52 protein-coding genes, 1 riboswitch and 1 other annotated feature (2 of these 54 running past the window's edge) are annotated in these 57,671 nt (G+C 27.6%); of the genes, 42 read left to right on the top strand and 10 right to left on the bottom strand.

What is annotated here, in order from left to right:
* The 4 genes from JW646_RS02785 to JW646_RS02770 all read left to right on the top strand — a co-directional run.
* Positions 1–594: the 3' portion of an FAD-dependent oxidoreductase gene (locus JW646_RS02785; protein WP_228416510.1), read on the top strand. It extends 942 nt beyond the left edge of the window; the window shows 594 of its 1,536 coding nt (coding positions 943–1,536); its start codon lies beyond the left edge, outside the window; the stop codon is at positions 592–594.
* A 221-nt stretch (positions 595–815) separates the two neighbouring features.
* Complete coding sequence (locus tag JW646_RS02780; protein WP_228416509.1) at positions 816–1,928, top strand: peptidylprolyl isomerase; 1,113 nt, start codon at positions 816–818, stop codon at positions 1,926–1,928.
* 128 nt (positions 1,929–2,056) lie between these two features.
* Positions 2,057–2,401, top strand: coding sequence for a cupin domain-containing protein (locus tag JW646_RS02775; RefSeq protein WP_074918287.1), 345 nt, complete (start codon positions 2,057–2,059; stop codon positions 2,399–2,401).
* A 164-nt stretch (positions 2,402–2,565) separates the two neighbouring features.
* Positions 2,566–3,633, top strand: coding sequence for a DUF6398 domain-containing protein (locus JW646_RS02770; RefSeq protein WP_074918285.1), 1,068 nt, complete (start codon positions 2,566–2,568; stop codon positions 3,631–3,633).
* A 108-nt stretch (positions 3,634–3,741) separates the two neighbouring features.
* Here JW646_RS02770 and JW646_RS02765 read toward each other — a convergent pair whose 3' ends face one another.
* Positions 3,742–4,791, bottom strand: a complete 1,050-nt coding sequence (locus tag JW646_RS02765; protein WP_228416507.1) for a PTS transporter subunit IIC — start codon at positions 4,789–4,791, stop codon at positions 3,742–3,744.
* A gap of 347 nt (positions 4,792–5,138) precedes the next feature.
* Between JW646_RS02765 and JW646_RS02760 the strand changes: the two genes are divergently transcribed.
* The 14 genes from JW646_RS02760 to JW646_RS02695 all read left to right on the top strand — a co-directional run bounded on the left by JW646_RS02760 (position 5,139) and on the right by JW646_RS02695 (position 26,874).
* Positions 5,139–6,467 carry an Ig-like domain-containing protein gene (locus JW646_RS02760; RefSeq protein ID WP_228416505.1) on the top strand — a complete coding sequence of 443 codons (1,329 nt, stop codon included), beginning with the start codon at positions 5,139–5,141 and terminating at the stop codon, positions 6,465–6,467.
* A gap of 66 nt (positions 6,468–6,533) precedes the next feature.
* Positions 6,534–6,743: a hypothetical protein gene (locus tag JW646_RS02755; protein ID WP_228416503.1), complete on the top strand. Its 210-nt coding sequence runs from the start codon at positions 6,534–6,536 to the stop codon at positions 6,741–6,743.
* A 111-nt stretch (positions 6,744–6,854) separates the two neighbouring features.
* The gene (gene cspBA / locus JW646_RS02750) at positions 6,855–10,169 is read left to right on the top strand and encodes a bifunctional germination protease/germinant receptor pseudoprotease CspBA (protein WP_228416501.1); all 3,315 of its coding nucleotides are present in this window, start codon (positions 6,855–6,857) and stop codon (positions 10,167–10,169) included.
* Entirely contained in the window at positions 10,166–11,890 is a 1,725-nt protein-coding gene (gene cspC / locus JW646_RS02745) for a bile acid germinant receptor pseudoprotease CspC (protein ID WP_331478078.1), read from the top strand. The genes cspBA and cspC (JW646_RS02745) overlap by 4 nt, the downstream gene beginning before the upstream one ends.
* Before the next feature lie 83 nt (positions 11,891–11,973).
* On the top strand, positions 11,974–12,189 hold the full coding sequence (locus tag JW646_RS02740) for a CDIF630_02480 family spore surface protein (RefSeq protein ID WP_148557835.1): 216 nt from the start codon (positions 11,974–11,976) through the stop codon (positions 12,187–12,189).
* 165 nt (positions 12,190–12,354) lie between these two features.
* Positions 12,355–12,601 (top strand) — a binding site (T-box leader).
* A gap of 197 nt (positions 12,602–12,798) precedes the next feature.
* Entirely contained in the window at positions 12,799–14,196 is a 1,398-nt protein-coding gene (asnS, locus tag JW646_RS02735; protein WP_228416499.1) for an asparagine--tRNA ligase, read from the top strand.
* 88 nt (positions 14,197–14,284) lie between these two features.
* Entirely contained in the window at positions 14,285–16,390 is a 2,106-nt protein-coding gene (locus tag JW646_RS02730; RefSeq protein WP_228417364.1) for a S8 family peptidase, read from the top strand.
* A 71-nt stretch (positions 16,391–16,461) separates the two neighbouring features.
* On the top strand, positions 16,462–18,567 hold the full coding sequence (locus tag JW646_RS02725; RefSeq protein ID WP_228416497.1) for a S8 family peptidase: 2,106 nt from the start codon (positions 16,462–16,464) through the stop codon (positions 18,565–18,567).
* Positions 18,568–18,653: 86 nt separating this feature from the next.
* Complete coding sequence (locus JW646_RS02720) at positions 18,654–20,759, top strand: S8 family peptidase (protein ID WP_228416495.1); 2,106 nt, start codon at positions 18,654–18,656, stop codon at positions 20,757–20,759.
* An 11-nt stretch (positions 20,760–20,770) separates the two neighbouring features.
* A complete protein-coding gene (gene cspC / locus JW646_RS02715; RefSeq protein WP_228416493.1) occupies positions 20,771–22,444 on the top strand; it encodes a bile acid germinant receptor pseudoprotease CspC in 1,674 nt (557 codons plus the stop codon).
* Between the two features lie 101 nt (positions 22,445–22,545).
* Complete coding sequence (locus tag JW646_RS02710) at positions 22,546–23,397, top strand: patatin-like phospholipase family protein (RefSeq protein ID WP_206924766.1); 852 nt, start codon at positions 22,546–22,548, stop codon at positions 23,395–23,397.
* 342 nt (positions 23,398–23,739) lie between these two features.
* Positions 23,740–25,107, top strand: coding sequence for a hypothetical protein (locus tag JW646_RS02705; RefSeq protein ID WP_228416491.1), 1,368 nt, complete (start codon positions 23,740–23,742; stop codon positions 25,105–25,107).
* Positions 25,108–25,121: 14 nt separating this feature from the next.
* Positions 25,122–25,802, top strand: a complete 681-nt coding sequence (locus tag JW646_RS02700; RefSeq protein ID WP_228416490.1) for a zinc ribbon domain-containing protein — start codon at positions 25,122–25,124, stop codon at positions 25,800–25,802.
* A 202-nt stretch (positions 25,803–26,004) separates the two neighbouring features.
* Positions 26,005–26,874, top strand: a complete 870-nt coding sequence (locus tag JW646_RS02695) for an alpha/beta hydrolase (RefSeq protein WP_228416488.1) — start codon at positions 26,005–26,007, stop codon at positions 26,872–26,874.
* Between the two features lie 35 nt (positions 26,875–26,909).
* Here the strand turns inward: JW646_RS02695 and JW646_RS02690 are convergent, their stop codons facing one another.
* The gene (locus JW646_RS02690; RefSeq protein WP_228416486.1) at positions 26,910–28,478 is read right to left on the bottom strand and encodes an oligosaccharide flippase family protein; all 1,569 of its coding nucleotides are present in this window, start codon (positions 28,476–28,478) and stop codon (positions 26,910–26,912) included.
* A 211-nt stretch (positions 28,479–28,689) separates the two neighbouring features.
* Here JW646_RS02690 and JW646_RS02685 point away from each other — a divergent pair, with 211 nt between their 5' ends.
* From JW646_RS02685 to moaC, 3 genes are read left to right on the top strand one after another with little or no spacing between them, the layout of a single operon-like run.
* A complete protein-coding gene (locus tag JW646_RS02685; protein WP_148557825.1) occupies positions 28,690–29,202 on the top strand; it encodes an RNA polymerase sigma factor in 513 nt (170 codons plus the stop codon).
* Positions 29,180–29,941 carry a DUF6241 domain-containing protein gene (locus tag JW646_RS02680; RefSeq protein WP_074918157.1) on the top strand — a complete coding sequence of 254 codons (762 nt, stop codon included), beginning with the start codon at positions 29,180–29,182 and terminating at the stop codon, positions 29,939–29,941. Before JW646_RS02685 ends, JW646_RS02680 begins: the two co-directional genes overlap by 23 nt.
* 15 nt (positions 29,942–29,956) lie before the next feature.
* Positions 29,957–30,448, top strand: coding sequence for a cyclic pyranopterin monophosphate synthase MoaC (gene moaC, locus JW646_RS02675; protein ID WP_148557824.1), 492 nt, complete (start codon positions 29,957–29,959; stop codon positions 30,446–30,448).
* Between the two features lie 68 nt (positions 30,449–30,516).
* Here the strand turns inward: moaC and JW646_RS02670 are convergent, their stop codons facing one another.
* Positions 30,517–31,005, bottom strand: a complete 489-nt coding sequence (locus JW646_RS02670; protein ID WP_148557823.1) for a prolyl-tRNA synthetase associated domain-containing protein — start codon at positions 31,003–31,005, stop codon at positions 30,517–30,519.
* Positions 31,006–31,153: 148 nt separating this feature from the next.
* Here JW646_RS02670 and JW646_RS02665 point away from each other — a divergent pair, with 148 nt between their 5' ends.
* On the top strand, positions 31,154–32,356 hold the full coding sequence (locus JW646_RS02665) for a DHHA1 domain-containing protein (RefSeq protein WP_148557822.1): 1,203 nt from the start codon (positions 31,154–31,156) through the stop codon (positions 32,354–32,356).
* Positions 32,357–32,454: 98 nt separating this feature from the next.
* The gene (locus tag JW646_RS02660; protein ID WP_228416485.1) at positions 32,455–33,573 is read left to right on the top strand and encodes an XRE family transcriptional regulator; all 1,119 of its coding nucleotides are present in this window, start codon (positions 32,455–32,457) and stop codon (positions 33,571–33,573) included.
* A gap of 48 nt (positions 33,574–33,621) precedes the next feature.
* Here JW646_RS02660 and JW646_RS02655 read toward each other — a convergent pair whose 3' ends face one another.
* Positions 33,622–34,104, bottom strand: a complete 483-nt coding sequence (locus tag JW646_RS02655; protein WP_148557820.1) for a hypothetical protein — start codon at positions 34,102–34,104, stop codon at positions 33,622–33,624.
* 43 nt (positions 34,105–34,147) lie between these two features.
* Positions 34,148–34,972 (bottom strand): carbon-nitrogen hydrolase family protein, encoded by an 825-nt coding sequence (locus tag JW646_RS02650; protein ID WP_148557819.1) that lies wholly within the window; start codon positions 34,970–34,972, stop codon positions 34,148–34,150.
* Positions 34,973–35,234: 262 nt separating this feature from the next.
* Here JW646_RS02650 and msrA point away from each other — a divergent pair, with 262 nt between their 5' ends.
* Positions 35,235–36,116 carry a peptide-methionine (S)-S-oxide reductase MsrA gene (msrA, locus tag JW646_RS02645; protein ID WP_148557818.1) on the top strand — a complete coding sequence of 294 codons (882 nt, stop codon included), beginning with the start codon at positions 35,235–35,237 and terminating at the stop codon, positions 36,114–36,116.
* 101 nt (positions 36,117–36,217) lie between these two features.
* On the top strand, positions 36,218–36,748 hold the full coding sequence (locus JW646_RS02640) for a hypothetical protein (RefSeq protein WP_148557817.1): 531 nt from the start codon (positions 36,218–36,220) through the stop codon (positions 36,746–36,748).
* 279 nt (positions 36,749–37,027) lie between these two features.
* On the opposite strand, the gene JW646_RS20120 is transcribed toward JW646_RS02640, so the two are convergent.
* Positions 37,028–37,156 (bottom strand): hypothetical protein, encoded by a 129-nt coding sequence (locus tag JW646_RS20120; protein ID WP_255701530.1) that lies wholly within the window; start codon positions 37,154–37,156, stop codon positions 37,028–37,030.
* Between the two features lie 210 nt (positions 37,157–37,366).
* Here JW646_RS20120 and JW646_RS02635 point away from each other — a divergent pair, with 210 nt between their 5' ends.
* The 3 genes from JW646_RS02635 (at position 37,367) to JW646_RS02625 (ending at position 39,716) form a co-directional block, all read left to right on the top strand.
* Positions 37,367–38,416, top strand: a complete 1,050-nt coding sequence (locus JW646_RS02635) for an SH3 domain-containing protein (protein WP_228416483.1) — start codon at positions 37,367–37,369, stop codon at positions 38,414–38,416.
* A 378-nt stretch (positions 38,417–38,794) separates the two neighbouring features.
* Positions 38,795–39,352, top strand: coding sequence for a 3D domain-containing protein (locus tag JW646_RS02630; RefSeq protein WP_148557815.1), 558 nt, complete (start codon positions 38,795–38,797; stop codon positions 39,350–39,352).
* 145 nt (positions 39,353–39,497) lie between these two features.
* Positions 39,498–39,716 carry a hypothetical protein gene (locus JW646_RS02625; RefSeq protein ID WP_074918135.1) on the top strand — a complete coding sequence of 73 codons (219 nt, stop codon included), beginning with the start codon at positions 39,498–39,500 and terminating at the stop codon, positions 39,714–39,716.
* Positions 39,717–39,731: 15 nt separating this feature from the next.
* On the opposite strand, the gene JW646_RS02620 is transcribed toward JW646_RS02625, so the two are convergent.
* Positions 39,732–40,292, bottom strand: a complete 561-nt coding sequence (locus JW646_RS02620) for a hypothetical protein (RefSeq protein WP_074918133.1) — start codon at positions 40,290–40,292, stop codon at positions 39,732–39,734.
* A 225-nt stretch (positions 40,293–40,517) separates the two neighbouring features.
* Positions 40,518–40,775 carry a TM1266 family iron-only hydrogenase system putative regulator gene (locus JW646_RS02615; protein WP_018589437.1) on the bottom strand — a complete coding sequence of 86 codons (258 nt, stop codon included), beginning with the start codon at positions 40,773–40,775 and terminating at the stop codon, positions 40,518–40,520.
* A 284-nt stretch (positions 40,776–41,059) separates the two neighbouring features.
* On the opposite strand from JW646_RS02615, the gene JW646_RS02610 reads away from it, so the two are divergent.
* From JW646_RS02610 to JW646_RS02575, 8 genes are all read left to right on the top strand, one after another.
* Positions 41,060–41,230 (top strand): hypothetical protein, encoded by a 171-nt coding sequence (locus tag JW646_RS02610; RefSeq protein WP_175487672.1) that lies wholly within the window; start codon positions 41,060–41,062, stop codon positions 41,228–41,230.
* Between the two features lie 192 nt (positions 41,231–41,422).
* Entirely contained in the window at positions 41,423–42,685 is a 1,263-nt protein-coding gene (locus JW646_RS02605) for a VanW family protein (protein WP_074918131.1), read from the top strand.
* Positions 42,686–42,891: 206 nt separating this feature from the next.
* Complete coding sequence (locus JW646_RS02600; protein ID WP_228416481.1) at positions 42,892–43,845, top strand: protein kinase domain-containing protein; 954 nt, start codon at positions 42,892–42,894, stop codon at positions 43,843–43,845.
* 32 nt (positions 43,846–43,877) lie between these two features.
* Positions 43,878–45,053, top strand: a complete 1,176-nt coding sequence (locus JW646_RS02595; protein WP_228416480.1) for an AI-2E family transporter — start codon at positions 43,878–43,880, stop codon at positions 45,051–45,053.
* A gap of 29 nt (positions 45,054–45,082) precedes the next feature.
* Positions 45,083–46,168 (top strand): hypothetical protein, encoded by a 1,086-nt coding sequence (locus tag JW646_RS02590; protein WP_148557811.1) that lies wholly within the window; start codon positions 45,083–45,085, stop codon positions 46,166–46,168.
* A gap of 221 nt (positions 46,169–46,389) precedes the next feature.
* Positions 46,390–46,478, top strand: a riboswitch (glycine riboswitch).
* A 318-nt stretch (positions 46,479–46,796) separates the two neighbouring features.
* Positions 46,797–48,167 carry an alanine/glycine:cation symporter family protein gene (locus JW646_RS02585; RefSeq protein WP_148557810.1) on the top strand — a complete coding sequence of 457 codons (1,371 nt, stop codon included), beginning with the start codon at positions 46,797–46,799 and terminating at the stop codon, positions 48,165–48,167.
* A gap of 136 nt (positions 48,168–48,303) precedes the next feature.
* Positions 48,304–49,212 (top strand): PepSY domain-containing protein, encoded by a 909-nt coding sequence (locus tag JW646_RS02580; RefSeq protein ID WP_148557809.1) that lies wholly within the window; start codon positions 48,304–48,306, stop codon positions 49,210–49,212.
* Positions 49,213–49,378: 166 nt separating this feature from the next.
* Positions 49,379–51,139 (top strand): hypothetical protein, encoded by a 1,761-nt coding sequence (locus JW646_RS02575; RefSeq protein ID WP_228416478.1) that lies wholly within the window; start codon positions 49,379–49,381, stop codon positions 51,137–51,139.
* A gap of 174 nt (positions 51,140–51,313) precedes the next feature.
* On the opposite strand, the gene JW646_RS02570 is transcribed toward JW646_RS02575, so the two are convergent.
* Together JW646_RS02570 and JW646_RS02565 are read right to left on the bottom strand one after the other, a co-directional pair.
* On the bottom strand, positions 51,314–51,814 hold the full coding sequence (locus tag JW646_RS02570) for a CarD family transcriptional regulator (RefSeq protein ID WP_187359288.1): 501 nt from the start codon (positions 51,812–51,814) through the stop codon (positions 51,314–51,316).
* Positions 51,815–51,986: 172 nt separating this feature from the next.
* A complete protein-coding gene (locus JW646_RS02565; RefSeq protein ID WP_148557807.1) occupies positions 51,987–52,175 on the bottom strand; it encodes a hypothetical protein in 189 nt (62 codons plus the stop codon).
* A 325-nt stretch (positions 52,176–52,500) separates the two neighbouring features.
* Here JW646_RS02565 and JW646_RS02560 point away from each other — a divergent pair, with 325 nt between their 5' ends.
* The 6 genes from JW646_RS02560 to frr all read left to right on the top strand — a co-directional run.
* Positions 52,501–53,556 (top strand): potassium channel family protein, encoded by a 1,056-nt coding sequence (locus JW646_RS02560; protein WP_228416476.1) that lies wholly within the window; start codon positions 52,501–52,503, stop codon positions 53,554–53,556.
* Positions 53,557–53,636: 80 nt separating this feature from the next.
* Positions 53,637–54,818, top strand: a complete 1,182-nt coding sequence (locus JW646_RS02555; protein WP_331478055.1) for a D-alanyl-D-alanine carboxypeptidase family protein — start codon at positions 53,637–53,639, stop codon at positions 54,816–54,818.
* Positions 54,819–55,017: 199 nt separating this feature from the next.
* Positions 55,018–55,740, top strand: a complete 723-nt coding sequence (gene rpsB, locus JW646_RS02550; RefSeq protein WP_074918110.1) for a 30S ribosomal protein S2 — start codon at positions 55,018–55,020, stop codon at positions 55,738–55,740.
* Between the two features lie 59 nt (positions 55,741–55,799).
* Entirely contained in the window at positions 55,800–56,711 is a 912-nt protein-coding gene (tsf, locus tag JW646_RS02545; RefSeq protein WP_228416472.1) for a translation elongation factor Ts, read from the top strand.
* 94 nt (positions 56,712–56,805) lie between these two features.
* Positions 56,806–57,507, top strand: a complete 702-nt coding sequence (gene pyrH / locus JW646_RS02540; protein ID WP_148557803.1) for a UMP kinase — start codon at positions 56,806–56,808, stop codon at positions 57,505–57,507.
* 32 nt (positions 57,508–57,539) lie between these two features.
* A protein-coding gene (gene frr / locus JW646_RS02535; RefSeq protein WP_074918104.1) for a ribosome recycling factor crosses the window boundary here: on the top strand, positions 57,540–57,671 show its start. The gene runs 423 nt beyond the window's last position; the window shows 132 of its 555 coding nt (coding positions 1–132); the start codon lies at positions 57,540–57,542; the stop codon falls past the right edge of the window.

Here is a 57,671-nt window from a genome sequence, read left to right as displayed (position 1 = left end):
GCATTCCATTTGAAAGATAAAGATATTATAGCTAACTGGTCTACCCAAGATTATGTTTCTTTAGATAATATACCCTACATTGGAAGAATTGATAAGGAAAAAAATAATGTATATATTATAACTGGAACTAGTAAATGGGGACTTAGTAATAGTAGCGTAGGTGCTATTTTAATTAAAGATTTAATAATTAAAAACCATTCTAAATATGAGGGGTTATATAATCCAAGTAGATTAAAAAGCTATTTAAATATGAAGTTTTTAGAAACTAATATAGAAGTTGCACTTGACTATATAAAAGGAAAGTTTATATCAGGAAGTAGTGAACTACCTGGCAAAGATGAAGGAAAAGTAGTAAGTATAAATGGAAAGAGATATGGAGCATATAGAGATGAAAATGACAATTTATATATACTAGATATTACTTGTACTCATTTAGGCTGCGAACTTCGTTTTAATAGTGGCGAAAAGACTTGGGATTGCCCATGTCATGGAAGTAGATTTTCTTATAAAGGTGAAGTTATAAATGGACCAGCACTGAGACCACTAAAGGCTTATGATAAAGGTAAAAACAAAATTGATCCTAAAATATTATAGTTTATAAGGGACAATAGGGTCAAAAATAAATCATTATGACCATGTACTACATTTACGGTAGATGGCTTAATTGAAACGGTAATTATTACTCCTTTTTATTGTAGAAACTATAAATATATTTCAAAATTCATATAAATTTCATGTTACTTTCCATTTGTATTCACACAAAAAATATTATATGTTGTAATATATAAATAAGAAATAAATTTAGGAGGATCCAAATGTCTCAAGATAAACCAAATAAAGAAAGTGAAATCATTGATTTTTTAGAAACTGCAGATGAGACTGTAGATCATTCACATAAAGAAAATAGTGAAGAAAAGCAAAGTAAACTAAAAAAATACATAGGAGGTAAAAGAGGTAAGGCAATACTAATTATTTTATTTGTAGCAATTATAGGTATGGGAGCAGGTTTTTATGTAGGAATTGATATGGGAAGAACTTTACCTGCTACTCATAAATCCTATAATAAATCACAAGTATTAGCAACTGTTGGAGATGTTAAGATAACAGGAGCAGATTTTGCAAAAAGAATGGAACCCTATTTCTATTACCAAGGATTAAAGAAATTATCAAATGAAGAAATTGAATCTCAAGAAGCAAGTACAATAAATTATATGACAAACTTAGAAGCATTATACAAAGCTGGAACAGAAGCAAAGGTTACAGTAACAGATGATGAGGTTAATAGTAACTATTCTAAAAATATGTCATCAATTGAATCATCATTTAACTTGACAGAGGATGCGTATTTAAGTAAGTTTAATCTTACTAAAGACTATATGAAAGAAAGTTTAAAAAAAGAAATGATAGCAACGACCTATCTACAAAAAAACTCTAAAGTAAGTGAAAAAGAAGCTAAAAATTATTATAGCAATAATAAAAAGGATTTCTTCCAAATAAGAGCATCTCATATCTTAATTAGTAATTACGATGAAAATGGAAAAGAATTAAGCGATGATAAAAAGAAAGCAAATAAAGAATTAGCAGAAAAACTACTTAAAAGAGCCCTAAAGGGAGAAAATTTTGATGATTTAGCACTTGAATATTCTAATGACTCTTATAATTCTAGTAAGGGTGGTGATTTAGGATATTTTAGCAAAGGAAAAATGGATGATAACTTTGAAGAAGCAGCATTTTCTTTAAAAACTAATGAAATTTACCCTAAGGTAGTGGAAACTAATTATGGATATCATATTATTAAAAAGACTGGTGAAAAATATAGTGATTTTGATGATGTAAAAGAATCTCTATTAGAAACTTTAAGTAATGATAAGCAAAGTACACTATTAGAAGATGCTTTAGAAAAATATGATGTTAAAGTAAATATGTAATATTAATATTTAAAATTATGAAAAATAGCTAAGATAATTAAGGCTCCTTTTATGAAGGAGCTTTTATTGATAAAAACTAATAATTTTGGTATTATTTATGTGTGTATTATAAAGAGGGGGGTTTTTATATGATAATAAGAAAATCGCAAATTAGAACAGATGAATCTAATTTAAAAGATGGAAAGGGATTAGTTAAAAGAGAATTTATAGTTGAAGGTGACAACTTAAGGGGAAAGGCAAAATTATTTTCAAAAATAACCATACCAGTAGGAAATTCTATAGGAATGCATGACCATATAGATGACTTTGAGATTTATTACATAACAAAGGGTAAAGGAAAAGTTTTAGATAATGATGAGTTTGTAGAAGTAAATGAAGGTGATGTAATATACACTGCTGATGGAAACAAACACTGCATAGAAAATATAGGTAATGAAGATTTAGAATTTATAGCTGTTGTAATAAATGAGTAATAAAAAACTCTAGGATAATCCTAGAGTTTTTTATTACAAATTAAAATTTAACCTGTAACATTTTATTATCATATATTAAACATTTTTAAAGTTTAAATATACATTTTTGAAAAAAATGTTATAATAGTAAATAGTGTTATTTTAATGTAATATGGAGGATTTAAATGAGCAATACGAAATCACAAATAAAAGATATAATAATGGATTTCTCAAATGAAAACTTAAATAAAGATTTTACACAAAAGAGTACGGAAATCCTAGACATACTAGAAGATGCAAATGGAGAAATATTAGAGACTTCAAGAACTGATATATGGGCTGCTTCTATATTAAACATAGTGTTAGATATGAACGGAGTATTTAACAAAAAACATTCAATGTACATGACGAAGAAAGATTTTTCTCAAAAAATAGGAGTATCAGCAGGAACGATAAAAAATAAAGCTGAGACTGTTAAAGAAATCTTAAACTTACAAGAAAATGATGTAAGAGTAATAATATCTTCTGCAAATGATGCGACTGATAATGTAGAAGAAAAAGAAATAGTAGCTAAAAAAGAAGTTGCTGTAACAGCTGAATCACAAGTTGAAGAAGTTAAAGACGAAAAACTAAAAGTGTATCAACATTTTATGCAATTAGCTCATGAATCTAGTGAGTTAAAAGAAAAAGTTGAAAACTTTGAAAATGCCATAAAAGTTGCAGTTGAAATGATTGAAAATAATGGTGAAGTTATATATTGGGAAGATGAAATAACAAAACCATATATGATAGCTTTACAAGATTTAGGAAATTTATTTAATAATAACAAAGACTATGATTCGGCTAAGAGAGTATATGAATTATTATTAAATTTAAATCCACAAGATCATCAAGGTATAAGATACAAATTAATAAATATGCTTATAGATAAAAATGATAGAAAAGAAATAAATGATTTATTTGCAAGATATAAAGATGATAAAACTGCAATATGGTTATACAGTAAAACTTTGTATTATTATAAAAACAATAATATATTTATGGCAAAAGATGCATTAAAAGATGCAGTAAATACAAATAAGTATATAGCATTAAAATTAATAAAATGGACTGCTTTTATGCAAATGTCAGGAGTATATATAAACCCTGTATTATTTAACGAAGCAAACTTCTATTGTGAAGAGTCAATAAATTTATGGAAAAAAACTAAAGGATCTATAGATTGGTTATTAAAAAATGTATTAAAAAAATAAGGCTGTGTTTATACAGCCTTATTTTTTTATACTAATATGTGACTTGCCCATAAGAGAAGTGAATTTTAAGCAATAAACGAAGTTGTTGACGCATAAGCGAAGGAAATTTTATATATCAAGTTTTAAATCTCCAGGTTTTATTAAATTTTTACTTCTCATAAACTTGGCTATAGTAAGAGTTAAGATAGCTGGCAAAATAAAATGAAGAAGCAAAATTCCTATCCACATCATAGAACCACCTTTTCCTGCAGCTTCCATAGCTGTAACAGTACCAAATTGACCAACTAAGCCACAAGTACCCATACCAGAACCTATAGGAATATTCTCCATTTTAAATACTGTAGTAGACAAAGGTCCAATAATAGCAGATGCTAATGTTGGAGGTATCCAAATTTTCCAATTCTTTATTATATTTGACATTTGTAACATAGAAGTTCCTATTCCTTGTGCAAACAAGCCACCCATGCCATTTTCTTTATAGCTCATTACTGCAAAACCAACCATTTGGCAACAACAACCAACTGTCGCAGCACCACCAGCTAGTCCGCTAAGTTCTAACATTATACAAATGGCTGCGCTGCTTATTGGCAAGGTTAGAGCAATTCCAACTAATACAGCCACTAAAGCTCCCATAAATATAGGTTGCATTTCTGTTGCTTTCATAATTAGGTTTCCAAATGTGGTCATAAATGCAGATACGGCAGGACCAGTAAACTGTGCAACTAAAACACCAATTATAATAGTCACTGCTGGAGTTACAAGTATATCAATTTTTGTTTCCTTAGAAACAATTTTACCAAACTCAACTGCAAATATAGTGGCTACAAAAGCTCCTACAGGTCCGCCTAACTCATTTCCACAAGCACCGACTAAGGCACAAGAAAACATAACCAAAGGAGGTGCTTGAAGTCCGTAGGCAATAGCAACAGCAATTGCAGGACCTGTAACTTGTTTAGCTAGTGGATTTATTATATCTGTAAATAAACTTATTCCAAACCTATCTCCTAAAGTATTAAAAATAGTACCAATTAATAATGAAGCAAAAAGTCCAAGAGCCATATAGCTTAAGGCATCAATTAAATATCTTTGTACAGATATTTCTATATTTTTATCTTTAGCGAATTGTTTTAGGTTTCGCCTATTTTCAAATTTCTCCATTATAAAACTCCTTTCAACAATAATTACTTTTATAAATATTATAATTAGTTTTATTTTTATATACAAATATTATTAATAATTTAACATAAAAATATTAAGTTTTAAAAATTGCAATAATGATAATAATTGAACTATAGAAGAAAAAGAAGATAATTGTTATAATTTATAATAAATTATAAATGAAAAATAGTGAGATTTAATAAGATAATTTGAATCATTTTGAAATAATATTTATTATAAATATTACAGGAATTTATAATAGATATAAATAATTATAATAGTAAATAAAAATATTATATTAGGATATATTAGTATGATTAAATAACATTGATTTAAGGAGGATGGAGATGAAAAAAGTTGATAAAGATAAAAAAATTATATTCATAGTAGTACTTCTTCCTTTGTTATTTTTTGTTCAGTATTATCTTTTTAAGTCTGGAGAGATACCTCCTATGATTAAAGGTGTAAACATCAAGATAATAGAGGGAGAGTATATACAAGATATAGATAAATATGTAGTTAAACTTGGAGATAACGTAGTATTATCAGCAGGAGATTATATTAAAATTCCAGGCTATGCAAAAGATCCAAATATAAAGTTTACTATTTTAGACAATACAAAAACAATAAAACTTAAAAACAATAGTAATAAAGAAAAAAATACAGTAATATTAAAAGCGTTAAAAACTGGTTATACCTCCGTGGCAATTATGCAAAATTCTCGAGTATTGCAAAAGGCAACTATTAGGGTTGTGGACCCGTCTATAGAAGATTTAAATGTATCTGTGGATGGTACATTAAAGTACGTTGGTGATGAAGCAGAGATTAGTAGTTCTGTAGAGGTAGACTACAAAGAATTTAATAATTCATATAATGTAACTTATGAAAGTTCAAATGAAAATGTATTAAAAGTAATTAATAACAAAATTAAAGCTGTTGGAGTTGGAAAAGCAACAGTATACGCAAAATCAAAGGATAAGGTTGAGGCAAGAAGATATAATATTGTAGCTAGACTTAAAGGTATTGAAATAAATAATAGTTTTGATATAGCAGTAGGAGAAGCAATAAAGTTAAAACCTAAAATAATAACTGCGCCTAAAAATTTAACTCCACCAAAAACTTCATATAAATTTTCTCAATCTAAACTTCCTGTTGAAAGGGCAGTAACTTTTGAAGATGATGGAACTATAGTTGGTATAAGACAAGGCAGTGAAAAAATAACCATAAGCTGTGGAGAAGGAGAAAATAAAAGAATCGAAGTAGTAACAATAAATGTAAAAGAAGGAACTTTAGAAAATAGTATGGTAAGAAATTTGTATTCTAAATATATTATTGAAGATAATAAGCTTAAAATCGCTTTAAGTTGGGATATTTTAAATGGTGCTACAAATTATGATATTTATATCAAAGATGATATTAAAGGTGACTCGAAATTTGAATTATATAAATCTATAACTCAAGAATCTTTTCTAAAAAACTCAAATATTATGATAAACATAGAATTAGATGAAGACATTGAGGAGATAGCATATGAAATATACGTAGTTGGAAGAAATGAAGAAGGAACATCTAAGCCAAGTAATATAGAGAGTATAAAAGATACTATTATAAAAGATGAAGAAGATGCGGATGAAACTGAGGATGAAAAAGAAGAATTACCTAAGGATCAAACTTAATTTATTCATAATATATAGATATTCTAATATATATTAGTAAAAAGAATAATTTAGGAGAGAATTATATTGGAAAGAAGAGCTAAGAGAATTAATGAGATATCTAAAAATCTTGCAGAAGAAGCATATAAGGCTTATGCTGGAAAGAGAGATTATAAAAGAGCCTTAGAGTTATATTGCTTATTAGCTGAGTCAAAATGTGTTCCAAAAGAGATCTCAAATTTTTCTAAAAATATGATGGGTAGGTTAAGTAAAAAAATTGAAGATACTCATCAGTAAGAGACTTTAAGTCCCATTTTATATGGGGCTTTTTTCATGAATTAAAACCTTCAACCATCATAAATATCTATAGTAACTAATATAATTAATATAGAATTTTATTTGCTTATAATGGAGGTGATTAATATAGATTATGAAGTAGTTGTTAAATATAATGGTGATATCTTAAAACTAGAAGAGGAACTAGGAGTGGATGTTGAAATATTAAGCCCTACTTATGCCATAATAATAGCCGATAATCCAAGTAAATTTGATGAATTATTAAATTATAGTGAAATAGAATACGTGGAGAAACCATTTATATTAGAAACACAAGATGTACAAAGTTTTTCTAGTACAGGTATAATAGGTTTTAAAATAAGAACAAGATTAACTGGAAAAGGTACAATTTTAGGAATTATTGATTCTGGCATAGATTATACTCTTCCTATTTTTCGGGATGCTAGTGGAAAATCAAAGATATTATACTTGTGGGATCAATCTATTAAAGGAACACCACCAGAGGGATTTAAATCGGGGTCTATATATACAAATGAAGATATAAATGAAGCAATAGATGGGACGAAAGATATCCCCATATCAATAACAGCAACCCATGGTACTCATGTATCAGGAATAGCTGCAAGTATTGCAAATGATGCGGATATAATTTTTGTTAGAGTTGGGAATCGACAGACAGATTACTATTCTAAAAGTACGGAGTTTATGAGAGCGATTAAATTTATTTTAGATAAAGCACTTGAATTAACAAGACCGGTAGCCATAAATATTAGTTATGGTAGTAATGAAGGTTCTCATAGAGGGATATCATTATTTGAACAATATATTGATGATCAATGCTTATTTTGGAAAAATAATATAGTAGTTGCAGCAGGTAATAATGCAAATAAAGGAGGGCATAAAAGAATTCAGCTTACAGAAAATTTAGAACAAGATGTAGAAGTTGTTATTGGAGAAAATGAAATGATTATTAACATAAATATTTGGCCGGATTTTATGGATGATTTTTCTATAACAGTGATAAGCCCATCAAATCAATCGTCTCAGGCTTTATCAATAGATAATCCCAACTTAAATAATACAATGGGAAATACAAAAGTTACAGGTATTTTTTATCCTATAGAACCATACTCTCTTGCTAGAAGAGTCACTATAAGATTATTGTCTACATCAATTGAACAAGGTATAAATTCTGGAATATGGATACTTAGATTTAAACCTATAAAAATAGCTAATGGGCAAATCGACTTGTATTTACCAACATCAGAAGGTATAAGCCCAGATACAAGATTTCTCTCTCCAAGTAATATATTAACAGTAACAGTTCCAGGAACGGCGACTAGGGTTATAACTGTAGGGAGTTTTGACTCTAGAACTGATACAGTATCAGTTTTTTCTGGAAGAGGAGATGTAAGTTTAGGAATTTATAAACCAGATATATTGGCGCCTGGAGAAAATATTTTATCCTTTTTTCCTGGTGGAACTACAGGGGTACTTACGGGAACAAGTATGGCAACTCCACATGTAACAGGAGTGTGTGCATTGTTAATGGAGTGGGGAATAGTACAAAGAAATGATTTATTTTTATATTCACAGCGATCAAAAGCACTATTATTAGAGAATGCAAGAAGGATAGAAGGACAGTATTATCCATCAAATGAACTTGGATATGGTTTTTTAGACATGAGAAATGTAACACTAAAATCTTATAAAGATAATGAAATAGATAATTTATTTAGAAACAGTAAAAATGTAGATAACATTAATACTAGAGTAAATGACACAACTTATAGCACTTTTCTTGTTATAAAAAAAGGATTCGTTGATAAATTAAAAAGTATGGGACTGGAAGATGAATTTACAAAGCTATCGGAAAATACAGGTATTTTGAATACTTTTAAAGTTAATGAAGATGCTTTATTAGAATTATTTGAATCTGAAGGTACAGTTAGAACAACAAATGTATTAAGTATGGAGCCAATGGGCAAGCCATCACCAGGAGAAACAGGAGGAATAAATGCAAATGAGGAAATAGGTGTTAATTTTATAAAAAACAATCCTAATATGGATATTACAGGAAGAGGTGTGCTTATTTGTGTAGCAGATTCAGGTATAGATTATTTACATGAGGATTTTATATACGATGATGGGACTAGTAAAATTGCCTATATATGGGACCAAACAAAAGAGGGTAGTCCTCCAAAGGGATTCTATATAGGAACGGAATATACAAAAGAAGATATTAATAAAGCTATAGCGTCTAAGGATGGTAGCTTAACAAAGGATGAAACAGGTAGCGGAACGCTAATTAGTGGCATATGCGCAGGTCTTGGGAAAGTGAAAAAAGAATACGAGGGTGTGGCACCCCAGGCAGAGTTAGTAATAGTAAAATTGAAAACAAAAGAAGGTTTTACAAATAATGCATACTTTTATATAGCAAGACAATATGCGATTGCTAAAGCCAGAGAACTTAAAAAACCTATAATAATGAACGATTCTGTAGGTAATATTTTACAAGCTGGATATATAAGTGGAATAGTAGAAAATGAATTAAATTTGATAAAAGGGTATTGTGAGGTAGCAGCTATGGGAAATGAAGCTAATACTAGAACTCATGTTACTGGAAAAATTAATAATTCGGGAGAAAGTAAGGATATTGAGTTTGAAGTAACAAAGACTGAACCTATTTTGCAAGTTTATATATGGGTGAATAGGCCAGATGAAATTAATGCAAAAATTATATCTCCAAGTGGAGAAGAAAGCAAAGATATTTCAGTTGGGTATTATATAACAGTTGATGGAGAGTTTAATTTTGAGAACACTAAATATTTTATAAGTTATGTTTACCCAACTATTTTTTCAGGTCAACAATTAGTTCAAATTATTTTTCATAATGTGACAAGAGGTACATGGAAGATAAGATTGACAGGATCTTTTATAATAAGTGGTAAATACAATATCTATATGGATAATAAGGTTTTTTTAAATGAGGGAACAAATTTCTCAAGTTCAGATCCATTTTATACAGTTAACTTTCCAGCAATACAAGATTATCTTGTATCAGTAGGAGCGTATGATTTGCAAAATAATAATATATGGCCACCATCATCTAGAGGTCCCAATATACAAGATGAATTAAATCCGGATATTATAGCTCCTGGAGTAAATATTATTGGACCATATCCAAATAATACTTATGGTAAATTAACAGGAACAGCAGCTTCATCAGCTTATGTAAGTGGAGCCTGTGCCTTATTTTATCAGTATACAATAGTAGACAATAAATATCCAAAACAAGGGTTCATACCTAATGTTAAAGCATTTTTACAACTAGGTGCAAGAAGAAATGAAGGCACAATATATCCAAATAATATAGGAGGACACGGCATATTAAATGTTAGAGGGACATTTGAACAATTTAGATAGGAGGTGAATATCAAATTAGAATAAAGGAAGATTCATATATTATACTATATCGATTACCAATAGAAGAAGTTAAAAAGAGTCTAAAAGATAATGGTATAGATAACTTTATACCTTTAAATAACCAAGCGGGAATTATTTATACACCTACAGATTATGATTCAAAAAAACTTAATAATATAGATGTAATAGATTGGTGGGAGGAATCCGTACCCATGAGTACACTGATTAATATTACAAATGATTTGAAAGAAGGAGTAGATATTTTAACAGCTTCTGGTATAAGCACTTTTAACAATCCATATGTTAATTTAACTGGAGAAGGTATTTTAGTGGCTATAATAGATTCTGGAGTAGATTACCTACATCCAGATTTTATAAAAGAAGATGGTACTAGTAAAATAGTATCTATATGGAATCAAGAAAGCGATAAGTCAGATCCACCAATTGGTATGACTTTTGGTTCACAATACTCAAGTGATGAAATAAACCAAGCAATAAAAGATAAAAATGGAGATTTATGTACAGATGAAATTGGAACAGGAACTATAGCAGCTGGAATTATTGTATCTGGAGGAAAAGTAAAAGAATTTTATAAAGGAATTGCTCCAAATGCTCAGTTAATAGTAGTTAAATTAAGGAAATACAAAGACACGTATAGTAAAGGTAGAATAAATTATGAGAGTTCAGATTTTTTGGCAGCTATATCTTATGTGATATCAGTATCAAAAAAATTAAATAAGCCTTTAATAATTAATTTTTCTGTAGGAGCCACATCCACATCCATATATAATTTATCAATTCTTAATACTTTTACAGACTTATCTCAATCAGGAACAGTAATTGTAAGTGGTGCAGGAAATGAGGGAAATACAGATATACATTACTCTGGTCAATTTAGTAAAGGTACATCATTTAACGAAGACGATTATCAAGATGTTATATTACAAGAAGGAGAAGGTACAAATATTGACATAACTATAAATTTTCTTGGGCCAGATAAAGTTAAGGTAGCAATTATATCTCCATCAGGGGAAATAAGTCAATTATCTGAATATGTTCCTGATAATTATAAAATTAATGGCAGCTTCAATTTAGAAAATACAAATTATTCTATAGAATATATTCTACCTTGGTTGTTATCAGGAGCTACTGTTATAAAAATTAAATTAAAAGATATTAAACCGGGTATTTGGACCATTAGAATTATTCCAGAGCATATTATAAATGGGAATTACAATTTATATATACCAAACAGAAATATTATATCTCCAACAACGAGATTCTTAGATGGAGATTCATCTTATACTATTACAAGGTTTGGACTTCTAAAATATGTAATAACTGTAGGCGTTTACAATGAAAAAACAAATTCCATGTGGCTGGGATCATCAAAAGGACCTCATGGTGAAAATAAAATTAAACCTGATATTGTAGCTTCTGGAGTAGATGTTATTTCTACTTTTTTAAATAATAATTATAATACAGGAACTGGAAGTGGAATAAGTTCTTCTATAGTTTGTGGAATTTTGGCATTAATTATGGAATATATTTTAAAACAAAGTCATTTGCCAAGATACTCTCTTTATAACGAACCACTAAAAACATACTTAATGATTGGGGCAACAAAAAATAGTTTATATAATTACCCGAATATATCACAAGGATATGGACTATTAAACTATCAAAATACTTTAATAAAAATTGCTAAAAATATAGATTAAATTTATTAAAAAATAAAATTTAGTATGAATTATTATAGAAATTTAGTGAAAAATAATAAAAAGGTCTATAAAGGAGGCATAAATTGAAGACAAAAAAAGACAACGTAAATCATGGAGTTAGTAGACAACTTAGTGGAAAAGACAATGATAGATTATATTCAACTACTCCAGTGAATAATGCTTATACAGCAGCGATACTAGATAAAAATGATGAGTATCCAGATAGTAAGGTTTCCATACCTTCTTTAGAGAGTGTAATAGAAGCAAAGGATTGGGTAGATAATGGTAGTAGAACTTAAAATAATAAATTAAAATAGGGAGTATAACTCCCTATTTTAATTTGTTGAAATAAAGCATAAGTTTAGCCACAGCTATTTATAAATTCTAATAACATTTAGAAAATACGTATTGACATTAACTATTAATTAATATATCATTTAAATTACCAAAATTAATAAACTAAAATAAATGCTATGAAGGGAAGAGTAATTATATTTTGAAGTTTAAGCGAGCTGGTTATGGTGAGAGTCCAGTACAGATTATATAATGAAAAACATCCTCGAGCTACTAAGAGAAATCTTTTATGAGAGTAGATTTAGTCGGAACCAAACCGTTATCATATTGGTGATGTATAGTAGTACATCAGTAGAGTTGAACTTGATTAAAGTTAAATTAGGTGGTACCGCGGAAGTATAGTCTTTCGTCCTAAGTATTTAGGATGAAGGGCTTTTTTTATTTTAATTATTACCTATTGTATTTAATTTAAACTGTATAAATAGGTGAAATTAAGGCAATAAAAATAAAAAATTAGTTTTTTAAATAATAATTTCTTGTTTTAATTAATGTATAATTTAATAAAGCATATTTTTAAATAAAATAGATAAAATACTTAAGTAGGAGGTAAAATTATGCAAAAAAACTTTATAGAAATAAAAGATCTTTACAGAGATAAAGAACAATATATAGAAAAAGATGTAAAAATAGCTGGATGGATAAGAACATCTAGAATATCAAAAAACTTTGGATTTATAGAACTAAATGATGGTTCATTCTTCAAAAACATGCAAGTTGTGCTAGATGATAAATTAGAAAACTTTAAAGAAATAGGGAAGTTACCAATAAGCTCTTCTGTATTAGTTGAAGGTAAATTAGTGGCTACAGAAGGTGCTAAGCAACCTGTTGAAATACATGCAACAAAAATAGTATTAGAAGGAGAATCTGATAATTCATATCCTTTACAAAAGAAAAGACATACAGTTGAATATTTAAGAACAATTGCTCACTTAAGACCAAGAAGTAATATGTTCTCAGCAGTATTTAGAGTAAGAAGTGTGGCAGCTTATGCTGTACATAAATTCTTCCAAGAAAGAAACTTCGTATACTCTCATTCTCCAATAATAACAGGTAGTGACTGTGAAGGTGCAGGAGAAATGTTTAGAATAACAACTCTAGATCTAGATAATGTTCCAAAAACTGAAGAAGGAAAAATAGATTACTCTGAAGATTTCTTTGGAAAAGAAGCTAACTTAACAGTTTCAGGACAATTAAACGCAGAAATAATGGCACTTGCATTTAGAAATGTTTATACATTTGGACCAACTTTTAGAGCAGAAAACTCTTATACAGGAAGACATGCTTCAGAATTCTGGATGATAGAACCAGAAATAGCTTTTGCTGACTTAGAAGACAACATGGAACTTGCTGAAGATATGGTAAAATACATAATCAATTATGTATTAGAGCATTGTCCAGAAGAAATGGAATTTTTCAATGCATTTGTAGATAAAGGATTATTAGAAAGATTAAAAAGTATAGTAAGCTCTGATTTCATAAGAATAACTTATACTAAAGCCGTAGAATTATTACTTGAATGTGGAGAAAAATTTGAATATCCAGTAGAGTGGGGAATAGATTTACAAACTGAGCATGAAAGATACATTACAGAACAAATATATAAAGCACCAGTATTTGTAACTGACTACCCAAAAGATATAAAAGCATTCTATATGAGATTAAATGAAGATGGAAAAACAGTTAGAGCTATGGACTTATTAGTTCCAGGTGTTGGAGAAATTATCGGAGGATCTCAAAGAGAAGAAAGACATGATGTATTATTAGAAAGAATCGACGAATTCAAGTTAAATAGAGAGGACTACTGGTGGTACTTAGAACTTAGAAAGTTCGGTACTGCAACTCACTCAGGATTTGGTTTAGGATTTGAAAGAATGATAATGTACTTAACAGGCGTATCAAACATAAGAGACGTTATACCATTCCCTAGAACTCCTAAAAACTGTGAATTCTAATTAAAACAATAAAATAAAAGAACTTATTATAATTTAATTATAATAAGTTCTTTTTTTGTATATATATAAATATAGCCTTTTGCAGGAGGTGATTAATATAAAAAAGATAAGTATTAATTTTGATGATGATTCAAATAAAACTATTTCCTTTCAAGTGTCAAAAGAAGAAAGGAAAGTTTATATTTATATTTATGTAAATTTTAATGAGGACTTTAAAGTATGTGTTATAAATCCAAATAACAAAAGATCTAAATACATTTCAAATGATATGCCAATTGTAAAAAATAAAATAGATAATGTTAGAATAAAGGGAGAGACTTATATATTTAATGAAAATAGTTACCACAAAAAAATAAGAATTACATTATTAGCAAATGATGGGGAAGAAAACATATGTGAAGGTAAATGGAAACTTTTATTTAAACCTAAGGAAAAAGTAAGAGGGATAATTAATGTGTATATAGATTACTTCAGTTATTATTATGATTTAAATAAACTTAAGAAATTAAATAGACAGGTGCCACAGTATTTTAATACTAAGTCGGATTTAGCTATTTTATATAAACCAGGTTTTGAAGAAGATTTAAAAGAAATAGCTCCTAATTACGAGTTTTTTAAAATAAGTAACAATTTAGGCATATTATTTGCATATGTGAATTTTCAAGATATTGATTCTGTAGAAACCTTTAGAAACATATTGTCTATTGATACTGTGGATACAATTAAAAACTTATTAATATATAACTCTCTTTCAATTATTTCTCAAGGAATCTCCAATGGAGTAACTGCAAATGAAGAAGTAGGCGTAAATTATTTTAAGACTAATCCCAATATATCTTTAAGTGGAGAAGGAGTATTGATTGGATTAATTGATACAGGAATAGACTACTTACATCCAGATTTTATATATGATGATAATACAACAAAAATTGCAGCATTGTGGGATCAAAGTAAAGATGGCAAACCTCCAGATGGATTTTTTATTGGTAGTGAATATACTAGAGAAGATATAAACAATGCAATACTAAATAATGATAGTTCATTATCAGTTGACGATGAAGGTAGTGGAACCATGTTGGCAGGAATTTGTGCTGGAATGGGAAAAGTAAATAAAAACTATGTAGGTGTGGCTGAAGGTGCAGAGTTAATAATAGTAAAAATGAGAAAAGTTGATGGAAATTATAACAATGCAATGTCGTCTGCAGGGTTTGATTATATTAAACAAAAAGCTAGAGAACTTCAAAAGCCACTTGTAGTTAATCTTGGATTTGGAAGTAACAGTCTTTTAGGAATATCAGAAAGAGATTTAACCGAGTTGACTTTTTACGAAAAAGGAGTTTCTTTAGTAAATGCAGCAGGAAATGAAGGAAATACAGAGACACATAATAGTGGGAGGTTATTATACAATAATGATGTAAAAACTATAGAGTTGGAAGTTAATAATTTTGAAGAGAGTATTAGTATTGAAATATGGCTTAACAAACCAGATATAGCAAGAGCCGCTGTATTAGCACCTAGTGGTGAATTAACTAGGGATGTTGATGTGTCTATTTCGGATACTATAGTTGGAATATTGGATTTGGAATCTACAATTTACTCAATTACATATATATTTCCTACATTATTTTCAGGACAACAACAAATTATAATTAATTTAACTAATGTACCAAAGGGTATTTGGAAAATAATATTAACTGGAGAGTATATAATAGATGGAGAATATAATGCTTACTTACCAAACCGTGTACTTTTAAAACCAGGTACAAAATTTACTAACTCAGACCCAAATAAAACAATAAATTTTCCTGCAACGTATAATGATAATATTACTGTGGGTGCCTATAATACTATTGATAATAGTATCTGGCCATCATCTTCTAGAGGTAATACAATAAATAATCTACAAAATCCAGATATTGTAGCGCCTGGTGTAAATATTATTGCCCCATATCCAGGAGGTGGATATGCCACTGTAACAGGAACTGCACCAGCTGCAGCCTATACATCAGGATGTATAGCGTTTTTATTGCAAAATAATTTTGTAAAGGAAAACTATCCTAGATTATCATTTGTTCAACAAATAAGAACATATTTAAGCGCTGGGGCTACAAGGATTGATACTATATCATATCCTAACAATTATTTAGGCTATGGTTTGCTAAATATAAAAGGAGCATTTTATCAGTTAAGGTAGGTAAAAAATTATAAGAGCATATTATTATTTAGTAATAATCAGTTATATATTAATAGAGACTTCTAGAGGGGGTGGTTAATATAAAAAAGATAAGCATTAATTTTAATGATGATTTAAATAAAACTATTTCCTTTCAAGTGCCAAAAGAAGAAAAGAAAGTTCATATCTATATTTATGTAAATCTTAATGATGACCTTAAATTATGTGTTATAAGTCCAAATAACAAAAGATCTAAATATGTGTCAAATGATGTGCAAATTGTAAAAAATAAAATAGATAATGTGAAAATAAAGGGAGAAACCTATTTATTTAATAAAAATAGTTACAACAAAAAAATAAGAATTACATTATTAGCAAATAATGAAAAAGAAAATATATGTGAAGGTGAATGGAAACTTTTATTCGAATTTAAGAAAAAAGTAAGAGGAATAACCCATGTTTATATTAACTGCTCTAGTTCATTTTCTGATTTTAAAAAACTTGTGAAATTAAATAGACAATTGCCATCCTACTTTAATACTAAGGATGATTTGGTTATTTTATATAAACCAGGTTTTGAAGAAGATTTAAAAGAAATAGCTCCTAATTATGAGTTTTTAAAAATAAGTGGTAGGGTAGGTGTATTATCTGCATATGTTAATTATCAAAATATTAATTCTGTAGAAACGTTAAAAAAAGTATTAGCTATTAGTAGTATAGACAGAACATTAAATCTTGTAAGATACAACTCCCTTTCAATTATTTCACAAGGAATCTCCAATGGAGTAACTGCAAATGAAGAAATAGGAGCAAATTTTTTTAAGACTAATCCCAATATATCTTTAAATGGAAAAGGAGTATTAATTGGTTTAATTGATACAGGAATAGACTACTTACATCCAGATTTTATATATGATGATAATACAACAAAAATTGTATCACTATGGGATCAAAGTAAGGACGGAAAACCACCAAAAGGATTTTTTATTGGTAGTGAATATACTAGAGAAGATATAAATAATGCAATATTAAACAATGATAGTTCATTATCAGTTGATGATGAGGGTAGTGGAACAATGCTAGCTGGTATATGTGCTGGAATGGGAAAAGTAAATAAAAACTATGTAGGTGTGGCTGAAGATGCAGAGTTGATAATAGTAAAAATGGGAAAAGTTGATGGGAATTATAATAATGCTATGGTTACAGCAGGTTTTGACTATATTAAGGAGCAGGCTAGAAAATTTCAAATGCCAGTTGTAGTGAATTTTGGATTTGGGAGCAATAGTCGTTTGGGAGTTTCACAAAGAGATTTAACCGAGTTAACTTTTTATGAAAAAAGGGTTTGTTTAGTAAATGCAGCAGGAAATGAAGGAAATACTGATACTCACAATAGTGGAAGGGTATTATACAAAAACTATGTAAAAACTATAGAATTGGAAGTTAATGAACTTGAAGAAAGTATTAATATTGAAATCTGGTTTAATAAACCAGATATAGCAAGAGTGGCTGTATTATCACCTAGTGGTGAATTAACTAGAGATGTAGATGTACGTGTATATAATACAGTAGTTGGAATATTGGATTTGGAATCTACAATATATTCAATTACATATATATTTCCTACATTATTTTCAGGACAGCAGCAAGTTAGAATTAATTTGACTAATGTACCAAAGGGAATTTGGAAAATAATACTGACTGGGGAATATATAATAGATGGAGAATACAACGCCTACTTATCAAATCGAGCACTTTTAAAACCAGGTACAAAATTTACTGACTCAGACCCAAATAAAACAATAAATTATCCTGCAACGTATAACGATAATGTTACTGTAGGGGCCTATAATACTATTGATAATAGTATATGGCCATCATCCTCTAGAGGTAATACCATAAGTGATTTACTTAAGCCAGATATTGTAGCTCCTGGAGTAAATATTATAGCACCATATCCAGGAGGCGGGTATGCAACTGTAACAGGAACTGCACCAGCAGCAGCTTATACATCAGGTTGTATATCATATTTATTACAAAACAATCTTGTAAACGAAAATTATCCAAGATTAGCATTTGTTCAAAAAATAAGGACATATTTAAGAGCTGGAGCTACAAGACTTGATAATATATCATATCCAAATAGTAATTTAGGCTATGGTTTTTTAAATATAAAAGGAGCATTCTATCAGTTAAGATAAGTTAGAAGTTAAAAAAGCAAGTATATATTTGTAATTTAATTACAATAAGCTATTTTTATATTTATAAATATAGCCTTTTAAAGGAGGTGATTAATATTGAAAAGATAAGCATTAATTTTGATAATGATTTAAATAAAATTATATCATTTCAAGTTCCAAAAGAAGAAAAGAAAGTCGATATTCATATTTATGCAGATTTTAATGAAGAGTTTCAACTATGTATTATTAATCCCAACAACAAAAGATCCAAATTTGTTTCAAATGATATGCCTATTATAAAAAATAAAATAGATAATGTGAAGATAAAAGCAGAAACTTATATATTCAAAGAAAATAGTTACTGTAAAAAAATAAGAGTTATATTGTCAACAACTGATGAAAAAGAAAATATTAGTGAAGGTGAATGGAAACTTTTATTTGAATGTAAGGAAAAAGTAAGAGGAGGAGTTAATGTTTATATTAATTACTACAATTCTTTTTATGATTTAAAAAAACTTATGAAATTAAATAGACAATTACCATCCTATTTTAATACTAAGGCTGATTTTGTTGTTTTATATAAACCAGGTTTTGAAGAAGATTTAAAAGCAATAGCTCCTAATTATGAGTTTTTAAAAATAAGTGATAGACTAGGTGTATTATTTGCATATGTTAATTATCAAGACATTAATTCTGAACAAACATTTAAAAACGTGTTAGCTATTAGTAGTATAGATAGAATGCTAAATCTTGTAAGATATAACTCCCTTTCAATTATCTCACAGGGAATCTCAAATGGAGTAACTGCAAATGAAGAAATAGGAGTAAACTTTTTTAAAAATAATCCCAATATATCTTTAAGTGGAAAAGGAGTATTGATTGGTTTAATTGATACAGGAATAGATTACTTGCATCCAGATTTTATATATGACGACAACACAACAAAAATTGTATCACTGTGGGATCAAAGTAAAGATGGCAAACCTCCAGAAGGATTTTTTATCGGAAGTGAATATACTAGAGAAGATATAAATAATGCAATACTAAATAATGATAGTTCATTATCAGTTGATGATGAGGGTAGTGGAACAATGCTAGCTGGTATATGTGCTGGAATGGGAAAAGTAAATAAAAACTATGTAGGTGTTGCTGAAGATGCAGAGTTAGTAATAGTAAAAATGGGAAAAGTTGATGGAAATTATAATGATGCTATGGTTACAGGAGGGTTTGAGTATATTAAGCAGAAAGCTAGAGAACTTCAAATGCCAGTTGTAGTAACCTTTGGATTTGGAAGTAATAGTCTGGTAGGAATATCACAAAGAGATCTAACTGAGTTGACTTTTTATGAAAAAGGAGTTTCTTTAGTAAATGCAGCAGGAAATGAAGGAAATACTGATACACATAATAGTGGAAGGTTATTATACACAAATGATGTAAAAACTATAGAGTTGGAAGTTAATAATTTTGAAGAAAGTATTAATATTGAAATATGGCTTAACAAACCAGATATAGCAAGAGCGGCGGTGCTATCTCCTAGTGGTGAATTAACTAGAGATGTAGATGTATCTATAGGAAATACTGTAGTTGGAATACTGGATTTGGAATCTACAATCTACTCCATTACATATATATTTCCTACATTATTTTCTGGACAGCAACAAATTATAATTAATTTAACTAATGTGCCAAAGGGTATTTGGAAAATAGTATTAACAGGACAATATATAATAGATGGAGAATACAACGCCTACTTACCAAACCGTGCACTTTTGAAACCAGGTACAAAATTTACTAACTCTGACCCAAATAAAACAATAAATTATCCTGCAACCTATAACGATAATGTTACTGTAGGGGCATATAATACTCTTAATAATAGTATTTGGCCATCATCTTCTAGAGGCAATACTATAAACAATTTACTTAAGCCAGATATTGTAGCACCTGGAGTAAATATTATAGCACCATATCCAGGAGGAGGGTATGCTACTATAACAGGAACTGCACCAGCAGCAGCTTATACATCAGGTTGTATAGCATATTTGTTACAAAATAATTTTGTAAAAGAAAATTATCCTAGATTAGCATATGTTCAACAAATAAGAACATATTTAAGCGCTGGGGCTACAAGGATTGATACTATATCATATCCTAACAATTATTTAGGCTATGGTTTTCTAAATATAAAAGGAGCATTTTACCAGTTAAGGTAGGTGAGAAATATATGAATAAGTCTTATACTATTATATACTCTGGGGATATAGCTGATGGCCTAACTAGAAATAATATAACTAATTTTATGATATTAAATAATAGGCTGGCAGTAGTATATGAAGATGAACCATTTGATGAAAATGTAATGGCTACTATTCCGCAAGTTTCTTATTATGCAAGAGAAGAAGAGATGAGTTCTCTTATTAATATAACTAATAGATTAGATATTGGAGAAACAGTATCAGAAGCTTCACAAATAAATTACATTAATAAAAATCCCTATATAACATCTAGTGGTAAAGGTATACTAATAGCTATAATAGATTCTGGAATAGATTATCTTCATCCTGATTTTATAAATAGTGATAATACTAGCAAGATAGTATCTATATGGGACCAAAGTAGCAATAAAAAATCTCCTCCAAAGGGAGGAATATTTGGAAGTGAATTTACAAGAGAAGATATAAATAGAGCAATTGAAGAAAATAATGATAACTTGACACAAGACGAGGTAGGTACAGGCACTATTGCAGCAGGAATATGCAGTGGAAGGGGAAATTTAAATCCTGATTATTCAGGTGTGGCAGTTAATAGTGAATTAGTAGTTGTTAAACTTAGAGAATATGAAGATAGATTTAAAGTAGGTATAAAAAATTATGTTGATACAGATTTTTTAGCGGCAATAAAGTATGTTTTAAATGTAGCAGAAAAAGAAAATAAGAGTATAATAATAAATTTAACAGTAGGAGCTAAAACTTCATCAGGAAATTTAACTACTTATTTAGATACTTTTACTGATTTAAGTACTTCAAATACTATACTTGTATCAGGTGCAGGAAATGAAGGAAATACGGATATTCATTATAAAGGAAATTTTATTAATGAATCTTATAGTGATGTAAAAATACAAGTTGGAGAACAAAAAGCTTTGGATATAAGCGTATTAGGGGTAGGTCCAGATAAGATTGGCGCAATGATTATATCTCCATCAGGAGAATTAAGCTTTAGGGTAACTTACGCACCAGATAATTATATTTATCATGGTAAATTAAATTTAGAAAATACAACTTATACTATGAGAATAACATATCCGTATTTTTTTACTGGAAATCAAATGTTGAGAATACTTTTAGACAATATTAAACCAGGTATTTGGACTTTAAGACTATATCCGGAATTTACTATAAGCAAAGAGTTTCATATTTATCTTCCTAATAAAAACTTAATTTCAAGTAATACTAGGTTTATAGATCCAAACTCATTTTCCACAATAACTAAATATGGATTTGGAGAAAATGTAATTACAGTTGGAGCTTATGACAGTAAAACTTCTAGCCTATGGGTAGGTTCTTCTAAAGGTAGTAGAGAAGATGGAAGACAAATAAATCCAGATATAGTAGCTCCTGGAGTAGATCTAATATCCACATTTATAAACAAATCTTATACTACATCTACAGGAACGGGTGTTAGCAGTTCTTTGGTTTGTGGATCACTAGCTATAATTATGGAATACGTAGGAACACAAGGAGCATTTGAAAAAAGTCGTATGACAACAAAAGTTTTAAAAACTTTTTTAATGTTAGGTGCAGAAAAACAAAATATATACATTTATCCCAATGAATCTTATGGTTATGGAAATTTAGATCTGAAAAGTACTATAGAAGCCATTGCAAATCTTTTATAATTAAATTACTTTATTCAGTTTAAATATGTAAATTATTTGACTAGATTAATATAAAGAATTATATTAACTATAGAAGAAAATTTAAGGAGTGAATGGAGTAGATGATTAATAGTGGGCTTGTAATTGAAGGTGGAGGAATGAGAGGTGTATACACTGCCGGTGTGTTAGATTTTTTTATGGAAAAAGACTTATATTTTGAAGATTGCTATGCCGTATCAGCAGGTGCTTGTCATGCAGCTAGTTATTACTCAAAACAAATAGGAAGATCATTGAAAGTAATCTTAGATTATATAAATGATAAAAGGTATTGTAGTATTAATAGCTTGATCAAAACAGGGGATATGTTTGGAGCAAAAATGCTTTATGACATAGTTCCAAATGAATTAGTATTATATGACTATGATACTTTTAATAAATTCAAAGGAAACTTTTATTCAGTTATTACAAATTGTAAAACTGGAAAAGCTGAATATGTAAAAATAAAGGATATGAAAAAAGACATAATTGCTGTTAGGGCATCTAGCTCCTTACCATTACTTTCTAGAATTGTAGAAATAAATGGGGGAAAATACTTAGATGGAGGTATTAGTGATTCTATCCCAATAAAAAAATCTATAGAAGATAATCATATAAAAAATGTAGTAATATTAACGAGAGATAAGACTTATAGAAAGACTAAAGCTGGTTTTTTACATTTATTTAAAATGAAATATAAAAAATATCCAAACTTAGTAAAATCAATTGAAAACAGGTATAAAATGTATAATGAAACCATAGATTTTATTGAAGAAAAAAGAAAAAGTGGCAAAGTTTTTGTAATACAACCAAAAGGTCCAGTTAGTATTAGTAGAGTGGAAAAAGATAAGACAAAGTTAAAAGCTCTTTACAATGAAGGTTACAATGATGCAAAAGAATGTTATGAAGATTTAATAAAATTTATAAAGGAAAAATAAAAAGCACTTATTAAGTGCTTTTTATTTTTTTGTTAAACATACATCCTTATCACATATTTTATAAATTACTATTTTATTAAGACTATTTATATAATATGTCTTTTTACCTACTTGAGCTAATTCCTACATATTAACACCAAATTTTATCTTGCAATTATATACAAAGATTGTATATAAAATTCATTATTAAAACAACATAAGTTTAAAGTATATAAATTTGTAAGTATCAAAGTGAGAAATTAACGAAAAATTAATAATGAATTAAGGTATAATTAAGAAAACTTTGCTATAATTCATAAATGTAATAAGGTAATCTATTATGAAGTAAGTCAGGAGGGAGAAATGAAGATGAATATGGAAAAAAACTTAAATAAAAGTAAGTATGATAATTATTCAAGAGAAAATGGTAGCTTAAATATAAAAGAAAATATTAATTATTTTACTATAGAAAAAGACAATAGAGGGAACTGTCCTAAATGTGAAAATTCAGTTAGTAAAGACCATATTTATTGTAGCAACTGTGGTCAAATTTTGGAAAATATTAAAAACAAAAGGGAAAAGTTTATAAACCAAGAAGGTGAAAAAACAAAATTTAAAGATATCGCATCAAATTTTGATTTAAAAAATGGATTAAAGGCAGCAGGTTTAGCCATTTCAATATTATTTGCTCTTTCTTTAATAATTAAATTTATATTATTTGGAAGCAATAATCAAATTAATGAATTAATAAATCCATTACATATTATGCTTTTTAGTAATTTAGCTAGTGTAAATATTTTTATGTCCCTTTTTATGAATAGTGCTCAATCAAGTGTTAACTTTGGTTTTTTAATTTTATTAATATTACCAATTGTATCCTTAATACTACCATATAGAATGTTTGTCAAAACAAGAAATACATCTTTTATAGCTCATGTGAAAAATTCCTTAGGAGTGTCAATAATTTACGCTATTATGCTATGTATAATATCTAGAGTATCTCAAGTGGAAGTTAACTTGTCTAGTGGATTTAATCAAAATGGGTATGGAATTTTATTTGAATTTAGTACACTTAATGCTTTATTCAAAGGATTCATAATAAGTTTTATTACTATGTTATTTATGGGAATAAAAAAAGAATATGAAAAAGAAAATATGATTGCTAATTTATCAAAATTAGCTTTTAAAACTATTTTTATAGGATATATATTAGTCTTTATAATATCTGTAGTACTTAATTTTGCAAATATAAATTACGTTTTTGACTTAGGATTAAACTCTTATGCAAATGATGTATCTTTAGGTGTACTTTTAAGTCAACTTGCCATGTATTTATGGTCATTTGCAAATTTTGTGCCTGTAAGCCTTGGTAGTGGATATTTATCAATATTATCTTTATTCAATTCAAATATTTCTTTGGATTTAATTTTACTTTTAGGAGCTATTATGGCTTTATCAGCTTTAATATTCATAATAGTTGGCTGTAAAATTGAAAGTAAACATAAGAGCAAAAATATAAAACCAGTGATAATATTTAGTGGATGTTATGCAGTAATTATGGCTATAATTGGCTTTTTAACAACTATTTATATAGGAAATAATGCTGCATCTATGCTAAGTTATTTAAGCCCTATGCAAATGGGATTCAACTGTATAATAGGGTTGATTGCTTCATTTATGTATAGCTTTATAATGACTTTAATCGGTTATAAATTAAATATTTTTAATTAATTTGGAGGATGAAAATGAAGGATATGAAATTTTCTAATATACAAAAAGAATCAGAAAAAATAAAAATAAAAAAAAATATCAATGATTATGAAGATTTAAAAGCACAGGCATTATTAAAATTAGGAATAATGACTTATGATAAAATTAGAAAAGGCGAAATAATTGACGAAGAGTTTAACTTATTATGTGATGAAATAAAGGCTTTGGATATAGAAATTTATACAAAACACATGCAACTTAGAAGTTTTGAAAATAAAAGTAACAAGATTGTTTGTAAATGTGGTTATGTTGCTTTTAAAAACGAAAAGTTTTGTCCTCAATGTGGCAAAAGTTTAATTGAAAAAGAAAAATCTTATATAATTTGTAACCATTGTAAACAAGAAACAGAAAAAGATTCAAACTTCTGTGCATGCTGTGGTAGTAAGATAAAAGAAGAAGCTATACATTACTATGATGAAGTTTATTTTGTAAAAGAAGAAGCAAAGTTTGAAGATACTATAATTGAAGAAGTACCAGAAGTAAGCATGACAGATCAAGATTCTGGGAAGGAGTTTTTAAAGGAGAAAGAAGAATTAGCTTTAGAAGAAGATTTTCAAGATAAAATAATAATAGATAACAGTGTAATAGAAACAGATTCTATAGAAATTGAAGGAAGAGAATTTTTAAAAGGTCATAAAGACAATACATCAGAATAAAATAAAAATAAGAGATATGAAAAGCCAATAATCAAGCTTTTTATATCTCTTATTATTGTATTATAGCAATTGTTATTTACAATATTGTAAATAATGATTATTATATTATAATAATTGTAAGAAATTTGATTTATTTATTAAGATGAAATGATTAAATTTATATGGTAGAATATAATGTAGTGAAAAATTTTGGAGGGATAATATGAAAAAAAGGAAAGCAAAGTCAAACAGTGAAAGTAAATATGATACTTTTAGTATTACTATGGAGTTAGAAAGACCTTTGCTTTACAATGATGAAAATAATGCAGACAAGAATAATAAGCGAAACAAAGAGAATAAATCACAAATAAGAAAAAAAAGAATTATAACTCTTTTAACTTTATTAACTATATTTGTAATAGGTTTTTTCATATGGCTAAGCAATGGATACTCTTTACAAAAAGAAGACATGAAGTATTTACAAGGTAACTCTAAAGTTGAGGTAACTGTAAAAGGAGATTACACATACTTTACTCCGAAGAATGTAAGTGCAACAAAAGGATTTATCTTTTACCCTGGAGTAAGAGTAGATTCATCATCTTATGCAAAATTATGTAATGATGTTGCAAGTTATGGGTATATGGTAGTAGCTGTAGATATGCCTTTTAATTATGCTAATTTTGGAAAAAACAAGGCGAATAAAGTAATTGAAGATAATCCTAAAATTACAAAATGGGTTATAGGTGGAGATTCTCTAGGGGGAACTGTTGCTTGTGAATATGCTGTAAACAATAAAAATGTTGAAGGAATAGTATTAATATCATCATATCCAAGAGACAATATAAGTGAACTAGGTTTCAAAGTGTTATCTCTTTGGGGAAGCAAAGATAATGTTGTAGATTATAAAGAATTAATTAATTCTAAAGGACAACTACCAAAAGATACAAAATATGTAGAAATAGAAGGAGCTAATCATTCTCAATTTGCTAATTATGGCATGTATGGTGGAGATGAAGAGGCTTTAATAAGTAGGGATGAACAAATGGATATAACAGTGAGAAATATAGTTAATTTTTTATATAATATACAATAATAAAAGAGTTTGCATTTTGCAAACTCTTTTATATTTTATATTTGTTTGTAAAGTCCCATGCTCTCCCATTTTCCTTTTTTTACATCTTTTTTAAATCCATCTGCAAACCACTGAAGGTCTTTTCCTCTAATTGCCTTAAATAAAATAAGCATAATAAAGTAAATAAATAAATCTAATACTATACTTACAAAAACAGAGTTTTCAATATGTAAACAATAAAGAATAATCTTTGTTGCATAACTGGATAAGGTTACGGATAAAGCTGGTTTTAAAATCCAGTCAAGTATATCAAATTTTAGTTTTGTTACTTTCAATATTTTTATTACACCTAAGGATGTATTAAATGTTGTACTTATAAACAAAACTAATACAAAACCTTTTATTCCATATTTAGGGATTAAAAAGGTTATAGCACTAATTCTCACAAACATGTCAATTATATTGTACTTTAAAGTTGTAACTTGCAAGTCTAAAGCATTTAAACTACCATCTACTATTCTGTCCAAGTACATAAATGGAATCAAAGGAGCTAAAATCTTAAGTAAATATCCCACTTCTTCACTTTTATAAAGTCCCACTCCTAATTCATTGGAAAACACAATAAATATTCCTGTGGCAAATATTGCAATAAGCATGGTAAATTTAATTACTTTAGAAATTATATAATTTACCATGTTTTTTTTATTTAAAGCATTTGCCTCTGCAATTTCTGGAATAATTAATGTTGAAAAAGAAGCTAAAAATATGGAAGGGAATACAAGTAGAGGCATTGCCATTCCTTTTACCATACCAAAGATTGATAGTGACATAGATCCTGAAGAGCCGTAAAGCCTTAAAGACTTTGGAATTAAAATATCTTCTACAGTTTTTAGTGAAGTTTGGATATATGAACTAAAAGCCAAAGGTATTGCAACTCTTGTGATTTTAAAAAAAGAATATTTATTTTTATTACTTTTACATAATGTAAAATGTTTCTTTTCGAATATGTATAATATGTAAGAATAAAATGCAGCGCATATACATCCAATAGAATTTCCTACAGAAATAAGAGCACAAGTATAATCTAATCTACCTGTTGAAAAAGATGTTATGAATAAAGATACAATACTTATCATCACTAACGTTTCAATAATATCTGCACTTATACATTTTATTACTTTTCTACAGCCATAGAAGTATCCATTTAAACAACAAGATATTCCAACAAAAGGTAGAGAACAAGAAAGAATTTTTAATGGAATAATGGCTCTTTCATCTTGAATCCATGTTATTGATATAAACTCTGATAAGTTAAATAATAGAATCCCTGTTAATATACTGAAAAACAAAGTGTATAAAAGACCTTTTATAATAATGTTTTTTACTAAATGTTCATTGCCTTTTCCTAGCTCTTCTGCAACAAGTCTTGTCATAGTAACTCTTATACCAGATATAGCTAGTGTTTGGCATACAACATTAATACTCATAATGAGTTGAAATAAACCCATACCTTCTGCACCAATTTTATTAGATAGATAGACCCGAAAAGCCATACCTATAAAACCGAGAGTCATAGTTGAGGCGGTGAGTAATATGACGTTTATCAGTAAGTTTCTTCTTTTCATAATTATCTCCTTGTAATATATAGAAAATATTATTTTTAATTTATATACTATTTATATGCGCTAAAGAGAATAAAAAGTATAAATAAAGTATTTATTTAAATTTACAATTCTTGAAGATAATTGTAAAAAAGTGTAAAATAACTTAAAGGGAATATTTAAAAATGCTGACATTTTTTATTGGAAGTGATTCATTTGAGAGGAGATTTTTATTATGGGGACTTTATTTGAAAAAGTTATTGGCAATGAAAAAAAAGCCTTTAAAAAGCTTATGATAAAAAATAGTGAATATATATATAAATTAGCTTTTCTTCACACTAAGTATGAAGAGGATGCACAAAAAATAATGAAAAGAACAGTTCTTTATATTAACGATAATTTTCGTATGTTATCTAAATATGAAAGTTTTGAAAAATATATGACAAAGGTTACTATAAAGCACATAAATGAATATTTAGAAGAAATAGGAATGGTAGAACAAGATGATAATGAAGACTTCATAGATGAAAATGGATACATTGATATATTTAAAGGAATAGATTTATTAGATATTCATTTAAAAAATGTAGTTGTTTTAATATATTTTTATAATATGTCTTATAAGGATGTTGGAGAAATTCTTAATATGGATGAAAGTACTGTAAAATTGTATCTTAGAAATTCCTTGAAATTCATGAAAGATAATATAAAGGGGGATTTTAAAGATGACAAATGTGAAGCCAGATAAGAACCTTGTGAGCAATATAGATTTTGATAGCCTGGAAATAGAAAAAAATATTGATAAAGATATAGATAAGTATATAAAGGAGTTTAATGTAAATAATGCAGATCTTGATTTAATACATATTCCCAATGATCTTAAATCTAGCATAAAAATACCTTTTAAAGAATTAAAAAAGGAAAAAAGAAAAAATCTAAGATATAAAATACTGGATCTTACTTTTGTACTCATAATTTTATTACCAGTAATAGGAGCAATTTATCCAAATATATTTATAAAAGCTCCAAAAGTATATGGTGTTTTTGAAAATATAAATGAATTTATTCAAATTGATAACTTAAAATCATTTATTGGTATTGGAAAAGAAGTTGTTGAAGGAAGTGAATCTTCTTCTGTAGAAACTATTTATATAAAAGAGAAAGAAATAAAAAAACCAAAAGGTAATAATGAAGCAATTAAACTTATTCATTCTCTAGCAAATACTTTAGTTGAAGCTGAATATAAATGGCAGTGTAGTGAAGTTACGCCAAAAACCATAGATCTGGCTTTGGAAGGTGTTGAAGAAATTAAAAATGATTATGATAGAATGCACTTAAGAAACTCTTTAACAAAATGGAAATCTGGAGATTTTTCTAACGCAGTAGAGGTGCATAACTATGTATGGGAAATGCTTGATGGAAATGTTGGTAAGGCAGAAGTATTAGATAAGGATAAGATACAAAGCATTCTAAATGAGTATTACTAAATGAAGGAGATAAAAATGGAAAAAAAATTAAATCATTTTGATTCGAATGGAAATGCTATAATGGTAGATGTTACGGAAAAAAATATTACACAAAGACAAGCAATAGCAAGTGGAAAAATATTTGTAAATGATGAAACATTTAAAAAAATAGTTGAAGGAAATATGGCAAAAGGAGATGTTCTTGGAGTAGCTAGAGTAGCAGGAATAATGGCTACTAAAAAAACATCAGAGTTAATTCCTATGTGTCATCCTTTAATGTTAACAAAGTCTAAAATAGATTTTGAATTTAATGAGGAAGAAAAAAGTATTACAACGATTTCTTTAGTTAAATTAGCAGGTAAGACTGGAGTAGAAATGGAAGCGTTAACTGGGGTTAATGTGGCGCTTTTAACTATTTATGATATGTGCAAAGCAATTGATAAAAATATGGTAATCTCGGATATTCATTTAGTTGAAAAAACTGGTGGAAAATCTGGAAAGTTTGTATTTGAAGGAATTAGTAAGTAAAAATAAGCTCTATTATCTGTTTAGATAGTAGAGCTTATTTCTTATAAATTAATAAAATAATTTTATCACTATATATTAACATAGAGAATTTTATTTCCACAATTATTTATAAATTTTAACATATCATTATAACTTATAAAAACTGTAGAAGTATTTACATTGGGATGAACTCCAATAATGTTTTGATTTTTCAAGTCATGGTCTATAACAACATTTACGCAGTGGTTCTTATCATTAATAATACCTAGAGGTGTAACAGCGCCTTTTAATAAATTTAAATGTTGATGTAATCGTTCCTCTGAAGCAAAACTTAAAGAGCTAGATTGAATTTGTGATCTTAATGATTTTAAATCCGCTTTTTTATCTCCCTTTAGTACTACAAGATAATGAGTTTTTCCATTAGAATTTTTTAAAAAAAGATTTTTAACTATATGTCCTTTTTTTTCTAAATTAAGGTTTTCCATTTCTTCAATAGTATAAACAGGAGGATGATCTATTACTTCATATTCAATATTTAGTTCATCTAGTTTTTTTAAAATTTTTTCCTTTTTATCCATAGAATTCTCCTTATTTAAACAGTTTATTTAAATTATAGTCATAGTTAAAAGTTTTGTACAATAAAAACTATTAAATTAATAATATTATAGTTATAATTAACTAATAATGCTAAAAATAAACAATAAACAAATTGAAATGGAGAGAAAGATGGAAAAGTTATTTTATGATGATTCATATATTAAAAATTTTACTGCTGAAATAGAAGAAGTTAAAGAAGTGGATAATAAGTATCATGTCTTGTTAAATAAAACAGCTTTTTTCCCAGGTGGTGGAGGTCAATACTGCGATTTAGGAAGGATAGATAATATATCTGTACTAGATGTCTATGAAGAAAATAATAAAATTTATCATATATTAGATAAAAAACCAAATAGAATTCATAAGGTAAAGTGTGAGATTGATTGGGAGAGAAGAGAATATGGCATGCAACATCATTTTGGTCAACATGTTATATCTGCTTGTTTTAATAATGAATACAATGCAAAAACTGTAGGTTTTCATTTAGGAAAAGAATTTTCTACTGTTGATATAGAAGGTTTTTTTAAAGAGGATGACATAATAAAAATAGAAAGTATGTGTAATGAAATTATTAGAGAAAGTATAAGTGTAGAAGTTTTAAATATAAATAAAAAAGAAGCTAAAAAACTTAAAATAAAAGATGATTTGTCTAAACTTAGTAATGATATAAGAGTTGTAAAATTTGGAGATTTTGATATAAATTTATGTTGTGGTGTTCATGTAAAAAATACTTTAGATTTAAGAATTATAAAAATAAAGAAATTTGAAAAATATAAAAAAGCAACGAGAATTGAATTCTTATGTGGGACAAAAGCTATAAATGAAATGTTAAAAAGAGATAATTACTTAAACAAAATTTGTAAGATGCTTAGCAGTAATGAGGAAGATGCTTATAAAGGTATAGAAAATTTAAATAATAAATTAAATGAAATGAATAAAGAAAATAAAAAGTTAGAAGAAATAATAAGTAATTATGAAGTTAAAGAAATGATTGAAGAAGCTGAAAATATTAATAACATGAATATTATAATCAAAACTTATGAAAATAAAAATATGAACTATATAAACAAAATAGCAAATAAAATAATAGAAACAGATGATAATATTGGATTATTTGCATTAATAAATAAGGATAAAATAAATTTATTATTTGCATGTTCAAAAAATTTGGAAAAAATGGATATGAATTTATTATTGAAAGATAGTATCAAATTAGTTGATGGTAAAGGTGGAGGAAGTAAAGTTATTGCCCAAGGTGGAGGAAAAAATAATAATAATTTAACCTCATTATTTGATTATGTAAAAATCAAAATAAGATCAATGTATCATTAAATTATTATTATAAAATAACTTATTATTTGAAAAGATGTGACATATTAAGTATAATAAGAAGTTGAATGAAAAAAACAACTATGAAAGGACCATAAAATATGAAGAAAGAACTATTTAATGGTAAAAGACTTAAAATAGCTAGAGTATATAGAGGAAAAACTATAGATCAAGTATCTAAGGAAACAAATATAAATAAAAAAGATATATTAGCTTTTGAGGAAAATAAATATAAACCAACAGTGGAAAATGCATTAAAATTATCAAATGTACTACATTTTCCTAGAGATTATTTCTATAGAAATGAAAATATAAAAGTAAATGTAGAATCAGTTCATTTTAATCCACAATCAACTATACAAAGAAATGAAGAGATCTCATACAGAGAAAAACTAGTAATGATACACAAACTTTACTTGTTTTTTGAAAACTATATTCAGTTTCCAGAATTACAGCTTCCAGACAACTTAAATAAAAATTTACCTATGGAAGAATTGGCAGACAGATGTAGGGAATTCTATGAATTAGGTGAAGAGCCTTTAATAAATATGGTATCATTTATGGAAGCTATAGGAGTAGTAATTACTGATATGAATATAGATAGAAGAGGGGCTTCTCCATATTCTCAAAAACAAAGTATAGATGGAAAAGAAAAATATATAGTATCTTTAGGACACGATAAAAATTCTTTAGCTCTTAGAAATTACGACCTAGCTTATGAATTTTCATTTATAATAAGCAATGAGTTAAATATACCAGCTAAAAGATTTAATAAAGATGACTTTGCATCAGCTCTTTTATTACCAAGAAACAAATTAATAGAAGAATTAGACAACCCTAATGAATTAGAATCTTATTTAGAAGTTAAATCTAAGTTTATGGTACCACTTACTATAATTTTATATAGATCATATGCATTAGGATTAATAAATTATAAAAAATATAATTATTTAATGAACGAAATAAGCAAAAATGGATGGCATAAAGAAGAGCCTTTGGACAATGTTAAAGCAACTCATCCAACCTGCCTTAGAAAAGCGTATAAATTACTACTAGATAACAATATAGTAAGTAAAAATACATTAATGGAAAAGCTATATAACGAAAATATGATTTTATATGGTGATGATTTGGAGAAATTAATGGGACTTAAAGAAGGTTCTCTAGCTGCTAAAAAAGATGTAAAAGTTCTAAGTTTTAATAACAAAAATAATAAATAATTAATAACAAGAGAGTATCAATAATCAATAATTGATACTCTTTTTTATTTAGTCATATTTTTTATAGAATTGTACTTTATAAGCTATTTCATTTTCTAAGTCTATTAAAAAATCTATATTAATATCATCGATATGAACTACATGTTTATTGCATTGTTTCTCCGGTTTATTATCGTCGAAATGTTTAACTATGTAAACATGATTAATACAACTGGATTCATTTAATTCCTTTAGCCATTCAATGTAATTATATATAGTTTTATAGATAGAATTTAAATACAATTGTCTTTTGTGAGGCGTACTTAAATATTTTGTATTTATTTCATCGCGACCATATCCAAGGGGAGTGGCACAATCACAATATTCATTTGTTAATCTAAAAAAAATATAATCATCATGTGATTTTTTTACAGGAAACAAAGCACATGATTCAAACGTACAATCTATGGGAATGTGGTGTTTTAATGATATTGATATAAATTTTTTATTATAATCTTTCTTACTAACAGCCCCATATAAAAAGTCACACATTTATTTCACCACCATTAATAAATTAGCTTAATACTTATATTTATTATTTTTCATTTAATTCGTATAAATCTTTTCTTCTATGATAAAGTAGAGGGAGTTCTTCTCTCACTTTATCCACATAACTTAAATCAATTGTATAAGTAATTAAGTTTTCTTCTTCTTTTAGCTCTGTAAGAACTTCACCAAATGGAGAAACTATTAAAGAATGACCATAAGAAATATAAGAAGAATTATAATCTCTAGCAGGAGAGCATCCAATGGTGAAAACTTGATTATCAATAGCCCTAGATTTAAACATAATATGCCAATGGGCAGGACCTGTAGTCATATTGAAAGATGCAGGAACTATTATGGTTTTAGCACCTTTATCTACCATAAGTCTTGAGAGTTCAGGGAATCTAAAATCATAACAAATACATAAGCCTATTTTACCAAATTCTGTGTCGAATACAGTTACCTCATTGCCAGCAGATAGAGTATCTGACTCTTTGAACTTTTGTTTATTTTTTATGTCTATATCAAATAAGTGCATTTTTCTATGCTTTCCTATTTTTTCTCCTTTTCTGTTAAAAACATAAGATGTATTGTAAATTTTATTTCCTTCTTTTTCTGGGATTGAACCAGCTACTAAATATATATTATTTGTTTTTGATATATTTGATAAGAAATTAAATGATTTACCATTTTCATCTTCAGCATAAATGGGGAAATTACATGAAGCATAAGGGCAAGAAAACATTTCTGGCAAAATGACAATATCAGGCCTTTCAATAGAAATCTTTGATACTAATTGAGAAGCCTTCATCAGATTTTGTTCTTTATTGTCACAAACTTTCATCTGAATTAGTCCTATTTTTAACTTGCTCATATTTTACCTCCTAAAAAGCTTGATATATGTTATATTGTGGTATATTTTCTCAAATTAAACAAGTATATCTATAAATTATATAATAGAATTAATTTTATTAGTTGAATTAATAAACTTTTTAATATATAATTATAAATAATTAGAATTTTCACAAAATAACATTATTAAATATTTTATGCCTATAAAAATTAATTTACTATAAAGATTAAAAATCAACTCTATTGGGGAAAATAAATAAAATTTACCAAGGAGTTGATTTTTTATGGAAAAAACTGCAATGTTTGCAGGGGGATGCTTCTGGTGTATGGTTGAACCATTTGAAAAATTAAAAGGTGTAAAGGAAGTAAAAGTAGGCTATAGTGGAGGCACAAATAAAAATCCAACATTTGAAATAGTTTCAAATGAAGATAGTAACCATTATTTAGTTGTAAAAATAACTTATGATGATAATATTTTAAGCTACAATGAATTACTTGAAGTTTATTTTAATTCTATAGATCCTACTGATGAAGAAGGTCAATTTGGAGATAAATCATATTGCTTTAAAACAGCTATTTTTTACTATGATATTGATCAATGGAGACAGGCTCAAAGGTATATTGAAGATTTAGAAGAAAATAATATATTTGGTGATTTAATTGCAACTAAATTATATGAAGCTAAAATCTTTTATGAAGCAGAAGACTTTCACCAAAATTTTTATAAAAAAAATCCTATATTATACAGAGAATATATAAGATTTTCTGGAAGGTATGAATACTTAAAAAGAAGTTATGCCATGAGGCATTTAAACCAGTTACAATATGAAGTAACACAAAATAAATTAAGAGAAAAACCTTTTAAAAATCAATACTGTAATTATTTTAGTGAAGGAGTTTATGTAGATGTATTAGACAATACTCCTTTATTTTCATCAAAGGATAAAATAAATAAAAACTATGGATGGCCTACATTCTCAAAAGCAATAAACAATAATTTAATAAAACTTATAAAAGATGAAGAAATAGTAAACAAAATTGAAGTAAGAAGTAAGAAAAGTGACATACACCTAGGTTATGTTTTAAATGATACACTAGAAGATTTAAAACATAATATTCTTTCAATTAATTCGGCAGCTATAAAATTTATACCAGCAAATAAATAATTTAAAAATACGTTGATTATAGAGCTAACTATATTGAAAATACAATTATTGTATGTAATAATTAGATTTAATAAAAGAAATAGATAAGGGGGAATTTATTGATGGAAAAACTTACAATAAATCAAGCTATGATTAAAGTAGCAGAAATAGAAAGAAATTATAGATATAAGTCACCAAATATTATAAATAGAAAAAAAGCGAGTATTACGTATATATTAGAGGCTGACGGAACAAGATTTGATTGTGATGAAAAATTTGATTTTAATAAAGAACTTTATGAACTTATATCCTTATCTAATAACATAGAAAAAATAAAAACAGCTATTGCCCATGCAAATAATATTACAGAAATACAGGTACTAGGAGAAATAACAACTATTCAAGGTGCTTTGAATAAAGTTAAATTAAAAAGAGAATTAGCCTTTGAATTAGAAGCATTATTGCAAAATGTAAAGGTTAGTAAAGAGAGAAAAGTAGATGCGGCAGCAACTTCTGTATATTATAAAGTTACAGAATTAAATTTTGGAAGAGAAGATATGGAAAAATTAATAGATAATCTAAATAGAGAAGTAATACAGTTAGAAGTAGCTATTAATAAAGCTAACAATGAAACTTATATAGATATTGATTAGTTTATTATGGTGTGGATGTAAATCTCATACTTATAATAAAATATGCTTAGATGGATAAAAATATTGTACATAAGTGCTTTAAATAACTATGAGGTAGTTATAATTATATAGGATTTTATATTTTACAACTTACAACTAAAATATTAATTACAATTCAACCTTATAAATAACAATTAAAACATTTAGAAAAAGAGAATTAAAAATAAACTAAAGATAAATCCATCTAATGCATATAAAGGACATCATAAAATATTATGATGTCCTTATTTATTGCAAAAATTATTCTTTTTCCCAAGCAATCATTACAAAATCTTTACCAGTTTCTTTTTTCACTTCAGCTTCTGCTTTTTTTATTGCAGCCTCTTCAATTTTTGTAATAGATGCTATTTGATAATTTTTTTCAGCCATAGTCAATCCTCCATAAAAACTATATTTTTAATAGTATATGAAAAATTAAAAATATAATTAGTGAACTTTTACCAAAAAAAACTAAAATTAAAATTTTATAAGATTTTTTCAATTAATATGTTTAAAATTAAATGAAATTAAGATAAGATATTAATAAATGGATAATTATGGTGAATTTATAGAGTGAAAACTAAGTTTGTGGGGGGAAAAATGATTAATAAAAAAAATAAATATGCAATAGCAGCATTATCAGCCACATCTGCAATTTGCGCCTTAGGAACAAGCAATATATATGCAGACTCTAAGACTGGAGAGGTGACAGCGCATTCACTTAATGTTAGAAGTGGACCATCAACATCATATAATGCTATAGGTGGACTTAGTAAAGGGGATAAGGTTGATATTTTATCTTCAAAAGATGGTTGGTATCAAATTAAGTATAAAAGTAAAGATGGATGGGTAAGTGGAGATTACATTACTACAAAAGGTTCTTCAAATAATTCATCTACTACAGGTAAAAAGCTTGTAGCAACTTGGGGTGTGAATGTAAGAACAGGTGGCTCAACTAAGTATAAAATAATAGGATATATTAAAAAAAATAGTACAGTAGAGATGCTTGGCGTTGCCAGTACAGGGTGGTATAAAGTTAAATTAAGTGATGGAACTATAGGGTATTCTAGTAATAAATATTTAAAAGAAAATAATAGCAATTCAGGTAATAATTCCAATGATTCAAATAATAATGTTACAGTAATAGATAGTTTAATAGCTACTGCAAATTTAAATGTTAGAAGTGGAACATCGACATCAAATAGCATTATAGGAATAGTTTATAAAGGTGATAAAGTAAGTATAGTTGAGCGTACTAATAATAATTGGTATAAAGTCAAGTTATCCAACGGAAAAATCGGTTATTGTTCTTCTGCGTATTTAAAATCACAAGATGAATTAGATTCAGCAACTAACAAACCAGGAAGTTCTAATGACATATCATATAGTATGCAAGTTAAAGCATATGCTTATTGCACGGGAACTATAACAGCTACAGGTACAAAACCTATATTCGGTAAAACCATAGCTGTAGATCCGACTATCATTCCTTATGGGACCAGAGTATACATACCAGAGTTTGATAAAACTTTTATTGCAGAAGACTGCGGTGGAGGAATAAAAGGGAATAAAATTGACATTTATATGAATACAGAAAAAGAGTGCTTGAACTGGGGAGTGCAAAATATAACAATATACATTTTGAAATAAAAGCTAAGTTTATCTTGGCTTTTTTTATGTGAAAATATATATTATTATTCTTAATATAGTTTATAGAGAAATTACAATTTGAGACGAGGGAAAATGTTTACAAAATATGAATTAAAAGTTACAAAGAATAAAAAAGTAAAAAAAGATTTATTTTAGAATGATATCTATAAAACTATTGCAAATACTTATATGTAGCCTTATGTAAAAAATGGAAAATATGTATTTATGTTACTAGTTTGTAACTTTTTTCTGAAAAAGACTTTAAAAAGTTACTAAAATGTAATATTATATATGTATAGCAATAATAAAACATACATTAAAGACGAAATAATTTTCAGTGAGAAAACAACCTTAAAAATTAATATAGGGGGAAAATATATGTTTAAAAAGACTTTAAAAATTACTGCCATAGTAGGAGCATTAGTAATGACTATGGGTATTATAAAGCCGATAGAGGCAGATGCCGCAACTGTAAATGGAACAGCAACAGCAACAATTAATGTTAGATCTGGAGCTTCAACTAAATATAAATCAATAGGAAAAATTAAAAAAGGAACAAAAGTAAAAATAATTTCTACTAAAAATGGATGGCACAAAGTTAAGTATAGCAATAAAACAGGATGGTCTATTGGAAAATATATAAAAAAATCAAGTTCATCTTCAAGTGTTAAAAAGAGAATAACAGTTAAAGCTTATGCATATACAGGTGGCGGATATACGGCTACAGGAACTAAGGCAAAGTATGGAACTTTAGCAGTTGATCCAAAGGTTATACCTTATGGGACAAAAATATATATAAAAGAATTGGATAAAGTATTTACAGCAGAAGACTGTGGTGGAGGAATAAAAGGAAATAAAATTGATATATATATGAATTCTTCATCTGCTTGTAACAAGTGGGGAGTTAGAACAATAACATTACAAATATTAAAATAAAAGCAAGGCTTAGCCTTGTTTTTATTTTTTACAAAAATATAAATTGCAAAATATATAATTTAATATAGGAACAATATAATTAATTTGTCATATAATATACTGTAAATAACTTTATAATAAAATTATTGTATAGGAGATGTATTATATGGCGAAGGTTACAAAACCTGTCACTGATGTAGGTAAAGAAGTTATAAACGGAGTAGGAAACGTGGCAAAAGAAACTGTAAATACAGGTGTAAATGTAGGGAAAGATGTAATTAATGGAGTAGGGAATGTGGCAAAAGAAACTATAAACACTGGAGTAAATGTAGGAAAAGCTGTTAAAGATAATGTTAAAGGTGCAAAAAATAATATAAAAAAATAAGGTGCTAAATGCACCTTATTTTTTTAAGTATTCTTCACCATTAATCTTTAAAGAAGATGGTGAATAGTTTTTTAGTATCATATCGAAATTTATATCACCTTTGTCTGGAACATTAAAATATCCTCTAGCAAAGACTAAGTTGCCATTTTTATGAAGTTGATCAACATTAACATTATATTTGACTCCCAGAGTGCTTTGTATAGACTCTTTTACAATAGAAGAGTATGTTGATACATCAGAATTTGATAAGTTTTGAGTTTCAACCTTAAAATTATGATCATCTGATTGAACATAGGAAGGATTATAGAATTTTTGCCATAAATACATACCAACTAATACACTTGATGCTATTATGAAAATTCCAAGGATTTTTTTTCTAAACTTAAATATTTTAGAATTAAAGACTTTTCGCTTTTTAGATTCAAGGGCTTTCAATTTCTTGTGTTCTTGATATCCAATTACTTTGTGATTTTTACTAAGCTTACTAATATGCAGTTTAGAGATCTTGTTTTTGCCTTCATATTCAGTCTTTTTTTCAATGAATTTTATTGTATTATCTACATTAGCTTGTTTCATTGCCCCTCCCCCTTTTTATATTCCCTTTAACATAATAATACTATATGATAATTGAAAAAAACAAGGAACATGGCTAATTATTATGTAAAAAAAAGTATATCTATAACAAAAAAATAATATAAAAAAATATTTAGATATTATGAAAATCATCTATTTTAAAATTTCAATATTTATTACAGGACAAATGTTGTATAAATGATTTTTTATAGGGTTGTAAACTAAAAATTAGTCTCTTATTTCTTTTTTAGAAACACTTGTTTTAACAGATACAGATGGTATTTTTCCTAATTTACCTGTTAAATTATTAATTGTATCCATATCACCTACAACAGTAACAGCTATAACGGACACTCCTTCATCATCAAAAGGAATACCCATTCTTCCTTTAATAATTCCTTTAAATCCACCTAAAATTTTGTTAAACTCTTGTTGACATTTTTCTGGTTCATCTAAAACAGCACTTATTACAGCTACACGACTCATATGAATTCACCCCTTTAAAAAGTATTAATAAAAAGCTTTCGATTTCATTTTAACAGTATAATAGTGATAAATCTACAAAAGGTAGTATATTATTACTATTAAGTAAAAATTTCAACAAAAAACAAAAATATACTTGATAACGAATAAGTGTTCGTATATAATTATTACATAGAACGAATATTTGGAACGGACGTTTGAATGGGATTATTTTTAAATTTTATCATATTAGTACAAGCATATTAATATAATGAATTAAAATTATTAATTTTTAGGAGTGATAAATTATGGGAACATTAATAACTAATGAAAAAAGAATAGAAGATATAACTTTAGACAATATAAAAAAGGGTGAAGTTACATTAATGCAATTAAATGAAATCTATAATAAAATGGGATTTGTGTTTGTAGCTGATTCTGGTAGATTTACTGGAATAAAAAAAGAAAGAATACATTAATAAAACAAATTATTTATATATAAAGTATTTAAAATAAACCTATACTTGGGTATATAGTAAGTATAGGTTTTTTATGTGGAAAATATCATATACTAGTGGCAAAATGTGTAACAATATAGTTACATCTTGACAAAATTTGTTGTTTATAAGTCAATTATAAAATATAATCCTTTGTAGGGATGAGGTGATGTTATGGGTGACGATATTGAAAGAAAATCAGCCAAAAAAGATAAAAATAAATTGTATAAAAGATTGGGAATAGCAGTAGGTATTATAATAGTAATTATTTGTATCTCAATAAATTCTTTTACTAAAAAGTCTTTATATAATGGTAAAATAGCTGATAATATTTTTATACAAGGGGTAGAAGTATCTAATATGAGTAAGAAAGAGGCTATTGAAGCTATAAATAAAAAATATAAGCCACAAAATTTAAATTTAAGTTATGATAATAATAATTATGAAATCGATTTTGAGGATATTGATCTAAAGTATAATAGTGAAGAATTAGTAGAAAAAGCTTACAATACCACAAGAACAGGTTCTTACTTTAATGATATTACTTCTTACATAAGCATGAGTATGAAATCAGAAGGAGAAAAATATACTATAAAAGTTACTTATGATGAAGAAAAACTAGATGAGTGCTTAAATAAGTTTGCAAATGAAATTAATCAAGACTTTAAAAATGCATCAGTATATATAGGTAGTGGTATAAGTGTTAATCCTTCAAAAACTGGTTTAAAATTTGAAACAAAAGAGAATAAAGAATTAGTTAAGGAAGCTTTAAATAACAAGAAATATGAGACTATAGACTTAAAAGTAAGTGTTACAAAACCCAAAATATCTACTGAAGATGTATCTAGCATAAACACATGTCTAGCTTCATTTTCAACTACTTTTAATTCTGCTTTAATAGAGAGATCGTACAATATAGGGCTATCAGCTCAAAGATGTAATAATGTTATACTAAAACCGGGAGAAACATTTTCATACAATGAACATACAGGAATGAGAGTTCTTAGTAATGGATACAAGAAAGCTTCTGTTATAATAGGTGATCAATATGAAGATGCACCAGGAGGAGGAGTATGTCAAACATCTACTACTTTATTTAATGCAGCTTTATTGTCAGGATTAAAGATAGATCAAGTTAGAAATCATTCTAAAACATCACCATATGTTCCTAGAGGCAGAGATGCTATGGTTAACGATGGAGATAGTGATTTAAGATTTACTAATAACTTTGATCATGCAGTATACGTTCAATGTTATAGAAGTGGAAGTAGTGTTTCTGCAGCAATATATGGTGCATCGCAAGATAAAGTTGGTGTAAACATAAAAGTTGATAACTTTACTTACAATGGCAGACCAGCTGCAAAAACATATAGAACTATAACTGAGAATGGAAAAAGTAAGACATCATATATTTATACAAGTGTGTATAGAAAATAATAAAAAGATGAACTCTAGAAGAGTTCATCTTTTTTTCGTAAAATTATCTTATTATTTTTAAGAACTACCTTTTGTATATAAAAACTATATTTGTACCTTTCAACTGTTTTGTTAAACTTTTTTATAAAGGCATTTGGTAAACATAGAAAAAAATGTAATATATTGGTATAATTTACATATGACATGCAACAAAGGGGGGGAATATATTGAGGTATATTTCGAATAGATATGTGGTATTGGATAATTATGAAGAAATTGAATTTGGTGAATTTTACAAAGCTAGAGACTTGCAAGAGGATATTTTAGTATTTATTCAATTTATAAGGGATGACCAGTATATTAATGAAAAATTTTTACCTAATTTAATAGATGAGTCGATGACTTTGCTACAAATTAATTCTGTTAATATTGCTAAAATACTAGATTTGGGTACTCATTATACTGAAAATGAAAGGTGCTATTATATAGTAAGTGAATTTTTTGCTGGAATTGAACTTAGAAAAGTTATAAAAGGTAATTATATGGACTTAAATAGTATAGTTAAAATATCGAGAAAAATTCTAAGAGCCTTAGACACATCTTATAATAATAAACTTTATCATGGATCATTAACAGAAGATAATGTTTTTGTAGATGAAAATTATAATGTGAAAATATATGATTTTGGTATAACTCAAGCCAATAAAGGCGTTAATATTAGGAAAAATAATAGTATAGGATTTTTATGTCCTCATCAAATTAATATTAATTATACAGATATGGAGAGTGATTTTTTTTCTTTAGGTGTAATTTTATTTGATGCAATTTTTAAAAAAATGCCTTTTGGTATTGGTAAAAATGAAGAGGAAATGTTAAAATTAATTGATAGAGGAATTGACTGGAATACTGTGGCTATTAATACTGAAAATATTGCCTTAGTAAATATGGTTAAAAAACTTATTAGAAGAACTGAAAAATATACTAATGTGAAAGAAGTATTAATTGATTTAAGCAAGTTTATGTATGTTAAAGCTGATATTGAAGAAAATAATATAAGCAGTTTACAACAATATGAAGAGAATAATGGTCATAAGAAATTTCAAGGAAAGTTTTTTCAAAAAGCATTGTTGCTTGTTTTAACACTAACAATCTTAATCACTGTTATTATTCAGTCTAAGTAGCATGAAAATAATTATTTATCAGGAGAAAAAATATGAAAGTAAATTGGAATTCGAAGTACAACACTATATCAGTATATTCATTAATCGTGATCTGCTGTAGTATAATTTTTTATTTTGTAGCATCTCAAATAGGATCTTTTAGTGAAAAGATAAGTATTGCAATTGGGATATTATATCCTTTTATAATAGGATTTGCTATTGCGTATTTGCTTAATTTTATTTTAGACTTTTATGAAGTTAAAATGTTGGGTAAAACTCAGTGGTTTGCTAATTTAAAAAGAGGACATAAAAGAAGTATAGGGTTATTATTAACATATTTAACAGCTGCAGGTATATGCTATTTGTTTATACACTTTATAGTTCCTCAATTAATAGAGAGTATAATGGGGTTTGTCAATGAGGTTCCTCAATATGTGGATAATGTTACTAGATTATTTAATAATTTAATAAACGAAACAAATGTAAGCCCAGAATATGCGGCACTAATACAAGAACAAATGGATAAATACATACAATTTGTTATGGATTTTGCAAAGGAAATAATTCCTATTGTAGGAAATATGTTGAAAGTAATTGCATCAAGTATATGGAATATAGTTCTTGGAATTATTATTTCTGTATATCTATTAATAGATAAAGAAAACTTCTTTGCTATAAATAGAAAAATTATATGTGCACTTTTCTCAACTAAAACTTCAAATAGAATATTTGAATTAACTTACAGAAGTAATGAAACTTTTGGTAAATTCCTAAGTGGTAAAATAATTGACTCTGCTATTATAGGAGTATTGAGTTTTGTAGTATTCTCAATATTTAAGATGCCATATACATTATTAATATCTGTAATAATAGGTGTAACTAATATAATTCCATTCTTTGGTCCATTTATTGGAGCAATACCATCATTTATTATAATTTTATTTGTTTCTCCAACTAAAGCCTTAGTATTCTTGTTATTAGTATTTATAATACAGCAACTTGACGGAAACGTTATAGGACCTAAAATATTAGGAGATTCAATTGGTATATCAGCATTTTGGATATTGTTTGCCATACTTGTGGCAGGTAAATTCTTAGGGATAGTAGGTATGATAATAGGTGTACCTTTATTTGCCATTGTCTATTCAATTATAAAAGAAGATGTTGAATATAAACTTAAGAATAAAGAATTACCAACAGAGACCAAGGATTATATGGATAGAGTATAGCAATAAAATAATCAGGGGGAGATGTTATTATGAAGAAAAAAGGGGTTTTTATTTTAACGCTGTTGATGATGCTCTTGTTAACAGTTAATGCATTTGCAGATAATGTAGATAGTGCATCTAATTATTTCGCTTTAGATGAAGATATAAATATCTCAAAAGAAGTCTTAGGTGATATTTACTCTGCAGGTAAAAAGATCACTGTAAAAGATAATGTAAATGGTGATGTTATAGCACTTGGTGAGACCATCAACATAACAAGTAATGAGGTAAAGGGCAATATAAGATGTGGAGCACAAACTTTAAGTATTAATAGCAAAAATGTAAAAAATATAACTTCTTTTGGTCAAGATATTAATATAGGGGAAAAAACTACTGCAAAAGCTATTTACGTTGCAGGTGAGAATATTAATTTCAAAGGCAGTTGTGAAGGCTTTTATGCTACAGGTGATACAATAATAATTAATGGTAAAATTAATGGGGATGTTAACGTAAACTGCGATGAGTTAATTATTGCGGATAATGGTAAAATCACAGGGGATATAAAAGTATACTCTCCTAAAGAGCCTATTGTAAACTCCAATGTATCTATGAACGACATACAATACACTAAGATAGAAAATTCTACTAATGAGAGTAAACTAAAAGCTTTTTTAGGTTTTGGAACTATTTTATCGATTTTAGGATCTTTAATATTTGGATTGCTTTTATACTCTATATTTAAAAAATTCTTTATCAAAAGTGATGATTTATTAGTGAAAGAACCACTTCCAGTTGTTTTAGGAGGTATGGCATCATTTATATTAACGCCTATAGTTAGTTTATTGTTATTTCTAACGATAATAGCCTTACCTGTGGGAGTAATTTCACTGATTATGTACTTTATAGTAGTTTATTTATCTCCGGTGATTATGGGAATAGTACTTGGCAGACTAATACTTAAGAATAAAAATCCATATTTGCAGATTTTGCTTGGTGTGTTAGTTGTAAGACTACTAAGTCTTTTACCAATGGTAGGCGGTTTTGTATGGGTAGTAAGTGGAATGATAGCACAAGGTTTAATAGTATATTCATTTGTTCAATCAATAAAATATAAAGAAAAAAGAATAGAAATATAATAATAAAAAATATGGGTTATTTTTAACCCATATTTTTTAATGAAATAATTTTCTATAGGAATTTAAATTAATCTATTTGACAAGTGTTAGAAGATAATATACTATTATTGTTACAAGTTAACAAGTCAATAATCTGATGAAGCTTTACAGAAGAGTTGTTTTAGGACACACCGAAGGAGTCATACTCTCAGGTACTTTTTATAAAAGTGGGACTGTAAAGAATAGGAAACTCTGGAGATACCCGCAAAGGGAGCCGAAGGGGCAAGGCTTAACTGCTCAATCTCTCAGGCAAAAGGACAGAGAATATACGTAAAGCATATTTATGCTTTTCTTTAATATGTATGAAATCCTATACTAAATCATCTTTATGATTTAGTATTTTTTTACTTACTAAGATACTATAATACTTTTTATATATTCTTGTATTATCAATACGTTCATAGGAGAGTAAGAAAGTAAATTTTAAGCAAGGTAGTTGCCTAACATTTCATGCATATTCCAAATTATTATATTTTTAGCAAAGTGCATATTGTAATTGTATGCAGGATGCAATTTATTCTTGTCTTTATTCATAAAGGATTATATGATTTTGTACTTAAATTATTTAATTACAAAAGGAGTGTTTTTTATGGATTTTCTTAACTTATTAAACAAGGTGGACAGTTTTATATGGGGGCCACCATTATTAGTGTTACTAGTAGGTACGGGTATTTACCTTACAGTAAGATTGGGATTAATACAAATTGTCAAATTACCTAAAGCATTAAAATTAATTTTTAAAGCTGAGAATGAAGGTAATGGTGATATTTCAAGTTTTGGAGCTTTATGTACAGCTCTTGCAGCAACAATAGGAACAGGTAATATAGTTGGAGTTGCTACGGCAATCAAAGCTGGTGGACCAGGAGCATTATTTTGGATGTGGCTTGCTGCATTCTTTGGAATGGCAACCAAATATTCAGAAGGTTTACTTGCTATAAAATTTAGAACTAAAGATAAAAATGGCCAGGTATCTGGTGGTCCCATGTATTATATAGTAAATGGTATGGGTGAAAAATGGAGACCATTAGCATTATTTTTTGCTATAAGTGGTATACTAGTAGCCCTTTTAGGTATAGGTACATTTTCACAAGTAAACTCAATCACAGATGCAGTACAAGGGTCTTTTAATATAGACCCTAAAATAACAGGAGTTATATTAGCGATTTGCGTTGCGTTAGTTGTATTTGGAGGGCTGCAAAGTATATCCAAGGTGGCAACTAAAATAGTTCCTTTTATGACAGTAGCATATATATTAATATGTCTTACTATTTTGGGGAAATTTTATACATTAATACCAGAAACATTTACATTAATATTTAAAAGTGCCTTTACTGGTCAAGCGGCTACGGGAGGTTTTATAGGAGCAACTGTATCTATGGCTATTAGAAATGGTATAGCTCGTGGAGTATTTTCAAATGAGTCAGGTCTTGGAAGTGCTCCTATTGCAGCTGCAGCAGCAAAAACTAAGTGGCCAGCAGAACAAGGACTAATATCAATGACTGGTACATTTATAGATAGTATAATAATTTGTACTTTAACAGGAGTATCTTTAATTATTTCAGGTGTTTGGCAAAGTGATTTAAATGGAGCCCTGATGACTCAATCAGCTTTTGCATCAATACTTCCAAATTCAGGACCGATATTTTTAACAATAAGTTTAAGTTTATTTGCATTTACAACTATCCTTGGATGGAGCTATTATGGAGAAAGATGCTTTGAATTTTTATTTGGGGTAAAAAAAATAAATTTGTTTAGAGGTTTATTTGTACTTATGGTGTTGCTTGGAGCATTTTTAAAATTAGAAATGGTTTGGATTATAGCTGATATTGTAAATGGCCTTATGGCACTACCAAATTTAATTGCTTTACTTGCCTTATCGCCAATAATCATATCTGAAACTAAATTGTACCTAGATTATTTAGATGAAAAAAATAAATCAGATGGAGAAAAAATAAGCTAAAATATCATGTTTTGAATGTTTTATTGAAATTTTTAAAAACTTTTAAAAAAATTTTTACTTTTTTATAAAAAAGGTACCCAAAATAGAACTTAACCTTTGTATATATAGTGTAAAAAATAAAAAAGGAGAGATTTCAATGAAATTAAACAAAATGGTAGCAGTAGCTTTAGGTGTAATTCTTACATCATCAACAGCATTATCACAAGTAGGAGCGGCGGATGCAGCATCTAAACTTATAGGAAGTACAAAAGCAAAGGAAATAATGTTAAAGAAAGTTCCGGGAGCGAAAATAGTTAAATTTAGACTAGATAATGATAATACTCCAGAGTACGAAGGAGAATTGACAAAAGGAAGTTATAAGTACGAAATAGATGTAAATGCAAAAAGCGGAAAAGTAACAGATTACGAAAAGGAAACAATAAGAACATCTTCTTCAAAATACATAGGAGAAGCTAAAGCAAAAGAAATAATGCTAAAGAAAGTTCCAGGAGCAGAAATAGTAAAGTTCAAATTAGATAAAGATGATACAGCTGAGTATGAAGGTGAATTAAGAAAAGGTAACTATGAATATGAAATATCAGTAAATGCTAAAACTGGAAAAATAACAGATTACGAAAAGGAAATAATAAAAACATCTTCTTCAAAATACATAGGAGAAGCTAAAGCAAAAGAAATAATGCTAAAGAAAGTTCCAGGAGCAGAAATAGTAAAGTTCAAATTAGATAAAGATGATACAGCTGAGTATGAAGGTGAATTAAGAAAAGGTAACTATGAATATGAAATATCAGTAAATGCTAAAACTGGAAAAATAACAGATTACGAAAAGGAAATAATAAAAACATCTTCTAAGAAATTAATAGGAGAATCTAAAGCAAAAGAGATAATGCTAAAGAAAGTTCCAGGAGCAAAAATAGTTAAATTTGAGTTAGATAATGATAAAACACCAGAATACGAAGGTGAATTAAAAAAAGGTAACTATGAATATGAAATAACAGTTAACGCTATAACTGGTAAAATAACAGAATTTGAAAAAGATAATGATTAATAAAAAATAATTTTTAGTGGTAAAATATAAATAATGTTAATAAGAAACCTTAGATTGAAGTAAAATTCAGTCTAAGGTTTTTATTTTTAGTATAAATAGTTTTAAAAGAAGTATATAAGGTAAAATATATAATATAAATTATTATAAAAAATAAAGGAATAATCATATGAAAAAAGAGAGAAGACGTATAATTATTGATTTTGAAGTATTGTCCAAAGGTGGATTTTGGATGTGCTGCATGAAAGATTATAAAACAGAAAAAGAGCATGTTATTGTTAACGACAGGGAAGAGTTTCTTAGAGTTTTTAACAAAAACAAAGACTCTATTTGGGTGGGATATAATATAAAGGGATATGATCAATGGATAATGAAGGGAATAATTGCTGGGATAGATCCTTGTATTATATCAGAAAAGATAATTGAACAAAATATTTCTCCTTACGCAGTAGACAGAAGTTTAAATAAAATTGATATAAAAATTTTTGAACTAAATGACAGTTATAGAAGTTTAAAAGAATTAGAATTATTTATGGGAGAAGATATAAGAGAAAGTACTGTTTCTTTTGATTTAAATAGATATCCTACAAAAGAAGAAATTGAAGAGCTTACTACTTATTGTCTTCATGATGTTAGAATGACTTTTAAAGTGTTTCAAGAAGTTTATTACAAGTATGAAGCACAACTGGGATTAATAGAATATTTTAAATTAGATAAAAGTATGATAAACAAAACAGAGGCTCAGTTAAGTGCATATATTCTGGGTGCTAAAAAGCCGAATTATACTAGAGAAGATATAGTAGAATTTGAAATAGTTAATACTATAAAACTTAGTAAGTATAATAATATAATGCAATGGTATGAAGATTATAATAATAGAGATTTTAAGAAATATCTAAGAGCAAATGTATATGGAGTTGACACAGATTTTGGATGGGGAGGACTTCATTCTGCAAGAAAAAAATATGAAGGCGAAAAGTTTATTGTAAATTCTGATGTTAGTTCCTTTTATCCATCTATTATGATAGAATATGGGCTTCTTAGTAGAAACGTACAAAATCCAGGTAAATTTAAAGAAATAAGAGATACAAGATTCAAATTTAAAAAAGAAAAAAATCCTATAGAAAAATCACTTAAACTTGTACTTAACTCTACGTATGGTGCATGTTTAGATGTAAATAACGATTTGTATGATCAAAGACAAGGAATAGCTATTTGTGTCAATGGGCAATTATTACTTCTTGATTTAATCGAAAAAGTTGAATTAACTTTTGGTGATAGAGCAGAATTTATACAAGGAAACACGGATGGTGTTATGTTTAAATTTAACTCTAAGGAAGATGTAGATAAATACTTAGAGATATGCAAAGAGTGGAGTAAAAGAACAAAAATGAACTTAGACCATGATTTTATAAAAAAAATAATTCAAAAAGATGTAAATAATTATGTTTACGTTAAAGAAGACAATAGTATAAAAAGCAAGGGTGCTTATGTCAAAAAACTAAGTTTAATAGATAATGATCTACCTATTGTTAATAAAGCCATTAAAGAAAAGTTGATTAATAATATAGAAATAGAAAAAACGGTTAATGATAGCAATAATCTAATAGACTTTCAAAAAAGTATTAAAATTACAGGTAAGTATAGCCATGTAGTTTATGGTAAAGAAAACATAAATCTTAAAGTTCTTAGAGTATTTGCAAGTAAATTAAGTAGTGATAAGGCCATTATGAAAATGAAAAGTGATGGAAAATTAGAAAAGATAAGTTATACTCCTGATAGAGTTTTTATTGATAATAGTCAGGTGATTAATAAAGAAATACCAAACAAGTTAGACAAGTCATGGTATATTAAGTTGGCAAAAGACAGGTTGGAAAGTTTTATTCCAGAAAACTCATTTACTTTATTTGATTATTTTAATATGATTTAAATATGAAAAAGAGCCGTATAAAATACGGCTCTTTTATTTGGGCTAGCGTCATACTTATACTAGATGTATAAGTTCCCACTTATGAATATAATTATAAGTTATCCACTCACAAAAGTAAATGGAATTATTTGTAAAATACCGTAATTTTAAAAAAGATAAGGTTAAAATCCTACTCTACTGTGGAATATTATTTAAGATAAAAGAAGGTACGTCTTGGACAGGTATATTTAGAACTGTGGCAAATTCCTCATCTATTAATTTTTCAGCAGTCTTTTTAAAATCTTCATCTGTTTTAGATATTTTTTTCCCAATAGATAATTTTTCTTGTTCGATAAGGTTAATACTTTTTACTAACTGAGCCAGTCCTTCGCACTCGTTATTTTTTATTAATGATTTAAAGTGCTCACTTCTTTGTCTATCGTTTTCAATTTCAAATATATCTAAATTAGGTATACTTTTTATTATTGATAAGACTTCTTTTTCTGATAGAAGGTGTCTCATAAGTAATTTTTTACTGTCGGTAGGAACTTTGATGATAGTATTTTTATCAGAATAAACTGGTTGTATTACATAATAGGATTTACGGCCTATGTAGATGTTTTCTTCCTCTACAATATCTAATATTTTACAAACACTCATTGAACCATAAATTACATAATCATTTTTGCTAAACATGTAAGAATCACCCCTTATAATAATCATTTTGATAAATGGGATTAACTTATCAAAATTTTGCTCTATACTTATATTCTATCACACTTTGCATGGTGTATGTAAGATTTATAAAATACGCATAAATAAACCTATGGCTAGTTAGCCATAGGTTTACTTTTGGAGAACTTTATAATTAACAATTTTTAAAAGTAGTAGTATCTAAATTAGTATATATAATTCCACTACTTACTCCAAAGAAATTAAGGCTAGAGTCTGTATAAGAAGGCTCATTGCCCAAACTAGAATCTGTACAAGAGTAAGCCATTTCTTCATATCTCTTTTCGGTTAAAGCTAAATTTTTATAAGTTGAATTTTCATTCATATTTAACACCCACCTTTTATTTTTATAATATATATTGTATGAGGGGAAGTGTAGAATGTTAATTAAAAATTAGAAAATTCTGAAAATTATAAAAATTTAAAATTGACTGAGAACACAATAAAATACAAAACCTATATTAATATAAAAATATTTGATTTATAACAATGAATAAACTTTATTACACAAAACAAAGGACATAAAAGCTAAATTATAAATCTAAACTTAAGGCAATTAATTGAAAATACAATAATTGATATAATTAATAATGCATATAAAAACCTTATTTATAAAAACTAATAACAGACTTTATTGACAGGAGGCAAAAATGAATTGTAAGTGGGCTTCTAATGAAGATAGAAATTTAAAATGTTGCAGGGATGCGGACTCATCTGGATATTGTATTTTTCATAAGAAAAATAAAAATAAAAGACAAAGAGCTTTATTTAAGGCTTATATAAAAAAAGGTAAAGTTAGTGATTTTACAGGCTTTTGTTTTGAAGATAAATTTGATATTAATAAGTTAGTAAACTTTGACTACGATAAATTAATATTTTGTGAGGCTGTATTTAAAGAAGAAGCCAACTTTAGTGGTTTTAGATTTAAAAGTACTGTAGATTTTACAAATGTAAGGTTTGAATCTTGCGTTAATTTTAATCAGGCAACTTTTTTAGGGAATTGTATATTCAATAAAACTATTTTTAATTCTAAATATATAAATGAAGAGATCTTTGAAAAATCATATTTTAATGGCCAAAAACTTATAGTAAAAAAATGTGTTAATTTTCCTCGCTTAGATGGAATTGTATTTTCACCATATACAAAATTTATTTTAAAAGATACATATTATAATGAAAAAAACTACTTATGCGGGAAAAATAATTATAAAATAGCTAGAATACAAGCAAAAACAATAGAAGATAACGAAAATATTGGCTATTACTATTATAATGAAAGGAATTATGCTAGTAATTTCTTGAAAGTCAATAAATACAAGGGATACATGGATTATTTAGTTAATGACTTTTTTGATTTTTTATCAAAACATTTTATAGGATATGGTGAAAAACCTATAAGGTTACTATTAATAAGCTTTTTAATTATAAGCTTATTTGCTTTTATATATTTGTTTACAGGAATAAACAGTCTTTATCGGGGATTAATAAAGATAAATTTATTAAATAATACATGCTCACTTTATGAACTTGTTACTTTTTATATGGAATCCTGGTATTTTTCTATGATGACATTTAGCACTGTAGGATACGGTGATTTTATTGCATTTGGTTTATTAAGTAAAATTTTAGTATGTATAGAAGTTTTTTTAGGAATAACAATACATGCCACATGGACATCTGTATTATTCTCAAGAATGATAAAATAATTTTAGAAAATAATTCAAGATTATTACGCAATTAAAGGGGAAAAATAATTTAGACTAAAGTTACCAAGAAGGTGAGAATTTTGAAAAAGGGATCACAAGCATTACTAGTTTTTCTAATCATTATAAGTATTGTTACTCCTAGTATTTCTTATGGTGAGAATACAAATGTTGATAAGTTTTCCAAGTCATCCATACTAATTGATCAAGACACTGGTAGAGTGTTATATGGGAAAAATCCTGATGAAAAAAGACCTTTAGCCAGTCTTAGTAAAATGATGACATTTTTGATTGCTATTGAAGCAATTAATAATAAGGAGGTAAATCCTCAAGATATTATTGTAGTAGACAAAGATATAGCAAAAGTAAGAGGTTCTTCTTATAAACTAAAAGAGGGAGAAGAAGTTCCACTAATAGAGCTTATGAAGGGCTTAATGATAGTATCAGGAAATGATGCAGCAGTGGCAATATCAAAACATATTGGAAAAAGTGAAGAAAAATTTGTAGAGAGAATGAATAAAAAAGCAAAGGAAATAGGAATGACAAGTACCTCATTTGTAAACTGTAATGGTCTTCCAATATATAGTCTATCTGATCCTAAAAAGCCACCAAAAGAAAATATTTCTACAGCACGAGATATTGCTAAACTAGGTAAATTTATGATGGATAACTATGAAAAAGAAGTAACAGCCATAACAGATATGCAAACTTACACTTATTCAAAAAGAGGTTTTTGCAAAAACAACACCAATGGACTTCTTTCCATAATACCTGAAGTAGATGGAATAAAAACAGGATATACAGGCAATGCAGGATATTGTTTAGCTTTTTCAATGAAAATCAACGAAGATACTAAAAATATAGAAAATAGACTAATAGGAGTGTCTCTTGGAGCTAATCATAAAAATAAAAGAATTCAAGCGTGTCTTGCAATGCTTAAGTATGGTAAGGAAAACTTCACCACTCAAAAAGTTATGAGTAAAGAAGATTTAATTGGTAAAAAATATTTAAAGGGTCTAGAAGAATTAGAAATAACTTTAGAAAGTAAGGAAGATTTAATAATAGTGAAAAAAAACGATGAAAATATAAACACACAACTTACTTTTAAAGAAATTAAATTGCCTATTAAAAAAGGTGATGTATTAGGTGTAATAAAGTACTATAATGATGATGGAGAAATTTTAGGTGCTAGTAAAATTGTAAGTAGAGAAGATTTATCTAATATTTCATTAAAAACAAGAATGAAAATTTTGTTTGCCGATTAATATCTAAAAATTAGTTAATAATTATAATGTAAGGTTATATTAAATTATATTGAAATTTATTTTTTCCTATGGTATACTATCAGAGGTGAAAAAATAAAATATAAACATCACACACGGCCATGGGATTCTTAAAAGGTGCCATAAAATGGTTTTTTAGGGAGTTGAGCATGCCGGAGGTACAAAACCAAGGAGGTACAAAATGTCAGTAATATCAATGAAACAATTATTAGAAGCTGGTGTTCACTTTGGACATCAAACAAGAAGATGGAATCCTAAAATGTCAAGATTCATCTTCACAGAAAGAAACGGAATCTATATAATAGATTTACAAAAAACAGTTAAAAGAGTTGAAGAAGCTTACAAATTCGTTAAAGAAGTAGCTGAAACTGGAAAGCCAATCTTATTCGTAGGAACAAAGAAACAAGCTCAAGAAGCTATAAAAGAAGAAGCTGAAAGATGTGGAATGTTCTTCGTAAACGAAAGATGGTTAGGTGGAATGTTAACTAACCACCAAACAATTCAAACAAGAATTAAAAAATTAAGAGAATTAGAAAAAATGGAAGCTGAAGGTGTATTCAACGTTCTTCCTAAAAAAGAAGTTATAAAATTAAACGCTGAAAAAGAAAAATTAGAAAAATACTTAGGCGGAATAAAAGACATGCCTGAATTACCAGGAGCTATATTCGTAGTTGACCCAAGAAAAGAAAATATAGCTATACAAGAAGCTCACAGATTAGGTATACCAGTAGTTGGTATAGTTGATACAAACTGTGATCCAGATGAATTAGATTTCCCAATACCAGGAAATGACGACGCTATAAGAGCTGTTAAATTAATAACTGGTGCAATGGCTACTGCTGTAATAGAAGGTAGACAAGGTGCTGAAGAAGAAGTTGTTGAGGAAGAAGCTCAAGAACAATAAAAAAAAATAGATGGTAAGGGGGGTTCCCTTACCATTTAGAATATATAGGAGGAATAATAATGGCTAACATAACTGCACAAATGGTTAAAGAATTAAGAGAAACTACTGGAGCTGGAATGCTTGATTGTAAAAAAGCTTTACAAGAAGCTGAAGCTAACATGGAAAAAGCAATAGATTTATTAAGAGAAAAAGGTTTATCAAAAGCTGCTAAAAAAGCTGATAGAGTTGCTGCTGAAGGTCTAGTAACTATAGAAGTAAATGCTGACAATACTGTTGCTGCAATAGTAGAAGTAAACTCAGAAACTGACTTCGTTGCTAAAAACGAAGACTTCAAAGTATTCGTTAAAGATGCTGCTGAAATGGCATTAGCTACTGAAGCTACTGAAATAGAATCATTATTAGCTGAAAACCACAAAGAAGGAAAAGCATTAAAAGACGTATTAAACGATAGAATAGCTAAAATAGGTGAAAAATTAGACTTCAGAAGATTCGAAAAATTAACTACTGAAGGTCAAATAGCTGGATACATACATGGAGCTGGTAAAATAGGTGTTTTAGTTGAATTATTAACTGAATCAAGAGATGAAAAAGTACTAGCTATGGGTAAAGATATAGCTATGCAAGTTGCTGCTATGAACCCAAAATACGTTTCAAGAGATGATGTTGATCAAACTTATATAGCTCATGAAACAGAAGTTTTAACTGCTCAAGCGTTAAACGAAGGAAAACCTGCTAACATAGTTGAGAAAATGGTTAAAGGTAGATTAGAAAAAGAATTAAAAGAAGTTTGTTTATTAGAACAAACATTCGTAAAAGATTCTGATTTAACTATAAAAAAATTAGTAGCAAATACTGCTAAAGAAGTTGGTTCAGACATACAAGTTGGTAGAGTTGTAAGATTCGAAGTTGGTGAAGGTATAGAAAAGAAAGAAGAAAACTTTGCTGAAGAAGTTGCTAAGCAACTTAAGTAATAGTTAACCAAAAGAGAACACTTATGTGTTCTCTTTTTTGGAAAATGAAACAAATAATATAAAATATATATGAAATGCAGACGGGAGGATTTCTATGGAACCTAAGTACAAAAGAGTATTACTTAAGCTAAGTGGTGAAGCGCTAGCTGGTAACAAAGGATTTGGAATAAACAATGAAGTTGTTAATGAAATAGCAGTGGCTATTAAAAAAGTACAAGAAATTGGTGTTGAAGTTGCTGTTGTAGTAGGTGGAGGAAACTTTTGGAGAGGAAGAACTTCTGAAGGTATGGATAGAACAACAGCTGATTACATAGGAATGCTTGCTACAGTTATGAATGCTATGGCTCTTCAAGATGCCTTAGAAAATATAGATGTACAAACTAGAGTACAAACTGCAATAGAAATGAAAGAAATTGCAGAACCATATATAAGAAGAAAAGCTGTAAGACACTTAGAAAAAGAAAGAGTTGTAATATTTGGTTCGGGAACTGGAAATCCATATTTCTCAACTGATACAGCTGCAGCACTAAGAGCAGCGGAGATGGAAGCGGAAATAATATTATTAGCTAAAAAAGTTGATGGTGTGTATGATAAAGATCCAGTTTTACATGCTGATGCTAAAAAGTTTAATGAATTATCATATATAGAAGTATTACAAAAAGAATTAAAAGTTATGGACTCAACTGCAACATCTTTATGTATGGATAATAGTATTCCAATAAAGGTATTTGAGTTAACAACAGAGAATATATTAAAAGCAGTGTACGGAGAAAATATAGGAACAACTGTACATTAATAAAAAACTAATTAAACGAAGGAGGAGTAAAAATGAAAGAAGTACAAAACAAATTACAACAACAAATGGATAAAACAATTGAAGCTTTAAAATTTGAATTTTCAACGATAAGAGCTGGTAGAGCTAATGCACAAATGTTAGACAAAATAAGAGTAGATTATTAT

It is taken from the genome of Terrisporobacter hibernicus, assembly GCF_020809405.1.
GTDB lineage: Bacteria > Bacillota > Clostridia > Peptostreptococcales > Peptostreptococcaceae > Terrisporobacter > Terrisporobacter petrolearius.
This window is presented reverse-complemented; position numbering and strand designations above follow the sequence as displayed.

What these genes read in the sequence shown, in the direction of transcription:
- JW646_RS02780 (WP_228416509.1), top strand. Translation starts at nt 816, where the DNA reads ATGTCTCAAGATAAACCAAATAAAGAAAGTGAAATCATTGATTTTTTA.
- JW646_RS02775 (WP_074918287.1), top strand. Translation starts at nt 2,057, where the DNA reads ATGATAATAAGAAAATCGCAAATTAGAACAGATGAATCTAATTTAAAA.
- JW646_RS02770 (WP_074918285.1), top strand. Translation starts at nt 2,566, where the DNA reads ATGAGCAATACGAAATCACAAATAAAAGATATAATAATGGATTTCTCA.
- JW646_RS02765 (WP_228416507.1), bottom strand. Translation starts at nt 4,791, where the DNA reads ATGGAGAAATTTGAAAATAGGCGAAACCTAAAACAATTCGCTAAAGAT.
- JW646_RS02760 (WP_228416505.1), top strand. Translation starts at nt 5,139, where the DNA reads ATGAAAAAAGTTGATAAAGATAAAAAAATTATATTCATAGTAGTACTT.
- cspBA (WP_228416501.1), top strand. Translation starts at nt 6,855, where the DNA reads ATGGAGGTGATTAATATAGATTATGAAGTAGTTGTTAAATATAATGGT.
- asnS (WP_228416499.1), top strand. Translation starts at nt 12,799, where the DNA reads ATGCAAAAAAACTTTATAGAAATAAAAGATCTTTACAGAGATAAAGAA.
- cspC (WP_228416493.1), top strand. Translation starts at nt 20,771, where the DNA reads ATGAATAAGTCTTATACTATTATATACTCTGGGGATATAGCTGATGGC.
- JW646_RS02710 (WP_206924766.1), top strand. Translation starts at nt 22,546, where the DNA reads ATGATTAATAGTGGGCTTGTAATTGAAGGTGGAGGAATGAGAGGTGTA.
- JW646_RS02705 (WP_228416491.1), top strand. Translation starts at nt 23,740, where the DNA reads ATGAAGATGAATATGGAAAAAAACTTAAATAAAAGTAAGTATGATAAT.
- JW646_RS02700 (WP_228416490.1), top strand. Translation starts at nt 25,122, where the DNA reads ATGAAGGATATGAAATTTTCTAATATACAAAAAGAATCAGAAAAAATA.
- JW646_RS02695 (WP_228416488.1), top strand. Translation starts at nt 26,005, where the DNA reads ATGAAAAAAAGGAAAGCAAAGTCAAACAGTGAAAGTAAATATGATACT.
- JW646_RS02690 (WP_228416486.1), bottom strand. Translation starts at nt 28,478, where the DNA reads ATGAAAAGAAGAAACTTACTGATAAACGTCATATTACTCACCGCCTCA.
- JW646_RS02685 (WP_148557825.1), top strand. Translation starts at nt 28,690, where the DNA reads ATGGGGACTTTATTTGAAAAAGTTATTGGCAATGAAAAAAAAGCCTTT.
- JW646_RS02680 (WP_074918157.1), top strand. Translation starts at nt 29,180, where the DNA reads ATGACAAATGTGAAGCCAGATAAGAACCTTGTGAGCAATATAGATTTT.
- moaC (WP_148557824.1), top strand. Translation starts at nt 29,957, where the DNA reads ATGGAAAAAAAATTAAATCATTTTGATTCGAATGGAAATGCTATAATG.
- JW646_RS02670 (WP_148557823.1), bottom strand. Translation starts at nt 31,005, where the DNA reads ATGGATAAAAAGGAAAAAATTTTAAAAAAACTAGATGAACTAAATATT.
- JW646_RS02665 (WP_148557822.1), top strand. Translation starts at nt 31,154, where the DNA reads ATGGAAAAGTTATTTTATGATGATTCATATATTAAAAATTTTACTGCT.
- JW646_RS02660 (WP_228416485.1), top strand. Translation starts at nt 32,455, where the DNA reads ATGAAGAAAGAACTATTTAATGGTAAAAGACTTAAAATAGCTAGAGTA.
- JW646_RS02655 (WP_148557820.1), bottom strand. Translation starts at nt 34,104, where the DNA reads ATGTGTGACTTTTTATATGGGGCTGTTAGTAAGAAAGATTATAATAAA.
- JW646_RS02650 (WP_148557819.1), bottom strand. Translation starts at nt 34,972, where the DNA reads ATGAGCAAGTTAAAAATAGGACTAATTCAGATGAAAGTTTGTGACAAT.
- msrA (WP_148557818.1), top strand. Translation starts at nt 35,235, where the DNA reads ATGGAAAAAACTGCAATGTTTGCAGGGGGATGCTTCTGGTGTATGGTT.
- JW646_RS02640 (WP_148557817.1), top strand. Translation starts at nt 36,218, where the DNA reads ATGGAAAAACTTACAATAAATCAAGCTATGATTAAAGTAGCAGAAATA.
- JW646_RS20120 (WP_255701530.1), bottom strand. Translation starts at nt 37,156, where the DNA reads ATGGCTGAAAAAAATTATCAAATAGCATCTATTACAAAAATTGAAGAG.
- JW646_RS02635 (WP_228416483.1), top strand. Translation starts at nt 37,367, where the DNA reads ATGATTAATAAAAAAAATAAATATGCAATAGCAGCATTATCAGCCACA.
- JW646_RS02630 (WP_148557815.1), top strand. Translation starts at nt 38,795, where the DNA reads ATGTTTAAAAAGACTTTAAAAATTACTGCCATAGTAGGAGCATTAGTA.
- JW646_RS02625 (WP_074918135.1), top strand. Translation starts at nt 39,498, where the DNA reads ATGGCGAAGGTTACAAAACCTGTCACTGATGTAGGTAAAGAAGTTATA.
- JW646_RS02620 (WP_074918133.1), bottom strand. Translation starts at nt 40,292, where the DNA reads ATGAAACAAGCTAATGTAGATAATACAATAAAATTCATTGAAAAAAAG.
- JW646_RS02615 (WP_018589437.1), bottom strand. Translation starts at nt 40,775, where the DNA reads ATGAGTCGTGTAGCTGTAATAAGTGCTGTTTTAGATGAACCAGAAAAA.
- JW646_RS02610 (WP_175487672.1), top strand. Translation starts at nt 41,060, where the DNA reads ATGGGAACATTAATAACTAATGAAAAAAGAATAGAAGATATAACTTTA.
- JW646_RS02605 (WP_074918131.1), top strand. Translation starts at nt 41,423, where the DNA reads ATGGGTGACGATATTGAAAGAAAATCAGCCAAAAAAGATAAAAATAAA.
- JW646_RS02595 (WP_228416480.1), top strand. Translation starts at nt 43,878, where the DNA reads ATGAAAGTAAATTGGAATTCGAAGTACAACACTATATCAGTATATTCA.
- JW646_RS02590 (WP_148557811.1), top strand. Translation starts at nt 45,083, where the DNA reads ATGAAGAAAAAAGGGGTTTTTATTTTAACGCTGTTGATGATGCTCTTG.
- JW646_RS02585 (WP_148557810.1), top strand. Translation starts at nt 46,797, where the DNA reads ATGGATTTTCTTAACTTATTAAACAAGGTGGACAGTTTTATATGGGGG.
- JW646_RS02580 (WP_148557809.1), top strand. Translation starts at nt 48,304, where the DNA reads ATGAAATTAAACAAAATGGTAGCAGTAGCTTTAGGTGTAATTCTTACA.
- JW646_RS02575 (WP_228416478.1), top strand. Translation starts at nt 49,379, where the DNA reads ATGAAAAAAGAGAGAAGACGTATAATTATTGATTTTGAAGTATTGTCC.
- JW646_RS02570 (WP_187359288.1), bottom strand. Translation starts at nt 51,814, where the DNA reads ATGTTTAGCAAAAATGATTATGTAATTTATGGTTCAATGAGTGTTTGT.
- JW646_RS02565 (WP_148557807.1), bottom strand. Translation starts at nt 52,175, where the DNA reads ATGAATGAAAATTCAACTTATAAAAATTTAGCTTTAACCGAAAAGAGA.
- JW646_RS02560 (WP_228416476.1), top strand. Translation starts at nt 52,501, where the DNA reads ATGAATTGTAAGTGGGCTTCTAATGAAGATAGAAATTTAAAATGTTGC.
- rpsB (WP_074918110.1), top strand. Translation starts at nt 55,018, where the DNA reads ATGTCAGTAATATCAATGAAACAATTATTAGAAGCTGGTGTTCACTTT.
- tsf (WP_228416472.1), top strand. Translation starts at nt 55,800, where the DNA reads ATGGCTAACATAACTGCACAAATGGTTAAAGAATTAAGAGAAACTACT.
- pyrH (WP_148557803.1), top strand. Translation starts at nt 56,806, where the DNA reads ATGGAACCTAAGTACAAAAGAGTATTACTTAAGCTAAGTGGTGAAGCG.